Source organism: Mycobacterium sp. E3247, from assembly GCF_001667785.1.
Lineage (GTDB): Bacteria > Actinomycetota > Actinomycetes > Mycobacteriales > Mycobacteriaceae > Mycobacterium.
On the sequence record NZ_LZJG01000035.1, the window covers coordinates 1 to 52,263 of the forward strand.

Genomic DNA, 52,263 nt, shown 5'->3' on the forward strand with positions numbered 1-52,263 from the left:
CCACCGTCACCCGGGCGCCGGCCTCCTGCAGGCGATCCACCAGCTCCGCGACACCCGGGGCCCCGGCGCCGGCGCGGCTGGCCAGCACCACGTGGGCCACGCGATACCGGTCGACGAGGTGGCGGGCCAGCCGAGCCGGCCATGCCGGTGCCGCCGGTGATCACCACGCTGCCGCCGGCGAGCCCGCCACACGCACTGAGCACCGCGCCGGGCCCGGACGGGACGGTGAGTGCGACCTTGCCGATGTGCCGGGCCTGGCTGACGAACCGGTAGGCCGCCGAGGCGCAGCGGACGTCGAAGGTCTTGAGCGGCAACGGTTTCACGGCGCCGTCGTGAAGCAGTTGCACGATCCGGGCCAGCATCGCGGCGGTGCGGTCTTCGCCGGCCTCCATCAGGTCGAAGGCGCGATACCGCGCGCCCCCGTATCGTTCGGCGACGTCGTGCGGATCGCGGACGTCGGTCTTGCCCATCTCGATGAAGCGCCCGCCGGGGGCCAGCAGCCGCAGCGACGCGTCGGTGAACTCGCCCGCCAGGGAATTGAGCACCACATCGACACCGGCCCCGCCGGTGGCGGCCGAGAACTTCTGCTCGAACTCCAGCGTCCGCGAGTCGCCGATGTGGTCGTCGTCGAATCCCATGGCGCGCAGGGTGTCCCACTTGCCGCGGCTCGCGGTGGCGAACACCTCCGCACCCCAGTGCCGCGCCAGCTGGACCGCGGCCATCCCCACCCCGCCGGTGGCGGTGTGCACAAGCACCCGCTCGCCGGCACGCAGGCCCGCCAGCTCCGACAGCCCGTAGAGCGCGGTGAGAAAGACCACCGGCACACCCGCCGCCGTCACCAGCGACCAGCCCTCCGGCACCCGGGTCACCACCCGCTGATCGACCACGGCTTCGGACCCGACCACCCCGAGCAGCCCCATGACCGCGTCACCGACGGAGAGCCCGGTCACACCGGGACCCACCTCGACCACCACGCCCGAGCCCTCGGCCCCCAGCCGGCCACCGCCCGGATACATGCCCAGGGCGACCAGCACGTCCCGGAAGTTCACCCCGACCGCGGCCACCGCCACCCGGACCTGGCCGGCGTCCAATTCCACCGGCGGGCAAGGGCTCACCACCAGGTCCTCCAGCGTGCCGCCGGCGCCGGCGTCCAGCCGCCAGCCCCCGGGCGGCAGCCGCAGAACCGATCCCCTGCGCGCCGGCCGCATCCGGGCCGCGTACGCCACGCCGTCGCGGACCGCCAATTGCGGCTCGCCGCAGCCGATCACCGCCCGCGCGTCGAGCGATCCGTCCGAGTCGATCAACACCACCCGGCCCGGGTGCTCGGCCTGCGCCGAGCGCACCAACCCCCACACCGCCGCGCCGGCCAGGTCCGTGACGTCCTCACCGGGGAGCGCCACCGCGCCGCGGGTCTGCACGGCCACCACCGGTGACCCGGCCTCGCCCAACCACGATTGCAGCGCGCCCAGCGCCTCGGTGGTGGCCGCGTGCACCGAGCGCACCACGTCGCCGCCGTGCGCGCCCGGCCCCCACACGGTGACGTCCCGGTCGAAGCCGTTGCCGCTCAAGGCGACCGGCGACCACGCCACCTCGAACAAGCCCTCGGCAGGCGCCGCCGCGAGCGAAAGCTGCTCGGCCGAAACCGGGCGCATCGCCAGCGAGCGCACCGACAACACCGGCAGCCCGGAGCCGTCGGCCAGTTCCACCGACACCGCCCCGGCACCGGAGGGTGTTATCCGGACCCGCGCCCGCGATGCGCCCGCCGCGTGCAACGACACCCCCTGCCAGGAGAACGGCAACACGGTCTGGCCCTGCCCGGCGGCCACGCCGATCGCGTGCAGCGCCGCGTCCAGCAACACCGGGTGCATGCCGAAGCCACCGTCCGTCGCACCGGCGTCGTCCGGCAACGCGACGTCGGCGAAGATCTCGTCGCCCCGCCGCCACATCGCCCGCAGGCCGCGGAATGCCCGGCCATACTCGTAGCCCCGCTCCGCCAGCCGCGCGTAGGCGTCGCCCACCTCCACCGGCGTCGCCCCCACCGGCGGCCACACCGACATGTCCGCGGCCGGCGCCACCGCCGCCGCGCCCAACAGGCCCTGGGCGTGCAGCACCCACTCCGACTGCGCGCCGGCCGCATACACCGACACCTCGCGCCGCCCCGAGTCGGCCGCCGCGCCGACCACCACCTGCACCTGGACACCGTCCGCGGCCGGCAACACCAGCGGGGCCGACAACGTCAACTCCTCCAGGACGCCGCAGCCGACCTCGTCGCCGGCGCGGATCGCCAGCTCCACAAACCCCGCGCCGGGGAACAACACCGTGCCGCCCACCGCATGGTCGGCCAGCCACGGCTGGGCGGCCGTCGACAGCCGGCCCGTGAGCACCACGCCGCCGGAGTCGGGCCGCGCCAGCACCGCGCCCAGCAGCGCGTGCCGCGCGCCGGCCAGCCCCAGCGTGGTCACGTCACCCGATCCCGTGGCTCCGCCCGGCAGCCAAAAACGTTGCCGCACAAACCCATAAGTCGGCAACTCCACGCGCCGCCCACCCAGGCCGGCGATGCCGGCCCGCCAGTCCACCGGCACGCCGGCCACGTGGGCCTGACCCGCCGAAAGCCAAAACCGTTGCAGCGAACCGTCGTCGCGGCCCAGGGAGGGGACCACCAACGCGTCGCGGCCGCAATCGGCCAGCGTCTCCTCCACGGCGGCGAGCAGCACGGGGTGCGGGCTGCATTCGACGAACACGCCGTACCCGGCGCCGCAGGCGTTGCGCACCGCCCGCTCGAACTGGACCGTCTGCCGGATGCTGCGGAACCAGTAGTCGGCGTCCAGTCCCGCGGTGTCCAGCGGTTCACCGGTCACGGTGGAGAACAGCGTGACCGACGACGAGCGCGGCTCGATCCCGGCCAGCGCCGCGGCCAGCGCCGCGCTGATGGCGTCGACGTGCCGGGAGTGCGAGGCGTAGTCGACGTCGATGCGGCGGGCCCGCACGTCGCCGCCCTCGCAACGCCGCGTCAACTCGTCGAGCGCCGCCACCTCACCGGACACCACCACCGCCGAAACACCGTTGACGGCAGCCACATTCAATCGATCGCCGAACCCGGCGATCAACTCTTCGGCCCGGGCCACCCCGCAGGCCAGCGACACCATGCCGCCCGCGCCCGCCAACCCCACCAGCAGCCGGCTGCGCAGCGCGACCACCCGGGCGGCGTCCTCCAGCGACAGCGCCCCCGCCACATACGCCGCCGCGATCTCGCCCTGCGAGTGGCCGATCACCGCGTCGGGGACCACCCCCAGCGATCGCCACAACTCCGCCAGCGACACCATCACCGCCCACAGGGCCGGCTGCACCACGTCCACCCGGTCCAGTCCGGGCGCCCCGGGCGCCCCGCGGATGACGTCGACCAACGACCAGTCCACGTGTTCGGCGAGCGCCTTCTCGCAGCGCTGCAGGTGTTCGGCGAAAACCGGTGAGCTGTCGAGCAATTCGGATCCCATGCCAACCCATTGCGAGCCCTGACCGGGAAACACGAACACCGTCTTGCCGACCGGCTGCGCCCGGCCCACCACCGCACCCGCCCCCGGCGCGCCGGCGGCGAGATCAGCCAGGTCAGCCAGCCCCGCCAGCAGGCGCTCACGGTCCCCGACCAGCACGGCGCGGTGCTCGAACAGCGACCGCGTCGACACCAGCGACCAGGCCACGTCGACCGCCCGCACACCCGGGTCGTCGTGCACCCGCGCCAGCAACCGGGACGCCTGGTTGGCCAGCGCGTCGGCCGACCGGGCCGACAGCACCCACGGCGCGGGCGCGTCATCGCCGGCCGGCGCGGGACTTTCGGGCTCCAGCGGTGGTTGCTCGACGATGACGTGCGCATTGGTGCCGCTGATCCCGAACGACGACACCCCGGCGCGGCGCGGCCGGTCCTGCGCGGGCCACTCCCGCGCCTCGGTCAGCAGCGACACCGCGCCGGCCGACCAATCCACGTGCGGCGTGGGCACATCCACGTGCAACGTCTTGGGCATCAGCCCGTGCCGGACCGCCTGCACCATCTTGATCACCCCGCCGGCGCCCGCCGCCGCCGAGGTGTGGCCCATGTTGGACTTGATCGACCCCAGCCACAGCGGCCGGTCGGCCGGGCGGTCCTGGCCGTAGGTGGCCAACACCGCCTGCGCCTCGATCGGATCCCCGAGGGTGGTGCCCGTCCCGTGCCCCTCCACCAGGTCCACGTCCGCGGCGCGCAGGCGCGCGTCGGCCAGCGCGGCCCGGATCACCCGCTGCTGCGAGGGCCCGTTGGGCGTCGCCAGCCCGTTGGAGGCGCCGTCCTGATTGACCGCCGACCCGCGCAGCAGCGCAAGCACCTGATGCCCGTGCCGGCGCGCGTCGGACAGCCGTTCCAGCACCAGCACGCCGACGCCCTCGGAGAAGCCGGTGCCGTCGGCGGCGCCGGCGTACGCCTTGCAACGCCCGTCGGCCGCCAGCGCCCGCTGCCGACTGAACTCGATGAACATCGCCGGGGTGGCCATCACCGTCACGCCGCCGGCCAGCGCCAGGTCGCATTCGCCGGCGCGCAGCGACCGCGCCGCCAGGTGCAGCGCCACCAGCGACGACGAACAGGCCGTGTCCACCGAGATGGCCGGGCCCTCCAGGCCCAGCGAGTAGGCCACCCGGCCCGACGCCACGCTCAGCGTGGATCCGCGCAACCCGTAGCGCTCCAGGTGTCCCGGCACCCGGCCCTGGCCGCCGTAGGAGCCGTGGAAGATCCCGGCGAACACGCCCGTCGCCGAACCGCGCAGCTCGGCGGGGTCGATCCCGGCCCGCTCCAACGCCTCCCAGGACACCTCGAGCAGCAGGCGCTGCTGCGGGTCCATGGCCAGCGCCTCGCTGGGCGCGATGCCGAAGAAGGCGGCGTCGAAGTCGGCGACGTCGGCCAAAAAGCCCCCGCACCGGGCGTAGGACTTTCCCACCGCGTCGGGGTCGGGATCGAACAGGCCGGCCAGGTTCCAGCCGCGGTCCGCCGGGAATTCCGAGACCACGTCGCGGCCCTCGACCACCATCTGCCACAGGGCCTCCGGCGAATCCACGCCCCCCGGGTACCGGCAACCCGTCCCGACCACCGCCACGGGTTCGGTTGCCGCGGCGAGATATTCGCGGGCCTCGCGCTTCAGCCGCTCGTTGTCCTTCAGCGCCGCGCGGAGCGCCCTGACCAGCTCGTCGGAGTCGCCGGTCATGAAACGCGGCCCGGGCAAGGAAATGTCATCACGAGGTTTCTCCGAAGGCAGACAAAAGCAACGCCTTGGGTGTCAGTGCCAGCGCAGCAGGACGAGCTCGGAACAGAATCCCGGACCCATCGCGATCATCAGGCCGGGGCTGCCGCTGGGTGGTGGCTTGGCCCGGGTGTCTCGCAGCACGTGCAACACCGACGCCGACGAGAGGTTGCCGATCTCGCCCAGCGAACGCCAGGTCAGCTCGAGGGCGTCCGGCGGCAGGCCCAGGCTCGCGTTGATCGCGTCGATGATCTTCGGGCCGCCGGGATGGCTGACCCAGGCGCCGATGTCGGTGGTCGTCAGCCCGTGCTCCCCGAGGAAGCCGGTGACGTCCCGCTCGATGTGCTCCTCGACCACTTGGGCCAGGTCCTTGGCCAGCACCAGCTCGAAGCCGGCCGCGCCGACGTCGTAGCCCATGGTGCGCAGCGAATCGGGGTACAGGGTGCTGCGCGAGTCCAGGATCGCGGGCCCGCCGGCGGCCATCCGTTCGGCGCGGCGCTCGCCGACGGCCACCACCGCGCCCGCCCCGTCGGCGAACAGCGCGCTGCCGACCAGGCCGGGCAGCGACGGCTTGTAGCCGGGATAGGTGAGCGAACACAGCTCGACCGAGATCAGTGCCGCGGCGGCGTCCGGCGCTCCGCGCAGGTAGTCGTTCAGCCGGGCCACGCCCGCGGCCCCGGCCACGCAGCCCAGGCCGAACAGCGGCACCCGGCGGACGTCGTCGCGCAGCCCCAGCCGCCCGGCGATCCGGGCGTCCAGGGAGGGCACCGCGAGGCCGGTGACCGTCGTCGTGATCAGCACGTCCAGGTCCTGCGGCCGCAGCCCCGCCTCGTCGAGCGCGCCCGAGAGCGCCTCGCAGCCCAAGTCGACGGCGTTGTCGATGAAGATCCGGTTCGCCACGCCGAAGTCGGTCAGCGTGGGGTACCGCTCCAGCGGCAGCACCAGGTGGCGGCTGTTGACCTTGGCGCTGGCGTGCAACTGCCGGACGATGTCCTCGTAGCCCTCGAAGTCCGGGATGCCGACGAAGAAGTCGGTGAGCTCTCGCTGGGAGTAGCGATACGGCGGCAAGGCACCGGACACGCCCGCGACGACGCTCATTGGTCCCACCCCTTGATGACGAGGATCCGGCATGACAGGTTCAGCCGCATCGCTTCAGCCGGAATTCTAGTCGGATTGGAATTGACCGGAGCGTAAATGGACGTCATGATTCGCGGCCGCCGAGCCGCGCGCCGAGCTCCTCGCTGCGGGCCAAGACGGCTTCGAGCTGCTCGGCGACCCGGGCGGGCGCGGTGCCGCCCCGCCGGTCGCGCGACGACACCGAGCCCTCGACCGTCAAGATCTCCCGCACCTGGGGCGTCAGCTCGGGGCTGATGGCGGCCAACTCGTCGTCGGTGAGCTCGTCGAGTCCGACGGCGCGCCCCTCGGCCGCGCGCACCGCGGCCCCGGCAGCCTCGTGCGCGGCCCGGAACGGCACCCCGCGGCGCACCAGCCATTCGGCGATGTCGGTGGCCAGCGTGTAGCCGGCCGGGGCCAGGGCCGCCATCCGCTCGACGTCGAACGTCAGGCTGGCCACCAGGCCGGCCATCGCCGGCAGCACCAGCTCCAGCTGGGCGACCGAGTCGAACACCGGCTCCTTGTCCTCCTGCAGGTCGCGGTTGTAGGCCAGCGGCTGGGCCTTCAGCGTCGCCAGCAGCCCGGCCAGGTTGCCGATCAACCGCCCGGACTTGCCACGGGCCAGCTCGGCGATGTCCGGGTTCTTCTTCTGCGGCATGATCGAGCTGCCGGTGGACCACGAATCGTGCAGCCTGACGTAGCCGAACTCCGTCGAGCTCCACAGGATGATGTCCTCGGCCAGCCGCGAGACGTCCACGGCGATCATCGCGAAGACGAACGCGGCCTCGGCGGCGAAATCCCGGGCGGCGGTCGCGTCGATGGAGTTGTCCGCGGCGGTGCTGAATCCCAGCTTGGCGGCGATCGCGTCCGGGTCCAGCCCCAGCGACGAGCCGGCGAGCGCCCCCGAGCCGTACGGGGACACGTCCGCGCGCCGGTCGAAGTCGACGATGCGGTCGACGTCGCGCAGCAGCGGGTGCGCGTGCGCGAGCAGGTGGTGGGCCAGCAGGACCGGCTGGGCGGACTGCAGGTGCGTCTTGCCCGGCATGATCGCCGTCGGGTGCGCGGCGGCCTGGGCGGCCAGCGCGGCCACCACCGCCAGCGCCCCGTCGGCGACCCGGCGCACCGCGTCGCGCAGCCACATCCGGAACAGGGTGGCCACCTGGTCGTTGCGCGACCGCCCGGCCCGCAGCCGGCCGCCCAGGTCGGCGCCGACCCGGTCGATCAGCCCGCGCTCCAGCGCGGCGTGCACGTCCTCGTCGGTCACCAGCGGCGCGAAGCTGCCGTCGGCCACGTCCTCGGCGAGGCTGTCCAGCCCGGCCAGCAGCCCGTCGCGCTGCTCGGCGGTGAGCAGCCCGGCGTGGAACAGGATCACGGTGTGGGCCCGCGAGGCGACGATGTCGTAGGGGGCCAGCACCCAGTCGAAATGGGTGGACTTACTGAGCGCCGCCAGCGCGTCCGACGGGCCGTCGGCGAACCGCCCGCCCCACAGCGACCCCTCGCGCGTGCTCACGCTTCGGCCCTCGCCCCCGCGCGAGCGACCGCGTTTGTACGCACAATGCGGCGTGTCGTCGTGCAGACGCGGTCGCTCGCGGTCATGTGGCCAGGTCCCGGCGGGACGCGATCTTGGACGACAGCCCGTGCACGTAGACGAAGCCCTTGGCGGCCGACTGGTCGAAGCTGTCGCCCTCGTCGTAGGTGGCCAGGTTGAAGTCGTAGAGCGACTGCGCGCTGCGCCGGCCGTTGACCGCGATGTGCCCGCCGTGCAACACCATTCGGATCTCACCCGTGACGTGCTCCTGGGTCTTGGCGACGAACGCCTCCAGCGCGGTCTTCAGCGGGGAGTACCAGAGCCCGTCGTAGACCAGTTCGGCCCAGCGCTGGTCGGTGTGCCGCTTGAAGCGGCCCAGCTCGCGCTCCAGCGTGACGTGTTCGAGTTCGGTGTGGGCGGTGATGAGCACCATCGCCCCGGGGGCCTCGTAGATCTCGCGGCTCTTGATGCCCACCAATCGGTCCTCGACCACGTCCAGGCGGCCGACGCCCTGGCTGCCGGCGCGGCGGTTGAGTTCCTCGATGGCGGCCAGCACCGACACCGGTTGGTTGTCGATGGACACCGGGACGCCGCGCTCGAACCCGACGATCACCTCGTCGGGGGTGTTCCAGTTGATGGTGGGGTCTTCGGTGTAGGCGTAGATGTCCTTGGTGGGCGCATTCCAAAGATGTTCCAGGAAGCCGGTTTCCACCGCGCGTCCCCACACGTTCTGGTCGATGGAGAACGGCGAGCGCTTGGTGACGTTGATCGGGATGGCGTTCTCCTCGGCGAACGCGATCGCCTTCTCCCGCGTCCACGCGTAGTCGCGGACCGGGGCGAGCACCTCCAAATCCGGTGCCAGCGAAGCGAATCCGACCTCGAACCGCACCTGGTCGTTGCCCTTGCCGGTGCAGCCGTGCGCGACGATGGTGCCGCCGTGCTCGCGGGCCGCCGCGACCAGGTGCTTGGCGATCAGCGGCCGGCTGATCGCCGACACCAGCGGGTAGCGGTCCATGTAGAGGGCGTTGCTCAAGATGGTGGGCAGGCAGTAGCCCTCGGCGAACTCGTCGCGGGCGTCGACGACGACGGCTTCCACCGCGCCGCAGTCCAGGGCCCGCTGGCGGACGACCTCCATGTCCTCGCCGCCCTGGCCGAGGTCGATCGCGACCGCCACCACCTCGCGGCCGGTTTCCTTGCCGATCCAGCTGATCGCGACCGACGTGTCCAGTCCGCCGGAATACGCCAGGATGACGCGATCTGACATGAACCAATCTCCTTAGGTTGTGGTGAGAGTTTCGAGGGTGCGGGCCAGCTCGGCGCCGGTCATCGGCTCGCGGGCGGCCACGAAGACGGTGTCGTCGCCGGCGATGGTGCCGACGACGTACGGCAACGCCGCGCGGTCGATCGCGCTGGCCAAGTAGTTGGCGCCGCCGGGCGGGGTGCGCAGCACGGCGAGGTTGGCGCTGGCGTCGGCGGAGACCAAGAGCTCACTGAGCAGCCGGGACAGCCGCGCGGTGCCGCCGGAGACGCCGCGCACCGGGCTCCCGTCCTCGGGGACGATGTAGACGCCGACGCCGCCGTCGGCGCCACGCAGCTTCACCGCGCCCAGCTCTTCGAGGTCGCGCGACAGGGTGGCCTGGGTGACCTCGATGCCCTCGTCGGCCAGCCGGGCGGCGAGCTCGCTTTGGCTGCTGATCGACGCCGACGACAGGATCGCCACGATGCGGTCCTGGCGGCCGGCCCGGGTGATCTCGGGGGTGGTTTTCGAGCGGGTCATCGGGACCGCTCCAGCAGCCACACCAGCAGCGCCTTCTGGGCGTGTAGCCGGTTCTCGGCCTCGTCCCACACGACGCTGGCCGGCCCGTCCATCACCTCGTCGGTGATCTCGTCGTTGCGGTGGGCCGGAAGGCAGTGCAGCACAATGGCTTCCGGATCGGCCAGGCCGAGCAGCCGCTGGTTGACCTGAAAGGGCCGGAACGGTGTGCGGCGGTCCAGCCCGTCGTCCTCCTGCCCCATCGACGTCCAGGTGTCGGTCACCAGGACGTCGGCCCCGGTCGCCGCCGCGTCCGGATCGGCGGTCAGGGCGACCGAGCCGCCGGTGGTCTCGGCCCGCGCGCGGGCCGCCGCCACGTACGCGCGCGCGGGGGCGAAGCCGTCGGGCGCGGCGACGGTGACGTGCATGCCGGCGGTCACCCCACCGAGCAGTAGCGAGTGGGCCATGTTGTTGGCGCCGTCGCCGAGGTAGGACATACGCAGTCCCGCAAGCGATCCCTTGCGTTCGGAGATCGTCTGCAGGTCGGCGAGCACCTGGCAGGGATGGAACTCGTCGGAGAGGGCGTTCACCACGGGCACCGCGGCGGCCTCGGCCATCGCCTCGAGCCGGTCCTGGGCGAAGGTCCGCCACACGATGGCCTCGACGTAGCGGGACAGCACCCGCGCGGTGTCGCCCAGCGTCTCGTCGCGGCCCAGCTGGGTGCTGCGCGCGTCGACGACGACGGCGTGCCCGCCGAGCTGGGCGATGCCCACCTCGAAGGAGAACCGGGTGCGGGTGGAGTTCTTGTCGAAGAGCACCGCGACGCCGCGCGGGCCCTCCAGCGGCCGGGCGCTGAACGGGTCCTTCTTGAGTTCGGCGGCGAGCTGCAGCACCTCGGCCTGCTCGGCGGGCGACAGGTCGTCGTCGCGCAGGAAATGGCGCGTCATGCCGCGGCCCTGTCCAGAATGGCCGGCAACGCCTCGACGAAGGTCTCGAGCTGGGCCTCCGTGACGATCAGCGGCGGGGCCAGCCGGACGACGTCCGGCGCGGCGGCGTTGACCAGGAATCCGGCGTCGCGCGCGGCGTTTTCGGCGTCCTTGGCGCGCGGCGCGGTCAGCACCATGCCCTGCAGCAGCCCGCGGCCACGCACGTGGTCGATCAGCGGGTGGTTCAGCGACTCGATGCCGTGACGCAGCGACTTGCCCAGCACCTCGGCGTGCCGGACCAGGTCCTCGCCCGCGATCACCCGCAGCACCGCCCGCGCGGCCGCGGCGCAGATCGGGTTGCCGCCGAAGGTGCTGCCGTGCAGGCCGGGCGTCATCAGCTCGGCGGCCGGCCCGACGGCCAGGCAGGCACCGATGGGCAGCCCGCCGCCGAGGCCCTTGGCCATGGTCACGACGTCGGGGGTGACGCCGTCGTGCTGGTGGGCGAAAAAAGCTCCGGTGCGGCCCATTCCGGTCTGCACCTCGTCGAGCACCAGCAGGGCACCGTGCCGCGCGGTGATGTCGCGGGCGGCGGTCAGATAACGCTCGGGCGGGACGACGACGCCGCCCTCGCCCATGATCGGTTCGAGGAACACCGCGGCGGTGGCGTCGTCGACGGCGGCGGCCAGCGCGTCGGCGTCGCCGTAGGGCACGTGGGTGATGAAGCCGGGCAGCGGCTCGAACGGCGCCTGCTTGCTCGGCTGGCCGGTCAGCGCGAGCGAGCCCATCGTGCGGCCGTGGAAACCACCTTGCGCGGCAACCAGTTTCGTGCGCCCGGTCAGCCGCGACAGCTTGAACGCGACCTCGTTGGCCTCGGTTCCGGAGTTGCAGAAGAACACCCGCGCGGGCGCGTCCGCACCGAGCAGGGCGACCAGCTCTTCGGCCAGCGCGATGCCCGGCTCGCTGGCATAGAGGTTGGAGGTGTGGCCCAGCGTCGTCATCTGGTGCGTGACGGCCTCGATGACGGCGGGGTGGCGGTGGCCCAGGACGTTGACGGCGATGCCGCCGAGCAGGTCGAGGTACGTGTTGCCGTCCACGTCGGTGACCACGGCGCCGTCGCCGGCGGCCAGGGCCAGCGGCGGGGTGCCGTAGTTGTTCATCATCACGGCTTGCCAGCGGTGCTGCATCAGATCCCCTTTGGTCACGCGCTCACCACCTTGGTCCCGGTGCCCGCGTCGGTGAAAAGCTCCACCAGCACGCAGTGTTCGACCCGGCCGTCGATGATGTGCGCGCTGGGCACACCCGCGGTGACCACCCGCAGGCACGCCTCGACCTTGGGAATCATGCCCGCCTCCAGCGTGGGTAGCAGTTGGGACAGTGTCGCGGTGTCGATCTCGCTGACCAGCGAATCCCGGTCCGGCCAGCTGGTGTAGAGGCCCTCGACATCGGTGAGCATCAGCAGCTTTTCGGCCCGCAGGGCCTCGGCGAGCGCCGCCGCGGCGGTGTCGGCGTTGATGTTGTGCACCACGCCCTCGGCGTCCGGCGCGAGCGTCGACACCACCGGAATGCGGCCCGCCGCAATCAGATCCAGCACCGCGGCGGTGTTGACCCGCTCGACGTCCCCGACCAGGCCGATGTCGGTGGCCACGCCGTCCACGGTGACGCTGCGCCGCACGGCCGTGAACAGCTGCGCGTCCTCGCCGGTGATGCCGACGGCGTAGGGCCCGTGCGCGTTGATCAGGTTGACCAGTTCGCGACCCACCTGCCCGAACAACACCATCCGCGCCACGTCGAGCACCTCCGGTGTGGTGACCCGGAAGCCGCCCTTGAAGTCGCCCTCGATGCCCAGGCGCCGCAGCATGGCGGTGATCTGCGGGCCGCCGCCGTGCACGACGACGGGGTGGATGCCGCAGTTGCGCAGGAAGGCCATGTCGGCGGCGAACGCGTGCCGCAGCGTGTCGTCGGTCATGGCGTTGCCGCCGTACTTGATGACGATGACCTTGCCGTACAGCTGCTTGAGCCAGGGCAGCGCCTCGGCCAGCACCTGCGCCTTGACCGCGGTGGACAGCTCTTGAGTGTTGACTGTCATGAGCTGTACGCCGAGTTCTCTTCCACGTACGCGTGCGACAGGTCGGTGGTGCGGACGGCGGCGGAGGCGTCGCCCACACGCAGGTCGACCGTGATGTCGATGTCGGCGCCGGACAGGTCCACCTCGCGGGCGCCGGGCGCTCCGACGCCGTCGACGCACACGGCAAAGCCGTTGAACGACACCCGGATCCGGTCCGGGTCGAGGGTGACCGGCGCCATGCCGACCGCCGCCAGCACCCGGCCCCAGTTGGGGTCGGACCCGAACACCGCGGTCTTGACCAGGCTGTCGCGGGCGATCACCCGCGCGGCGGTCAGCGCGTCGTCCTCGGAGGCGGCCCCGGTCACGGTCACGGTGACGCGCTTGGTGACGCCCTCGGCGTCGGCCTGCAGCTGCGCGCACAGGTCGTCGCAGACCGCCAGCACGGCGTCGTCGAGTTCGGCCTGGGACGGGGCGATCTCGCTGGCGCCCGACGTCAGCAGCAGCACCGTGTCGTTCGTCGAACAGCTGCCGTCGATGTCGAGGCGGTCGAAGGTGCGGGCGGTGGCGCGGCGCAGCGCGGTGTCGAGCGCGGCGGCGTCGACGGCCGCGTCGGTGGTGAGCACGCAGAGCATGGTGGCCAGCGAGGGCGCCAGCATGCCCGCCCCCTTGGCCATCCCGCCGACCGTCCAGTTGCCCGGGTGGTGCAGCGCAACCTGTTTGGGCACCGTGTCGGTGGTCATGATGGCGCGCGCGGCCTCGTCTCCTCCGCTCAGCCCGCCGGCCATGTCCTGCACGACCGCCCGGACCCCGGCGAGCACCTTGTCCATCGGCAACCGGTCCCCGATCAGCCCGGTGGAACACACCGCGACCTCGATGGCCCCCGTCTCGGTCCCCCAGTCCGACAACGCGGCCGCGAGGGCCTCCGCGGTGGCGTGGGCGTCCTGGAAGCCGCCGGGACCGGTGCAGGCGTTGGCGCCGCCGGAGTTGAGGATCACCGCACGCAACGCGCCGGTGGTCAGCACCCGCTGGGTCCACAGCACGGGCGCGGCCTTGACCTTGTTGCGGGTGAACACGCCGGCGGCCGCATAGTCGGGTCCCTCGTTGAAGACCAGGGCCAGGTCGCGGTTGCCGGACGCCTTGATGCCGGCGGCGATGCCGGCGGCCCGGAACCCGGCGGGCGCGGTGACGCCCTGTTCGCGCACCAGGCGCGCCTCGGCAAGGTGGGTCACGGCGCGACCCCGACCACCGAAAGGCCTTCGGTCTCCGGCCAACCCAGCGCGAGATTCATGGATTGCACGGCGGCGCCACCGGTGCCCTTCACCAGGTTGTCGATGGCGGCGATGGCCACGAACGCACTTGCGGCCTCGTCCACCGCGACGGCGAGGTGGGCGGCGTTGCTGCCGATCACCGAACCGGTGCGGGGCAGCTGGCCCTCGGGCAGCAGGTGCACGAAAGGCTCCCCGTCATAGGCCTTCTCGTACGCGGCCCGCAGCTGCGACAGCGGCGCGCGGGTGCGGGCGGTGCAGGTGGCCAGGATGCCGCGCGACGTCGGGATCAGCACCGGCGTGAACGACACCGTGACATCGCGGTCGGTGACGGCGCGCAGACCCTGGGCGATCTCGGGCGTGTGCCGGTGGGCGCCCGCGATGTTGTAGGCCCGCGCGGACCCGATCACCTCGGAACCCAGCAGGTCGGTCTTGGCGGCCCGGCCCGCCCCCGAGGTGCCGCTGACGGCGACCACCGTGACGGCCGGCTCGATCAGGTCCTCGGCCACCGCCGGCAGCAACGCCAGCAGCGCCGCGGTCGGGTAGCAGCCCGGCACCGCGACGCGGCGCGCGCCGCGCAGCCGCTCCCGCGCGCCGGGCAGCTCCGGCAGCCCGTACGGCCAGCTGCCGGCGTGCGGGGAGCCGTAGAACCGCTCCCAGGCGCCCGCATCGGTCAGCCGGAAGTCGGCGCCGCAGTCGACGATCAGCGCGTCGGGGCCGAGTTGTTCGGCCAGCGCCGCCGAATGGCCGTGCGGCAGGGCCAGGAACACCACGTCGTGCCCGGCCAGCGCGGCGAGGTCGGTCGTCTCGACCACGCGCTGCGCCAGCGGCGTCAGGTGCGGATGGTGCTCGCCGAGCGTGCTGCCGGCGCTGGAAGCGGCGGTCAGCGACCCGATGGCGAGGCGGCCGTCGGCGTAGGCCGGATGCCCGAGCAACAGGCGCAGGATCTCCCCGCCCGCATAGCCGCTGGCCCCGGCAACCGCCACCCTCAATACGTCGGCCATTCCGCCGATTCTGCATGGTTATGCATTGCTTTGCAAATCCATTACAAGGCGGGCTAGGTGCGCAGTTCGGCGCCGACCGCGTCGGCGGCGCGTCGCACCGCGGCGTCGCGGGCCGCGCTGGCGTCGTCCTCGGTCAGCGTGCGGTCCGGCGCGCGGAAGCGCAGGGCGAACGTCAGCGACTTGCGGTCCTCGCCGACCTGCGGGCCGGTGAAGACGTCGAACAGTTGCAGGTCTTCGAGCAACTCGCCGGCGCCCTCCCGGACGGCGTCGGCCACCGCCTGGGCCGGGACGTGGGCCGGCACCACCAGGCTGACGTCCTGGAACACCGCCGGGAACGGCGACACCCGGGGCGCCGGCAGCGCCACCGCGATGGGGATCGCGTCGAGGTTGAGCTCGACGGCGCAGGTGCCCTTCGGCAGTCCGGAGCGCTCGATCACCGCCGGGTGCAGCTGCCCCGCATGGCCGACGACGGTCTCCCCGACGAGCACCTCGGCGCACCGGCCCGGGTGCCACGGCAGGTGCCGGGCGGCCCGCAGGCTCACCTCGACCCCGCTGGCGCGGGCGATGATGCGGGCCGCCTCGAACGCGTCGGCGGCCTCGGCACGGCGGCCGGGGCCCCACGGGCCGCGGCGTTCGCGCAGGCCCGCCAGGACGGCGGCCACGTGCTGCGGCTGGCGGGGCAACGACGCGTCCAGCAGGGCGATCTCGTGGTCGGTGGGCCGGCGGTGCACGGGAATGGGCTGCACGCCGCGGGTCTGCTCGGTCGGTTGCACCACCTGCGCCAGGGCGTACAGCGCGACGTCCACCAGCCCGCGGGACACGTTGCGCACCAACGCCTCCAGCAGGGCGGGCAGCAGCGTGGTGGCCAGGTGCGGGCGGTCGGCCTCGAGCGGGTTGAGCACCTGCGTGGTGGCGCGCCGCGGGTCGTCGGCCGGCAGGCCCCACAAATCGAAGACGCCCGCCGGCAGGAACGGCGTCGGCAGGATCTCGACATACCCGGATTGCGCGAGCGATTTGCCGATGGCGCGGCGACGCTTCTGCACCGCGGTCAGGCCCCGGCCCGCGGGCGCCGCGGGCAGCACCGACGGGATGGCCTCCAGGCCCTCCAGCCGCAGCACCTCCTCGACGAGGTCGGCGGGCTGCAGCAGGTCGGGTCGCCAGCTCGGCGGCGTCACCGTCAGGGTGTCGCCCTCGTCGCTCACCGAAGCCCCGATCTGCGCCAGGCGCCGCGCGGCGGTCCCGGGCGGGTAGGCCACCCCGGCGATCCGGTCGGGCAGTTCGGCGGGGATCCGGATCGGCGGGAGCGACCAGTCGTCGGTCGGCGGGTCGCCCCGCCAGTCGGTCAGCTTCTCCGACACCGCTCCCCCGGCGATCTCGACGAGCAGCGCGGCGCACCGGTCGAGCACGGCCACCGAGATGGCCGGGTCCACGCCGCGCTCGTAGCGCCGGGCGGCCTCGCTGGGCAGGTGCAGCCGGCGCTGGGTGCGCGAGACGGCGGCGGGGTCCCACACGGCGGCCTCGAGCAGCACGTCGGTGGAGTCGGCGCGCACCTCGGTGCTCGCCGCGCCCATCACGCCGCCGATCGCCGCCGTCGCCCGGTCGTCGACGATGAGCACGTCGGCCGGATCCAGCCGGCGCTCGATGTCGTCGAGGGTGACGACGGTCTCGCCGGCCCGGGCGAACCGCACGCCGAGGCCGCCGGAGATGCGATCGCAGTCGTGCGCGTGCATCGGGTGGCCGAGCTCGAGCATCACGTAGTTGGTGGCGTCCACCGCCGGCGAGGTCGCGCGGACGCCGGCCAGCAGCAGCCGGCGTTGCAGCCACCACGGCGACACCGCGGCGGGGTCGATGCCGGTCACGGGCCGCAGCGCGAAGCGCCGGACACCGGTTTCGGGCTGGACGGCCAGGGGCCAGGCCTCGCCGTTGGCGGGCAAGGGTTTGACGTCCGCGGGGTCGACGAAGTCCAGGTCGTAGGCGCAGGCGACCTCGCGGGCCAGCCCGCGCACCGACATGCAGTAGCCCCGGTCGGGGGTGATCGCCAGGTGGAAGACCACGTCGTCCAGTCCCAGCACCGCGGTGCCGTCGGCGCCCGGCTCTGCGGTTCCGGGCGGCAGCACCAGGATCCCGGAATGGTCTGCGCCCAAACCGAGTTCGGCCGCCGAGCAGATCATGCCGTCGGAATCGCGGCCGTAGGTCTTGCGCCTCGCGATGGCGAACCCGCCGGGCAGCGTGGTCCCGGGCAAGGCCACCACCACCAGGTCGCCGACGGCGAAGTTGGTTGCCCCGCAGACGATGTCGCGCGGCTCGGGCTCGCCGACGTCGACCCGGCAGGCGCGGATGGGCTTCTTGAAGCCGGTGAGCTCCTCGATGGCGGTCACCCGCCCCACGGTCAGCGGGCCGTCGACCGGACCGAGCGCGACCACCTCCTCCACCTCGTGGCCGATCCGCACCAGCGTCTGCTCGAGGTCGGCGGGGCTGACGTCCCAGCCCGGGGCGCCGGCCGCCACCACTTCCCGCAGCCAGCTGTAGGGGATCCGCATCAGGCACCCACCCCGAACGGCAACGAGAACCGCACGTCGCCCTCGACCATGTCACGCATGTCGGGGATGCCGTTGCGGAACTGCAGCGTGCGTTCCAGGCCCATGCCGAAGGCGAAGCCGGAGTACACCTCGGGGTCGATGCCCGCGGCCCGCAACACGTTGGGGTGCACCATGCCGCAGCCGCCCCACTCCACCCAGCCGGCGCCGCCCTTCTTGCCGACGAACCACACGTCGACCTCGGCGGAAGGTTCGGTGAACGGGAAGAAGTGCGGCCGGATGCGGGTGCGCGCCTCGGGCCCGAACTCGGCGCGGGCGAACGCGTCCAGGGTGCCGCGCAGGTGGGCCATGGACAGGCCGCGGTCCACCGCGAGCCCCTCCACCTGGTGGAAGACGGGGGTGTGGGTGGCGTCCAGCTCGTCGGTGCGGAAGGTGCGGCCGATCGAGACGATGTAGACGGGCAGCTCGTGGGCGAGCAGGGTGCGCACCTGTACCGGCGAGGTGTGGGTGCGTAGCAGCTGCCGGGAATCGTCCGGTGCGATGTAGAACGTGTCCTGCTCGCTGCGCGCGGGGTGGTCCGCCGGGAAGTTGAGGGCGTCGAAGTTGAACTGCTCGGTTTCGACCTCCGGCCCCTCCGCCAGCTCCCAGCCCATCGCGATGAAAGTGTCGGCGATGTGCTCGGCCAGGATGGTGATCGGGTGCCGCGCGCCGGGTGGCTGGCGCGTCGACGGCAGGGTGACGTCGATGCTTTCGGCGACCAGCACCGCGGCGTCGCGTTCGGCGCGCAGCGCGGCCAGGCGCTGGTCGTAGCTGCGCTGGACCTCGGTCCGCGCGGAATTGACCCGTTTGCCGGCGTCGGCGCGCTCCCCCTTGGGGACGCCGCCCAACGCCTGACGCGCCAGCGCCAGCGGGGAACGGTCGCCGAGGTGCTCGGTTTTCACCCGCGCGAGCGCGTCCAGATCGCCGGCGAGCGCGATGGCCTCCTGGGCGACGCCGACCGCCTTGGCCAAGGCATCCGGCGACAGGTCGACGGGCTGAGCACCCACGCGGCGACACTCTCCTTGCTGATGAGGGGCTGGGAGGAAGTTGCCCAGCGGCAAGTGCCGATCATAGTGATGCGGTTGGTGCTGCCCGGCGGGCGCTTCGGGGTGAGGCGGCCCGGCGTCTAGCCCGCCGCGACCGGCTGCGCACCGGCCAGGGCGGCCTCGTCCAGCGCCGTGCGCCCGGTGCGCCCGTTGAGGAACTGCACGAGCTTGTGCGCCGCCAACGCGCCCAGGAGGCCGAACGCGGGCGCGCCGGCCATGGTCCCCCAGTGGTGGGCCAGCAGCAGGAATCCGAAGCCCGCGGAGGCGGCCAGCATCAGGATGCGCACCGGCGTCCAATGGATGGGCTGGCGGAACCGGGCGGACACCAACACGCCCAGGACCACCGCGACGGTGTGACCGGCGTCGGTGAAATCGCCGCCGATGATCGCCGAGGCGATGCCGGCCGCCACCCACCAGCCGACCCAGGCGGGCCGCCAGCGCTGGGGAATCACCGCCGTCATCGCTCCGAGCACCGCCAGGGCGCCGTAGCTCATGCCGACGTCGCTGGCCCGGGTGATCGACACCGGCATCCACTCGAACTCGACCGCCGCGGCCAGGGCGGCCGCCACCAGCAGCGTCGCGCCGATGTGCCCGACGAGGAACGCCACGATCAGCCTGATGGTGCGCAGGTGCAGCTCGCCGAGCGCTAGCAGGCAGGTCAGGAAGGGCAGCCAGAAGTAGAGCGGACCGGCGTCGACGACCAGCGCGCTGCCCAACAGGGTGCCCACGTGGCCGTGGGCCAGGTTGTGCAGGTTGGTGCTGGCGCGCTCGACCAGCACGTCGTGGGCGTGCGGGCCGAGCACCAGGATGGCGCAGCTGACGGCAAGCAGCATCGCCACGTAACCCAACGTGAACTGGACCCGGGCGAGCCGGGCAAGGATGCCCCCAAACATTGCCTCCATTATGTCGGCTAGTTTGTTTCGGCGCTGTGATCCGGCGCTGTCAACTCCCTATGAGTCCTCAGACGATATATCGCCAAGTCGGCCGGAACGCCCGTGGTCTTGCCCGCAAACACGGGTTTACGTGCGCGTTTGGCGACAACACCCATCGCGTCCAGTTCGCTTTGGGCGATCAGGTCGAGTGTCGAACCCGACACCATGACCCCGCCCTTGGTGGCGCGTTCCATCACCCGCGCGGCGATGTTCACGTCGACACCGAGCCAGTCCGCCGCCAGCCGCTGGGGCCGACCGGTGTGGATGCCGGCCCGCATCCGCGGGGTGTAACCGGCCACCTCGACCGACTTCAGCGCCTCCTTGGCGGCCAGGACGGCGCGCACCGCGACCGTCGGATCGCCGAAGACGGCCATCAGGCCGTCGCCCATCCGCTTGACGATGTGGCCCCCGGCGTCCAGCAGCGGCGGCTCGACGGCCCGGGCCACCTGGCGCAGCAGCGTGAGCGCCGCCTCGTCCCCCGCCTGCAGGGACCAGGACGAGAACCCGACCAGGTCCGTGAAGACCAGCGTCACTTCGGGATTCGCCGGCCGACGGGCAACCGACTCGGTCAGCGCCTGCCACAGCTGCAACACCCCGAGGCTGACCTCCCGCGACACCGCGTCGCGATCCCCGAGCAACCGGTCGGCCGCGCGGGCGGCGGCGCGGGGGCCACCGTCGCCGGCCGTGGACAGCGGGTCGCCGAATTCCGGGTCGCCGGGTAGCAGCCGCCGCGCCCGGCGGATGAAGGCCACGGCGCCGGGGCTGTGGTTTCGGCTGTGCAGCCACTGTGTCGCGTTGTGCACCGAGACCGGGGAACGCCGCGGCGGCTCGGATGGCGTCACCGTCGGCGCCCCGGGCTCGCCCGAATCCGAATCGCGACGCGCGACTTCCACCCGGCCAGGTTATTTCCTCCCGCCGCAGGCGGGCAATGAAGGCCGTGCGCTTTGTGTCACAGCTCGCAACGTATCGCCTGATCACGGAGGCGCCACGTGGCTGTTCACGCTCGATAACACCCGCGGGGGCGCACGGCCGAAATCGTAGACAACGTACGTTGTCAAAGTTATCGTGAGCGCAGGAGGCCGAGATGACTGCCATTCCAGCCAAATCCGACGATCCGCTCGGGCCAGATTCCCTGACCTGGAAGTATTTTGGCGACCTGCGCACGGGAATGATGGGCGTCTGGATCGGCGCGATCCAGAACATGTATCCGGAGCTGGGAGCGGGCGTCGAGGAGCATTCGATCCTGTTGCGCGAGCCTCTGCAGCGGGTGGCCCGCTCGGTGTACCCGATCATGGGCGTCGTCTACGACGGTGACCGGGCCGCGGCGACCGGGCGCCAGATCACGAGCTACCACCACACCATCAAGGGCGTCGACGCGACCGGGCGCCGGTACCACGCGCTGAACCCCGAAACGTTCTACTGGGCGCACGCCACCTTCTTCATGCTGGTGATCAAGGTGGCCGAATACTTCTGCGGGGGCCTGACTGAGGCCGAGAAGCGCCAGCTCTTCGACGAGCACGTGCGGTGGTACCGGATGTACGGGATGAGCATGCGGCCGGTGCCCGGCTCCTGGGAGGAGTTCCAGGAGTATTGGGACCGCGTCTGCCGCGAGCAACTGGAGATCAACCAGGCGACCCTGGACATCTTCCGGATCCGGATCCCCAAACCCAAGTTCGTGCTGATGCCCACGCCGATCTGGGACCAGATGTTCAGGCCCCTGGTGGCCGGCCAGCGCTGGATCGCCGCGGGCCTGTTCGAGCCCGCGGTCCGCGAGAAGGCGGGCATGCGCTGGACGCCGGGCGACGAGGTGTTGCTGCGCCTGTTCGGCAAGCTCGTCGAGCTGGCCTTCCTGGCGGTTCCCGACGAGATCCGGCTGCACCCGCGCGCGCTGGCCGCCTACCGCCGCGCCGAGGGCCGGCTGCCCAGCGACGCGCCGTTGGTCGAGGCGCCGACGTTCATGGGGCCGCCCCGCGACCGGCGCGGGTTGCCGATGCACTACTTCCCTCCCCATTCCCGCCCGGCTCTTCGCTCGCCCCTCGACCCGGCCAAGGCGCTGATGGAGCGTGCCGGCTCGCTGGTGCACGGAACGCTGTCACTGGCGGGTCTGCGGCCCGCCCGGGCGCGCGTCAGGGCCGCGTGAACACGCCCAGCGCCTGAGCGCTCTGGTAGAGGCAGATCGCCGCGGCCGACGCCACGTTCAGGCTCTCCGCACCGCCGGACATCGGGATGCGCATGCGGTGGTCCGCCGCCGCCGCGATTTCGCTTGGCAGTCCCTGTGATTCGGGCCCGAACAACCATGCCGTCGGCCTGGCGAGCAGGTCGGCGGCCTCGTCGAGGCGCGTCTCGCCGTCCACCGTGGTGGCCAGCACCTGCAGTCCGGCATCGCGCACGGCTCGCAGCGCGGCGACTGTGTCCGGCGCGGCGACCACCGGGATGGAGAAGATGCTGCCCGTCGAGGCGCGCAGGCACTTGCCGTTGTACGGGTCGACGCTGTGGCCGCCGAGGATGACGCCTTGGGCGCCCATGGCGTCGGCGATGCGGATGAGCGTGCCCGCGTTGCCCGGCTCGCCGATCTCGACGGCGACGGCGATCAGCCGCGGCGCACCGGCCAGGACGTCCGCCAGCCGCGTCGCCGGCATCTCGCAGACCGCCACCAGCCCGGCGGGGGTCACGGTGTCGGACAGCGCCTTCGCGGCCCGCTCACTGACCAGATGGACCGGCGCTTGCTGCGCGCCGAGCAAGGACGCATACCGCTGCCCGGCGGCTTCGGTGACGAAGACGTCGCGCACGAGGCCGCGGGCGGCGGCCGCCTCGACCAGGTTGGGGCCTTCAGCGAGGAACCGCCCCGCGCGGCGGCGGCCGACGTGGCGATGCAGTTTGACCGCCGCGGCGACCCGGGCCGAACGTTCGGTCAGCAGGGGCTAGGCGGCCTCTCCGGAATCCGACGGGGCGTTGACGTCCTCGGGCAGCGCGGCCCGGGCGACGTCGACCAGCGCCGTGAACGCCGCGGGATCGGTGATCGCGATGTCGGCGAGGTTCTTGCGGTCCACCTCGACGCCCGCGGCCTTCAGCCCCTGGATCAGCCGGTTGTAGGTGATGTCGTTGGCGCGAGCCGCCGCGTTGATCCGCGAGATCCACAGTTTCCGGAACTCGCCCTTGCGCGCGCGGCGGTCGCGGTAGGCGTAGTTCAGCGAATGCAGCTGCTGCTCTTTGGCTTTGCGGTAGAGCCGCGAGCGCTGGCCGCGATAGCCCTTCGAGGCCTTGAGAATGCTGCGCCTCTTCTTGTGGGCGTTGACCGCCCGCTTCACGCGTGCCATGGGTGTTCCTACTCTCTAAGTAATGGTCGGGTGCCGGCAGCGGCGCCGGCGCTCGGCTTGTTGAAGGTCAGCCGTTCAGCAGCTTGTTAACCCGCTTGGTGTCGTTGGCCGCCACGGTCGTGCGGCCTTCCAGACGACGGGTCCGGGTGGACGGCTTGTGCTCGAACAGATGCCGACGGTTCGCTTTCTCGCGCAGGATCCTGCCGGTTCCGGTGCGCCGGAACCGCTTCGAAGCCCCGCTGTGGGTCTTGGCCTTGGGCATGTTTCCTCTACTTCTCGCTAGTCAGTCTCAGGTCAGTTGGGTGAAGGGGTGTCGGCGCCCGCATCGGCGTCCGATGCCGCGCCCTCCCCGGGTCCCTCGGGGTGCCTCGCCCTGGCGCGGGTTTTCGCGCCGCGGTGCGGGGCCAGCACCATCGTCATGTTGCGGCCATCCTGCTTGGCGGACGTTTCGACGAAGCCGTATTCGGCGACGTCGGCGCCCAGCCGCTGCAGCAGGCGGTAGCCCAGTTCGGGCCGTGACTGCTCACGTCCGCGGAACATGATGGTGACCTTCACCTTCGAACCCGCCTCCAGGAAGCGGATCACGTGACCCTTTTTGGTCTCGTAATCGTGATCGTCGATCTTCGGTCGCAGCTTCTGCTCTTTGACGACGGTCTGCTGCTGGTTCCGGCGGGATTCGCGCGCCTTTTGCGCCGCCTCGTATTTGAACTTGCCGTAGTCCATGATCTTGCAGACCGGGGGCCTGGCATTGGGGGCGACTTCGACAAGGTCGAGATCGGCGTCCGCAGCGACGCGCAGTGCGTCTTCGATGCGCACTATGCCTACCTGCTCTCCCCCGGGGCCGATCAATCTGACTTCAGGTACGCGGATGCGCTCGTTGACGCGGGTCTCAGTGCTGATGGGGCCTCCCTTGTTGGGCTTATACGTGTCGTGCCATCACGGCCAGAGCCTGGGTCCGAGTCGGAATGCAGCGGCGGAAACACCACACCACCAGCAGAAAAGCCCCGCACGTAGCAGGGCCCAATGCCGACCGATCACGGCCTGCCATTGGTCAAGCCGCCCGCGTCGCCCGCGGAACAGACATGCGCGATGTCTGTGACCGGACCGCAAAGCCTTGAAAAATTCGTGGCCCGCGGTGGGAGTGGGACTCCACTTAACTGTTCCTGGCCTTCGCCGGGATGGTCGTGGACGCCAGTTTAGCAGCCACGAGGCCGCTTTTCGTACTTCGCCCCCGGCCTCGTTCGGCGGGCGCCGACGCACGTGCGCCACCGGGCGAATTATTGCCGGCCGCTCTTAGCGCTTCGCCAAGCTTTTCACGGACTGAGGGCATATCCTCGCGGTCTGTGACACTCGCTTCCTCTCGTTCGGGGTCCCGTTCGGGACCCCGCGGCCGGTCGCAATCCCGGTATCGCTGGGTACCGGCGGCGGCCGGGTGGATCGTGGGCGTCATCGCGACGGTGTCGCTGCTGGCGAGCGTGTCCCCCGCCATCCGGTGGCTGATCAAGGTCCCACGCGAGTTCATCAACAACTATCTGTTCAACTTCCCCGACACCAGCATCGCGTGGTCGTTCGTGCTCGCGTTGCTGGCCGCGGCGTTGACCGCCCGCAAACGCGTCGCCTGGTTGGTGTTGCTCGGCCAGATGATCCTGGCCGCCGGCCTGAACGTCGCCGACATCGCCGCGGGCGACAACACGGCGGCCGAGACCTTCGGGGAGAACCTCGGGTTCTCGGTGCACATCGTCGCGATCGTGCTGCTGGTGTTGGCGTACCGGGAGTTCTGGGCCAAGGTCCGCAAAGGCGCGCTGGTCAAGGCCGCCGCGGTGCTGGTCGCCGGGGATGTGGTCGGAATCCTGATCTCGTGGGGCCTGGTCGAGTTGTGGCCCGGAACGCTGGCCCGCCAGGACCGCCTCCCCTACGTGGCCAACCGGGTGGTCGGATTCGCCCTGGCCGATCCGGACCTGTTCACCGGCAGGCCGCACGTGTTCCTCAACGCGATCTTCGGCCTGTTCGGCGCGTTGGCGCTGATCCTGGCGACCATCGTGCTGTTCCAGTCCCAGCGCGCCGAGAACGCGCTGACGGGTGAGGACGAGTCGGCCATCCGCGGGCTTCTCGAGCTGTACGGCAAGCACGACTCGCTCGGCTACTTCGCGACGCGCCGCGACAAGTCGGTGGTGTTCGCGCAGAGCGGCCGGGCCGCCATCACCTACCGCGTCGAGGTCGGGGTGTGCCTGGCCAGCGGCGACCCGATCGGCGACCCCCGGGCGTGGCCGCAGGCCATCGACGCCTGGCTGGGGCTGTGCCAGACCTATGGCTGGGCGCCGGGCGTCATGGGGGCCAGCACGCAGGGGGCAAGGGTCTATCGGGAGGCCGGGCTGAACGCGCTCGAGCTGGGCGACGAGGCGATCCTGCGCACCGCGGACTTCCGGCTTTCCGGCCCCGACATGCGCGGTGTGCGCCAGGCCGTGACCCGGGCCCGCCGGGCCGGGCTGACGGTGCGCATCCGGCGGCACCGTGACATCTCGGCCGAGGAGATGGCCGAGACCATCACCCGCGCGGACGCCTGGCGCGACACCCAGACCGAACGCGGCTTCTCCATGGCCCTGGGCCGGCTCGGCGATCCCGCGGACGGGGATTGCCTGCTGGTCGAGGCGATGGACCGCGACGGCGCCGTCGTGGCGATGCTGTCGCTGGTCCCGTGGGGAACCACCGGCGTCTCCCTGGATTTGATGCGCCGCTCCCCGCAATCGCCCAACGGCACCATCGAGCTCATGGTCAGCGAGCTCGCCTTGACCGCGGAAACCCTTGGCATCAGCCGTATTTCGCTGAACTTCGCGATGTTTCGCTCGGCGTTCGAGCAGGGCGCCCAACTCGGCGCCGGACCGATCGCCCGGCTGTGGCGTGGGCTGCTGCTGTTCTTCTCGAGGTGGTGGCAGCTGGAGACGCTGTACCGCTCGAACATGAAGTACCAACCCGAATGGGTGCCGCGCTACGCCTGCTACGAGGACGCGCGCCTGATCCCCCGCGTCGGTGTCGCCTCGGTGATCGCGGAGGGCTTCCTGGTGCTGCCGTTCACGCGGCGCGATCGGGTACACACCGGCCATCACCCCGCCGTGCCGCCCCGGCTGGCGGAGTCGGGCCTGCTGCACCACGACGGTTCGGCGCCGGACGTCAGCGAGTTGCAGCAGCGACGCGAAGACGCGGAGTTGGAAGAGTCGAGGGCCCGCCTGCCCGAACAGGTGCGGGTGCGGCTGGCCAAGCTGAAAATACTGCGGCGCAAGGGTATTGACGCCTATCCGGTGGGGTCGCCGCCCAGCCACACCGTCGCCCGGGCGCTGGAGGCCGACGACCAGGAGACCATCTCGGTGTCGGGCCGGATCCTGCGGATACGCGATTACGGCGGGGTGCTGTTCGCGCAGCTGCGGGACTGGTCGGGCGAATTGCAGGTGCTGCTTGACAATTCACGCCTGGAGCAGGGGCGCACCGCGGATTTCACCGCAGCCATCGACCTGGGTGACCTCGTCGAGATGTCCGGGCACATGGGCTTTTCCAAGAACGGCACCCGCTCGCTGATCGTGGGCGACTGGCGGATGATCGGCAAGTGCCTGCGGCCGCTGCCGAACAAGTGGAAGGGGCTGACCGACCCGGAGGCGCGGGTGCGGACCCGCTACGTCGACCTGGCGGTCAATCCGGAGTCCCGCGAGCTGCTCACGGCCCGCAGCAGCGTCCTGCGCTCCGTCCGGGAAACGCTGTTCGCCAAGGGCTTCATCGAGGTCGAGACGCCGATCCTGCAGCAGATCCACGGCGGCGCGACCGCCCGGCCGTTCGTCACCCACATCAACACCTACGACATGGACCTGTTCCTGCGCATCGCTCCGGAGCTGTACCTCAAGCGGTTGTGCGTCGGGGGCGTGGAGCGGGTGTTCGAGCTGGGCCGGGCCTTCCGCAACGAGGGCGTCGACTTCAGCCACAACCCGGAGTTCACGCTCCTGGAGGCCTACCAGGCGCACGCCGACTACAAGGTCTGGATCGACGGCGCCCGCGAGCTCATCCAGAACGCCGCGCAGGCCGCCCACGGCGAGCAGATGGTGCTGCGGCCCCGAACTGACGACGGCCACCTCCACCCGGTCGACATCTCCGGCGACTGGCCGGTGAAGACCGTGCACGACGCGGTCTCCGAAGCGCTCGGGGAGCACATCGATCCCGACACCCCCGTGCCCGTGTTGCGCAAGTTCGCCGACGCCGCCCACATTCCGTATCGGGCGCAGTGGGACGCCGGTGCCGTGGTGCTGGAACTGTACGAGCACCTGGTCGAGGACCGGACCGAGAAACCGACCTTCTACATCGACTTCCCCACGTCCGTTTCACCGCTGACCCGGCCGCACCGCAGCCGGCGCGGCGTCGCCGAGCGGTGGGATCTGGTGGCGTGGGGCGTCGAGCTGGGGACGGCCTACAGCGAGCTGACGGATCCGGTGGAGCAACGGCGGCGCCTGCAAGCGCAGTCGCTGCTGGCCGCCGGCGGCGACCCCGAGGCGATGGAGCTCGACGAGGACTTCCTACAGGCCATGGAGTACGCGATGCCGCCCACCGGCGGGCTGGGCATGGGCATCGATCGGCTCGTCATGCTCATAACCGGCCGCAGCATCCGAGAGACCCTGCCATTCCCGCTGGCCAAGCCCCACTAGCCGGCCCGGGGACGCCTGGCGCGGCCGGGGCGAACATTCGGTGAATATGTTCCAGGCCGGTTAACAATGCATCACAATGAATGCCGTGACCGCGTCGACGACCAGCGCCACGGCGCAGTTGCTGGCAAGTAGTCACACGTCGCTGATGCACGGCTGGCTGCCCACCACGATCCAGGCGGTGACCGCGGTCGTGCTGGCGCTGGCCGTCGGCTGGCGGTCCCGGCGGTGGCGGACGGTGTGGTTGCCGGCGGCTGCGCTGGCCGGTGCCGCGGTCGCCTACCTGACGCACTGGTACATCGTGGACCGCGGCATGTCCGACGAGCCCGCGCCGGCCACGCTGTGGCTGTGGATCACGTTGACCGGCACGGCCGTCGCGGTCCTGATCCTGGGGTGGCGCGGCGCCCGCCGCTGGCGGCGCGGAGCCGGGCTGCTGGCCATCCCGTTGTGCGCGCTGTGCGCCGCCCTGGTGCTCAACCTGTGGGTGGGCTACTTCCCCACCGTGCAGGCGGCGTGGAACCAGCTCACCTCCGGCCCGCTGCCCGATCAGACCGACCCGGCCACCGTCACCGCCATGGTCGCCAAACGGGCGCGACCACCGCACGGCAGCGTGGTTCCGGTCGTGATCCCTTCCGACGCATCCCATTTCAAGCACCGTGGCGAGCTGGTCTATCTGCCGCCGGAATGGTTCACCAGCAGCCCGCCGCCGGTGCTGCCGACGGTCATGATGATTGGGGGCCAGTTCAACACGCCCGCCGACTGGACGCGCGCCGGCAACGCCGTGAAGACGATCGACGACTTTGCGGCCGCCCATGACGGCAAGGCGCCGGTCCTGGTGTTCGTCGACTCCGGCGGCGCCTTCAACAACGACACCGAATGCGTCAACGGCGTCCGCGGCAACGCCGCCGACCATCTGACCAAAGACGTTGTCCCGTATATGGTTTCCAAGTTCGGCGTCAGCCGCGAGCGCACCCGGTGGGGCGCCGCCGGCTGGTCGATGGGCGGAACCTGCGCCGTGGACCTGACCGTCATGCACCCCGACATGTTCAGCGCGTTCGTCGACGTCGCAGGCGACTTCTTCCCGAACGCCGGGAACAAGGCGCAGACCATCGCCCGGCTCTTCGGCGGCAACGCCGAGGCGTGGGCGGCGTTCGACCCGACGACGGTGATCAGCCGGCACGGTCCGTACACCGACGTGGCCGGCTGGTTCGCAATCTCCTCCGAAGGGCCACCGGCGACGCGCCGCGACCTGCCCGGCACCGATATCGGCGCGATCCGTCTCGCCGGCCGGGAGGCCGCCGCCGACCCCGGCAACCAGACGGCGGCCGCCTATTCGCTGTGCGCGCTCGGGCGGGCCAACGGGATCGACTGCGCGGTGCTGCCCCAGCCCGGCAAGCACGATTGGCCGTTCGCGGACCGGGCGTTCGCCGCCGCGCTGCCGTGGCTGGCGGGGCGATTGGGCACGCCGGGAATTCCCCGGACGCCGTTGCCCGGCGCTCGCCCGCCCGCGCTGCCCGGCGCCGCCCCGCCCGCGGCGCCCTCCCCGGTCGTCGTCCCGGCCGACCATTCCCCCGCCCGGCGGTAGGCGCCGGTGCCGTCCGGTGCGCGGGTACGGCGTGCGATCTTCGCGCGGCACTGCAACCCGTGGAGCGCCTGGACCCGTTGGGCCAGCGCCCCGCTGATCCTGATCCCGCCGTGGACACGGCGCTGGCGCCCTGCGGCGTGGATTGCGTTGTGGCTGGCCGTCAACCCGTTCGTGTTCGGCAGGCCGGCGCACGAGCGGGCCTGGTCGACCCGGGCGATGCTGGGCGAGGAGTTGTGGATCAGCCGTCGCCCCCGGGACGCTGCCCTGGTGATCGGCGCGCTGACGTCGGTGGCCGCGCTGTGTGCCGTCGCCGCCGCCGGCCGGCGTCGGGCGCTGTCGGCGGCGGTCGCGATCGCGGTGCAGATGGCGCTCACACTGGTGTATTGGCAACAGATGGTGCGGTATCTGGAACGGGAGCGTGGCCATGCCTGAGGAACCAACCCCACCCGATCCCGGGTATGACACCGCAGGTGTGCCGACCTTCGAATCGGTCCGCGAGAAGATCGAAGGTCGGTACGCGACGGCGCAGGGCGCCGCGGAGCTCGACGCCGAGTCAGCCGAGGGCCGTTCCGTCAGCGAGCAATACGAGGCGCGCGAGCGTGCCGCCGCCGAGCGGCTGGCCCAGATCCGCGAGTCGATGCGCTCCGACGAGCGTTGAAGTGCGCAGATTCACCGTCGACGAGCGGCGTAACCGCCTGGCGCGCAGGCATTTCCTTTCGGCAGGCGACCCAACACCGCTGACGCGGGTGATCGCCGGGCTGGTGGGGCTGCATGCGACCGACCCCGCGACGCCGTATCTGTCGCTGTGGGCGCGCTCCCCCGGCTTCCTGACCGCCGACCTCGAGCTGCAGCTGTACCGGAAACGCGCCGCGGTCAGGCAGCTTGCGATGCGGCGGACGCTGTGGCTGGTCGGCCGCGACGACCTGCCCATGATTCAGTCGGCGTCCAGCGAGCGGGTCGCCGAGAACGAGCGGCGCCGGCTGGCCGCCGACGTGCGCAAGGCCGGTGTGGCCGCCGACGGCGAGCGCTGGCTTGACCGCGCCTGTTCGGCGGTATTGCGCCATCTCGCTGACAGCGGGCCGGCCAGCAGCACCGAGCTGCGGGCCGCGCTGCCCGAGCTGGCCGGGACCTACGACCCGGCTCCCGGAAAGCGCTGGGGCGGCCAGGTTCCGCTCGCCCCGCGGGTGCTGACGGTGCTCTCGGCACGAGCCGAAATCGTGCGCGGGCCGAATGACGGGGCTTGGACCACGTCGCGGCCGCGCTGGGCCAGGACCGGCGACTGGCTCGGCCAGCCCGTCCAGGCCCCACCCCGGCACGCCGCGCAAGCCGACCTGGTCCGCCGTTGGCTGGCGAGCTTCGGGCCCGCCACCGTAGCCGACATCAAGTGGTGGCTCGGCAGCACGCTGACCGTGGCCCGGAACGCCCTGAGCGATATCGGGGCGGTGGAAGTCGAGTTGCAGGGCAGCCCCGGCGGCACCGGCTGGGCGTTGCCCGACGACCTCGATCCCGAGCCCGAGGCGGCCCCGTGGTGCGCCCTGCTGCCCGGGCTGGACGCCACCACCATGGGCTGGTTTCAGCGCGAGTGGTATCTCGGTGACCATCGCGATGAGGTGTTCGACCGCAGCGGCAACGCCGGACCCACCGCGTGGTGGAACGGACGCGTAATGGGCGGCTGGTATCAAGACGACGGCGCGCGCGTCCGGCTGCAGCTCCTCGAGGAGCCCGGTCGCGACGGGCGGCGCGCCCTCCAGCGCCGCGCCGACGAGCTCACCGCGTGGCTGGACGGCGTGCGCATCAGCCCCCGCTTCCCGTCGCCGCTGTCGAAAGCCGGCGCCGCCGCGGGCTGATCGGCTCAGGCGGTGACTTTGCGACGCCGACTCGACCGCGGCGGCGGGGCGGCGCGGCCGATGACCTCGGCGAGGAACTTCCCGGTGTAGCTCTCGGGCACCGCGGCGATGTCCTCCGGAGTGCCCTCGGCCACCACGGTTCCGCCCTCGGCCCCGCCCTCGGGTCCCATGTCGACGATCCAGTCCGACGTCTTGATGACGTCCAGGTTGTGTTCGATGACGATGACCGTGTTGCCCTTGTCCACCAGCCCGTTGATCACGGTGAGCAGCTTGCGGATGTCGTCGAAGTGCAGCCCGGTGGTGGGCTCGTCGAGGATGTAGATGGTCCGCCCCGTCGAACGCTTCTGCAGTTCCGCGGCCAGCTTGACGCGCTGGGCCTCACCCCCGGAGAGGGTGGGGGCCGGCTGGCCCAGCCGGACGTAACCCAGGCCGACGTCAACGAGCGTGCGCAGGTAGCGGTGAATGCCGGTGATCGGCTCGAAGAACTCCGCGGCCTCCTCGATCGACATGTCCAGCACTTCGGAGATCGTCTTGCCCTTGTAGTGCACTTCCAGGGTTTCGCGGTTGTAGCGCGCGCCGTGGCAGACCTCGCAGGGCACGTAAACGTCGGGCAGGAAGTTCATCTCGATCTTGATGGTGCCGTCGCCCGTGCACGCCTCGCAGCGGCCACCCTTGACGTTGAACGAGAATCGGCCCGGTTGGTAGCCACGGACTTTCGCCTCGGTGGTGGCCGCGAACAGGGTGCGGATCTTGTCGAACACTCCGGTGTAGGTGGCCGGGTTGGACCGCGGCGTGCGACCGATCGGCGATTGGTCGACCCGCACCAGCTTGTCCAGGTGGTCCAGACCCGTCACCCGGGTGTGCCGCCCCGGGACCAGCCGGGCACCGTTGAGCCGGTTGGCCAGCACCGTGGCCAGGATGTCGTTGACCAGGGTCGACTTGCCGGAGCCGGACACCCCGGTCACCGAGGTGAGCACGCCCAGCGGGAACGAGACGTCGATGCCGCGCAGATTGTGCTCGCGGGCGCCGACGACGGTGAGCTGTCGCTTGCGGTCGACCGGACGCCGGATCGCCGGCATCGCAATGGATTCCTTGCCCGACAGGAAGGCACCGGTGATCGAGTCCTTGTTGGCCAGCAGCTCGCTGTAGGTCCCGCTGTGCACAATCTGGCCGCCGTGCTCACCGGCCCGCGGGCCGATGTCGACGATCCAGTCCGCGTGCGCGATGGTGTCCTCGTCGTGTTCGACGACGATCAGCGTGTTGCCCAAATCCCTTAGCCGCGTGAGGGTTTCGATGAGCCGGCGGTTATCCCGCTGATGCAGACCGATCGACGGCTCGTCGAGCACGTACAGCACGCCCACCAGGCCGGACCCGATCTGGGTGGCCAGCCGGATGCGTTGGGCCTCACCTCCGGACAGCGTCGCCGCCGCGCGCGACAGCGACAGGTAATCCAGCCCCACGTCGAGCAGGAAGCCCAGCCGCGACTGGATCTCCTTGAGCACCTGTCCGGCGATCGCCTGCTCGCGGGTGCCCAGGGTGAGCGCGTTCAGAAAGTCCGCGCAGTCCGAGATCGACAGCTCGGAGACCTCGGCGATGGACTTGGCGCCCCGGTCCCCCGCGGACAGCGTCACCGCCAGGATCTCCGGCTTGAGCCGGGTGCCCTCACACTCGGGGCACGGCACGTCGCGCATGAAGCCCTCGTAGCGCTCCTTCATCTGCTCCGATTCGGTCTGCGCCATCTTGCGCTGCAGGAACGCCAGCACGCCCTCGAAATCGGCGTAGTACGAACGGGTTCGGCCGTAGCGGTTGCGGTAGCGCACATGCACCTGGTGGTCGGAGCCCTCGAGGATCGCCTTGCGCGCTTTGGCCGGCAGCTTGCGCCAGGGCGTGTCGACGTCGAAGCCCAGCTCGTCGCCGAGCCCGGCCATCATCCGGGTGAAGTACTCCGCGGTGTGGCCCGTCGACCACGGCGCCACCGCGCCCTCGGCCAGCGTGCGCTCCGGATCGGGCACCACGAGGTCGGGGTCGACCTCCTTGCGGATGCCCAGGCCGGTGCACTCGGGGCACGCGCCGTAGGGCGAGTTGAACGAGAACGACCGCGGCTCCAGGTCGTCGACCGCCAGCGCGTGCCCGTTGGGGCAGGCCAGCTTCTCGGAGAACCGCTGCTCCCGGTTGTGCGCGTCATGCTCGTGGTCGACGAACTCCAGCACCACGATGCCGTCGGCCAGGTTCAGCGCGGTCTCCACCGAATCGGTGAGCCGCTGCTTGGCGCTGGCCTTGACGGTCAGGCGGTCCACCACCACCTCGATGTCGTGCTTCTCCTGCTTCTTCAGCTTTGGCGGATCGGTGAGCGGGTGCACCACGCCGTCGACGCGGACCCGGCTATAGCCCTGCGCGTTCAGCTTCTCGAACAGGTCCGCGAACTCCCCCTTGCGGGTCCGCACCACGGGGGCGAGCACCAGGAACCGGGTGCCTTCCGGCATCGCCAGCACCTGGTCGACGATTTGCTGGGGCGTCTGACGGGCGATCCGCTCGCCGCAGACCGGGCAGTGCGGCGTGCCGGCGCGCGCGTAGAGCAGCCGCAGGTAGTCGTACACCTCGGTGATGGTCCCGACGGTCGAGCGCGGGTTGCGGTTGGTCGACTTCTGGTCGATGGACACCGCCGGCGACAGGCCCTCGATGAAGTCGACGTCCGGCTTGTCCATCTGGCCCAGGAACTGGCGCGCGTAGGCCGACAGCGACTCCACGTACCGGCGCTGCCCCTCGGCGAAAATCGTGTCGAACGCCAGCGACGACTTGCCCGATCCCGACAGCCCGGTGAAGACGATCAGCGCGTCGCGCGGCAGGTCGAGGTCGACGCCCCGCAGGTTGTGTTCGCGGGCGCCCTTGACGATCAGGCGGTCAGCCACGCTGCCCTCTCTCAATGGATCTTTTAGGTGCTGCAGCCGTTGATGCGCACGGCGCATTCCATGCTAGGTGCCCATACCGACAAGCAACGTTTGACCAGTAACGTGGCCGCTATGACCGCCCCCGACGAGGTAAGCGACAACTACACCGGACACGTCGACCCCGGTACCGCGGCGCGCCGGACCCTACCCGGCGCCACGATCCTAAAGGCTTCGGTGGGCCCTGTGGACAACAATGCGTATCTGGTGACGTGTTCCGCGACCGGAGAGACCTTGCTGATCGATGCCGCCAACGACGCGGACACCCTGATCGGTCTGATCCGGGGAAACGCACCCAGGCTGTCGCTGATCGTGACCAGCCATCAGCACTTCGACCACTGGCAGGCGCTGGAGGCCGTGGCCGCGGCCACCGGGGCACCGACCGCCGCCAACGAGATCGACGCCCAGGCCCTGCCGGTCAAGCCGGACCGTTTGCTGGCCCAGGGTGACACCGTGGACATCGGCGAGCTGCGGTTCGACGTGATCCACCTGCGCGGACACACGCCAGGCTCGATCGCGCTCGCCCTCGACGGGCCGGCGACGGGCGGGGTCACCCAGCTGTTTACCGGCGACTGCCTGTTCCCGGGCGGCGTCGGAAAAACCTGGCAGCCGGGCGATTTCGCCCAGCTACTCGACGACGTCACCACCCGGGTGTTCGGCGTGTACGACGACTCCACCGTCATCTACCCGGGCCACGGGGACGATACAGTGCTCGGCGCCGAACGCCCCCACCTGGGCGAATGGCGCGAGCGGGGCTGGTGAGGCCCCGGTCCCTCCGCCGTGGCGATCGCGCGCGCGGCGCAGCCGGGCGACGCGGGTCGCCACCATCGAGCCGTGGCGATCGCGAGCGCGGCGTGGCCGGGCGACGCGGGTCGCCACCACCGGTTTCCCTAGGACGTGGTGTGCACGATCAGGACGTCGACCTTGGCGCGTCGTGAGACGTTGGCCGGCACCGAGCCGAGCAGCCGGCCGGCGATCGTGCTGAGGCCGACGTTTCCGACGACCAGCAGGTCGGCCTTCTCGTCCTCGGCCAGCTTGACCAGCGCATCCACCGGAGCACCTTCGATCGGGCGCTCCTCGACGTTCTTGGCCCCGGCCTTGTGCGCACGCTCCTTGGCGTCCTGCAGGATCGCGTAAATCGGCGCGGTGCCGGACACCTTGTAGCTCTCGTCGCGCAGTGCGTCCGCGGCCCGGGTGTCCTCATGCTGGGGCAGGTACGCCGAGGCGACGATCAGCTTGGCGTCCGGCCCGGCGATCTGCGCCGCCCTGTCTACCGCGCGCATTGACGAGTCCGAGCCGTCGGTTCCCACCACCACAGTCTGATAGGCGCCCATTTACCCTCCCAGTTTCGGTTGGTCAGCCAACCCAAGACAGTATCGCGTTTGCCCGTGGCAGAGGGAACAGATTAGCGACACCGCGTGGCGCGGCGTGTCCACAATTTGCGGGACATCGCCGAGCCAACGGACAATATCGCCGGTGACAAAACATTCAAATGCGCGGGCCCGGGGCGGAAAGCGTTGCATAACGCCGGTTTTCGCGGAATGGGGACGCCGGGGGCGAATTGGCCGCCGGCGATTTGTGACGCGGCTGCGCGATTCAGCTTTACAGTGACAAGCATCATGTCCATGCCCACCGTCGAGCAGCGCGTCGCCGACCGTGTCGAGGAACCCGCGCCCGCGCGTCCGGCCGGCAGGTTGCTCGATCCGTGGGCGATCGCCGCGTTCGCGACCGTTGTCAGCGGCGCCTGGGCCTGCCGGCCCTCGTTGTGGTTCGACGAGGGCGCGACCATATCGGCCGCGGCGAGCCGCACGTTGGCGGAGCTGTGGCGGCTGCTGAGCCACATTGACGCCGTGCACGGGCTGTATTACCTGCTGATGCACGGGTGGTTCGCGCTGTTTCCGCCGACCGAATTCTGGTCGCGGGCGCCCAGCGCCCTGGCGATCGGCGCCGCCGCCGCGGGCGTCACGGTGTTCACCAGGCAGTTCTCGACACGGCCGGTCGCGGTCTGCGCGGGTGTCCTGTTCGCCGTCCTGCCGCGTACCACCTGGGCGGGAATCGAGGCGCGGCCGTACGCCTTCGCGGCCGCCGCGGCGGTCTGGCTCACCGTATTGCTCGTCGCCGCCGTCCGGCGCAACGGAACGCGCGTGTGGGTTTGCTATGCGCTTGCGCTGATGCTGTCGATTCTGCTGAATCTGAACATGGTGCTGCTGGTGCCGGTTTATGCCGTAATGGTGCCGCTGCTGGCACCGGCGAAAGCGCGGAAATCGCGCGTCATTCGGTGGGCGATCAGCTCTACCGTCGCCGTCGCGGCGATGACGCCGTTCATGGTGTTCGCGCATGGCCAGGTGTGGCAGGTGAATTGGATTTACCCGGTCAGCTGGCACTACGCGTTCGACATCATCCTGCGCCAGTATTTCGACCACAGCGTTCCATTCGCCATCTGCGCCGCCGTCCTCATCGTGGCGGCGGTCGGGGCCCGGCTGGCCGGCGTTCACCCCCCGGCCGGCGACATGCGCCGGTTGCTGATCGTCTGCGCGGCGTGGCTCGTCATCCCCACCGCGCTCGTGGTGATCTACTCGGCCGTCAGCGAGCCGATCTACTATCCGCGCTACCTGATCTTCACCGCACCCGCGATGGCCGTCATCCTGGCCGTCTGCGTCGTGACGCTCGCCCGCAGGCCATGGCCCATCGCCGGCGTGGTGCTGGCCTGCGCGCTTGCCGCGGTGCCGAACTACCTGTTCATTCAGCGCTGGCCGTACGCCAAGGAGGGCTGGGACTACAGCCAGGTGGCCGACCTGATCGGCTCCCACGCCGCCCCGGGTGACTGCCTGATGGTGGACAACACCGTGCCGTGGCGGCCCGGACCGATCCGCGCCCTGCTGGCCACCCGGCCGGCGGCCTTCCGGTCGCTGATCGACGTCGAGCGCGGGACGTACGGACCCAAGGTGGGGTCCCTGTGGGACGGCCACGTCGCGGTGTGGCTGACGACCGCAAAAATCAACAAATGCCCCACAATCTGGACCATTACCAATAAAGAAACCTCACTGCCCGACCATCAATCCGGACCGTCATTGCCGCCCGGCCCCGCTTTCGGGCGCGCCCCGGCTTATCGATTCCCGAGTTATCTCGGGTTCCGCATTGTCGAACGTTGGCAGTTTCATTACTCGCAGGTGGTGAAGTCCACGCGCTGATTTGCGGCATTGCCGACGGCGTGAACCACCATTTGTTGGGTAGTTGACCGGTATGGAGAGCTGGCTGGCCGCACCGCTGTTGGGCGGCAACGTGCAAGGCGTCCGACATCTCGTCGAACTGTTCGTCGCGTTCGGTTTGACCACGCTCATCGGCCTGGAACGCACCATCCAGGGCAAAAGCGCCGGACTGCGGACCCAGACGATCGTGGGAACCTCGTCGGCGCTGATCATGCTGGTGAGCAAGTACGGCTTCGCCGACGTGCTCTCGGCCGGCACGATCGCGCTGGACCCATCCCGGGTCGCGGCCCAAATCGTCTCCGGCATCGGCTTTTTGGGCGCCGGCATCATCATCACCAGGCGCGGTGCGGTGCACGGGCTCACCACCGCGGCTGCGGTGTGGGAATCGGCCGCCGTCGGCATGGCCGTGGGCGCCGGATTGCTGCTGCTCGCCATCGCGGTGGTGGCCCTGCATTTCGTCAGCGCGCTGGTCTTCAAGGCGGTCGAAGGCCGGCTGACGGCACAGCTGCGCGGTACGGTCCGGGTGCAGATCATCTACCAGAACGGCCGGGGCATGCTGCGCGAGGTGCTGCGGATCTGCGGGCAGCGGAACTGGCAGCTCACCGAGCTGGACGCCGACACGCACGACATCGACGACGGCGAGGTGCGGGTGACGATGACGCTGTCGGGCGCGCAGATCGCGAACGCGCAAGAGGTGTTCGGTGACGTCGACGGGGTGGTGGCGGTGTTGCGAACCGACGACTACCCCGACTGAGCGGGGCGCGGGTCAGCCGACCGGCTGCGTCTCGCGCACGCCGCGGGTCGCGCCGTAGGACACCGCGACACCGGCGGCGCTCAGGGCGGTGAACACCGTGAACAGCCAGTGCGCCGCCATGCCGTCGCCGCCCTTGGCGGTGTTGACCACCACCCCGGCCAGCCCGGCCGCGATCGCTGCGGAGATCAGCTGGACGGTGTTGATCGCCGCCGAGGCGGCGCTTCCTTCGGCGGGGTCGTCGACCGACGCCATCGCGCGCGCCGACAGATGCGGCCAGGCCATCCCGATCCCGGTGCCCGCGACCAGCAGCGCCACCGCCCACAGCGCGGCCGTCCAGGGTGAGGTGTCGCCGCGCCGCGCGACGGCGGCCAGGGCCAGCCCCGAGGCGGCGACGATCGGCGCCGCCACGATCACCCGGCCGATCGTGCGGGGGCTCTCCAGCGACGCGCTGAGGATCTCGCTGACCGTCCAGCCGAGCGCCAGCGCGGCGCCCAGGAACCCGGCCGCGATCGGGGTCAGATGCGCCAGCCGCTGGCCGAACAGCGGTACGTAGGTGTTCACCATCGCGGCGCCCATCAGCGCGCCCATGGTCAGATAGATCCACTTCAGCGGCCCGGGGCCGAACACGCTGGGCGGCAGGATCGCCGTGTGCATGCGCCAGTCCACGAGCACGAACAGGCCCACCAGCGCGATGCCAGCGGCGAGCAGCGCAAACGTCGCCAGCGTGTTGCGCGGAATCTGGGCGACGCTGACTGCGAGTGCGGCGGCGCCGATCAGCAGCAGCGAGCGCACCGGCACCTTCATCGGCAGCGCGGCGGCGGTGGGCGCGACGCGGATCAGCGCGACGGGCACCAGCGTCGCCATCAAGCCGGTCAGCACCGCCATCGCCACGAAGGCCCATCGCCACAGGCCGAGCTGGGCGAACAGGCCACCCGTCGTCGGGCCGACCACCGTGGCCACGCCCCACATCGCCGACACCAGCGCCGACCCGCGGGTCCACAGCGTGCGCGGCAGCGCGGAATTGATGACCGCGTAACCAAGGCCGGCCAGCAGTCCGCCGGCGACGCCCTGCAGGGCACGCCCAGCTATCAAAACCTGCATATTCGGCGCCGCCGCGCAAACCAGGCTCGAGACACCGAACACGGCAAGTCCGGTCAGGTAGGACGACCGCGCCCCGGCCCGCAGCAGCATCGGATTGACCATCGCCGCCGCCACCACCGACCCGACGAGGTACAGGGTCGTCACCCAGGCGTAGAGCCGGCTGCCGCCGATTTCGGCGATCGTGTTGGGCAACAAGCTGGTGGTCAAGAACTCGTTGGTGGCATACAGCGCCACCCCGCCGGCCAGCAGGATGGAGGTCCTCAGATACCTCGGCCCCAGCAGCTCGTTCCAGCCGCCGGTGACGGTCACGGTGTCGGTCACCCTTCTACCGTATGGGGTGTCTCCTGGGCGCCCATCCGAGATGTGCTGCCAGCAAACTCATTTCAGGCCGGCGGCGTCCATCCCCCGCAGTTCCTTCTTCAGGTCGGCGATCTCGTCGCGGAAGCGCGCGGCCAACTCGAACTGCAAGTCACGCGCGGCGGCCATCATCTGCTCGGTCAGGTCCTTGATCAGGTCGGCCAGTTCGGCGCGCGGCATGCTGGTGGTGTCGCGGCCCTCGAACACCCCCGCGCTGACGGCGCGGCCCGGCTCACCCTGGGCACGCCGGCCCCGGGAGGCGTTGCGGCCGGACCCGCCGATCCCCACCGCTTCCGTGTCGTCTGCCTCGCGGTAGACCTGGTCGAGGATGTCGGCGATCTTCTTGCGCAGCGGCTGCGGGTCGATGCCGTGGGCCTCGTTGTAGGCGATCTGCTTGGCCCGCCGCCGTTCGGTCTCGTCGATCGCCTCCTTCATCGAGTCGGTGATCGAGTCGGCGTACATGTGCACTTCGCCGGACACGTTGCGGGCGGCGCGGCCGATGGTCTGGATCAGGCTGCGCGAGGACCGCAGGAAGCCCTCCTTGTCCGCGTCCAGGATCGCCACCAGCGACACCTCCGGCAGGTCCAGGCCCTCGCGCAGGAGGTTGATGCCGACCAGGACGTCATACTCGCCCAGCCGCAGCTGGCGCAGCAGCTCCACCCGGCGCAGCGTGTCGACCTCCGAGTGCAGGTAGCGCACCCGGATACCCATCTCCAGCAGGTAGTCGGTGAGGTCCTCGGCCATCTTCTTGGTCAGGGTCGTGACCAGCACCCGCTCGTCGGCGTCGGTGCGCTTGCGGATCTCGCCGATCAGGTCGTCGATCTGGCCCTTCGTGGGTTTCACCACCACTTTCGGGTCCACCAGGCCGGTCGGCCGGATGACCTGCTCGACGAACTCGCCGCCGGCCTGACTGAGTTCGTAGGGGCCCGGGGTGGCCGACAGGTACACCGTCTGCCCGATCCGCTCGGCGAACTCCTCCCAGGTCAGCGGGCGGTTGTCGCACGCCGACGGCAGCCGGAACCCGTATTCGACCAGGTTGCGCTTGCGGGACATGTCGCCCTCGTACATGCCGCCGATCTGAGGCACCGTGACGTGCGACTCGTCGATGACCAGCAGAAAGTCCTCGGGGAAGTAGTCGAGCAGGGTGGCCGGCGGCGAGCCGGGGCCGCGGCCGTCGATGTGGCGCGAGTAGTTCTCGATGCCCGAGCAGAAGCCGACCTGGCGCATCATCTCGATGTCATAGTTGGTGCGCATCCGCAGCCGCTGCGCCTCCAACAGCTTGCCCTGGCCCTCCAGCTCGGCCAGCCGCTCCGCCAGCTCCTCCTCGATCGTCGAGATGGCGTGAGCCATCCGCTCCGGGCCGGCGACGTAGTGGGTGGCCGGGAAGATGCGCAGCGAGTCGACCTGGCGGATCACGTCGCCGGTCAGCGGGTGCAGGTAGTACAGGGCCTCGATCTCGTCGCCGAAGAACTCGATACGCACCGCCAGCTCTTCGTAGGACGGGATGATCTCGACCGTGTCGCCGCGCACCCGGAACGAGCCGCGGGTGAAGGACAGGTCGTTGCGGGTGTACTGAACGTCGACCAGCAGCCGCAGCAGCGCGTCGCGGGGCACCTCGGTGCCCACGCGCAGTTCCACGGAACGGTCCAGATACGACTGCGGCGTTCCCAGGCCGTAGATGCACGACACCGAGGCCACCACGACCACGTCGCGACGCGAGAGCAGCGACGACGTCGCGGAGTGCCGCAGCCGCTCCACGTCGTCGTTGATCGAGCTGTCCTTTTCGATGTAAGTGTCGGTCTGGGCGATGTACGCCTCCGGCTGGTAGTAGTCGTAGTACGACACGAAGTACTCAACCGCGTTGTGCGGCAACATCTCTCGAAGTTCGTTGGCCAGCTGTGCGGCCAGCGTCTTGTTCGGCGCCATGACCAGCGTGGGCCGCTGCAGCCGCTCGATGAGCCAGGCGGTGGTGGCCGACTTGCCCGTGCCGGTGGCGCCGAGCAGCACCACGTCGCGCTCCCCCGCCCTGATGCGGCGTTCCAGCTCGTCGATGGCGGCCGGTTGGTCGCCGGCGGGCGAGTGCGGGCTGACCACCTCGAAGTGGCCACCGACGCGCACGACCTCGTCGACCGCGCGGTATTCCGAATGTGCGAGTACCGGATGCTCCGTGGCGAAAGCCATGCCACCAGGGTAGAACCGTGCACCGACAAGTGTCGGGCGCCGGCCACGGGAGCCACATCCGTCACACGGGTACCGGTTGGGAAGGACAAGACGACCGCCAGATTTGATAGCGCGGGCGATATCAAATTCGCGAATCACCTATTGGTCCGGAGACTCCGGGGCGCGGCGGCCGACGCACCATTCCCTTACCAAGTGCTGGGGTTGTCAGCGTGGGAAGAATTCGCCGCCCTCCCCATGCTGGTGCCGGTACCAGCATGGGGCCATTCATCGCGCCGTAGATTCAGGTCACGAGCTGGTGTCACCTAGGCCGTTTAGTTGACGCGGTCAGAGTGGGTTTCCGTATCGGCGAGGCTCCGGGGCGGGCCGCTCTTCGTCCTCGCTGGGCTTCGACGACCATGCTCCGTTGGATGGCGTACGGCGATACGCCTCAGGGATGCTTGACAGTCGCTCTGCGAGGTCGTCGCGTGGAAAGCCAAACCACCAAATCGTGTCCGGCTCACCGGGCCGACGAAAAGACGAGGAAGGCTGGTTCTCCTCGAAATCGAGCAAATAGTAATAGAGCACCGCCTCTTCCGAGTTTGGCCACGAGCCAGGGTCGATGATCGACGCCCTGGTGTCGCGGGCAAGTCCCCAGGTTCTGTCCGACGGTGGTGCCGTGTACACCACGTACATCATGGGTCCATCGGTCCAAGCGTGGGAGACCAGATAGGGGCTCTTACGCCTGCTGTTTTCATCGTCGATATGGCGCAGCAACTTCCGCAGCACATCTGCGGCAAACTGCACTTGAGCGTCGTCGCCTTCAGTTGATGGGTACATTTTTGTTCACCCACGGCGGGCACAGCGTCCAGCCCGGTTCTACTTCGACCACGCCGCTACCGCCCGCGAGCGGATACATCGAGATCACTCCTTTCTGGCCTCCGTCAGGTATGCCGGGCCGTCCTTCGTTGACATTCACAACGATCCTCATTGTCAGGCTCTCGCCAGTGTCCTCGCAGTCAGCGATTCCCAATGCTCCTCGTGTGCAGTGGACGCGATTGATCGGAACTTCGTAGACGAGGGTCCCGTCTCGATTGATGATCGGTCGACTGTGTGAGATCAGATCTTTGAACACATTGGGGTTGGTTACGTGATGTCTCCAAAACGCCTTATCCCATCCGAAACCCTGTTGTGTTCGTTCGTCGTAGTAGCCGCGCCGGAGAACCACGTGATTGCCGTCTAAGTCGGTGGCCTCGGCGATCACTTCGTTGACGGGGTAGGACCCGGTTGGCGGTGGATCCTCCTTTAACGTGTGGTTGTCGACGGCTTCGATTTTGGGTTTTCGCGGCGGCGCGTCTGAGGTCGGGGCTTGCGGGAAGGCATCGCGGATTCCGGCCATCGCCGCGGTAACCTTGCGGGCGACCTGGTCGTCTAGGGCGACCACTTGTGCCGCGCGCTGGCGAATATCACTGGCATAAGCTTGCGCCTTAGCTTGCCGGGCTGCCCGCTGCACGATCGAACCACCAGTCGAGCGATCGGTGACTGACATGTCTTCGCGCACATCAAAACCCGCCCCAAACGCGTCCTCGACGACATACCGAACCCGCGAGCGAGCCGCGGACAGGTCGGACGCGCCGTTTCGGGCAACCCTCGCCGCCGCTTGCAGTTGATCGACGACCGCGCTCGTTTCCAGCATGTCGGCATGCGTCGCGGCATGCAATTCGTCAGCGCCCCGACCGTGCCAGTCGGCCGAGAGGCCATCACGCCAAATTTGGTTGGCGACCTTATAACTGCGCCCGCCGACCGCCTCCCAATAGTCGGCCGCCTCTGTCAGATGTCGGGTCGGCCACGCCAACACCTGCGAGAGGATCGGGAACCCCGCCACCGCTGACATCGGCTACAAACCGATCGTCGAATGGACCACAGCCGCCATCTCGTCGGCGGAGTCAGCTTCATTGAGGACGTAGCAACCACCGGCTTCGGTGACGCGAGTTGCTTGGGCGTGCACCCGGTTGGCTAGCGCGGCAGTAAAGGCGGTGACGTCGGCATGAGCGACATTCACCGCCGACGCGCTGGCCTGGCACGACAATCCTGACACAGTCGGAGCCGTCGAAGCCTGGAGCTCGCCCGCTGACGCCGCCCACCGAGTAGCCATCGCCTGCAGAGCTGCGGTATCGACACGCACTACCTGCATACGCGGAAGCTTATTCGGAATCTGACGCCGCGAAAGTCAGTCAGGACGCCCGGCCACGGGAGCCACATCCGTCACACGGGTACCGGTTGGGAAGGACAAGACGACCGCCGGATTTGATAGCGCGGGCGATATCAAATTCGCGAATCACCTATTGGTCCGGAGACTCCGGGGCGCGGCGGCAGAACCCGGCCCTATCCCCCCGGGCGCGTCCAGGTCCGGGTGACGGGATCGCACTGCAGCAGATAACCGTCGTTCGAGGTGGTCATGGCGAAGACCGAGGTGCCCGGGCGGTCGCAGGAGCTGCCGGAGGCGTGCACGCCCATCGTGATCGGCGCCTTGGCCCAGCTGTTGCCCTCGCAGACGATCTGCTCGCTGTTGGTCGGGTCGTAGGCCAGCTTGCCGACGTCGCCGCAGACCGCGCCGAGCACGGGCGGCGCCGGGGTCGCCGCCGCCGTCGACGCGCTGACGGCCTGGGCGGGGTCGCCCAGGTTCACGCCGGCCGGCACGTCACCGACCCGGGTGGCCACCACGGGCACCCGGACCACCGCACCCTGCGCGCCGCACTCGTTGCTGAGCACGGTCTCGGTCACGGTGCCGCGCAGGCTGCCGTCGGCCTGGGGTGCGAGCGACCATGCCAGGGTCTCCTGCTGGGTGGCCGGGGCCTGCCCGTTGGGCGGGGTGCAGCCCAGCCGGTCCTGTTGCGGGGCGCCCTGCCAATAGCCGCCGACGAAGCGCAAGGTGTCCGTCTGACCGGTGGCGGTCTGATGGGCGGCGTTGTCCAGCCGCGCCCCGGTCGCCGCGCACCCGTTGGTGGTGCACACCGACCGGAAGGCCCACCACCCGGTGGCGGGGCCGTCATGGCGGATCGCGACGCCGTTGGTGGTGCGCTTGGTTTGGTCGTAGTCGAACCTGTAGGTGCCGTTGAGCACCGGCCCGCCGGAGCTTGCCGGCGCGGCGCTGGGCGTGGGGACGGACGGTTTGGACGCGAGCGCGGGGTTACCCGGCGGCGTGTCCGGCTCGAACGAGTAGAGCACCGACCAGGTGGCCGCCACGGCGATGAGCATCGCGCACACCAGCCCGACCGCCCACCGCGTCCGCGAGGAGAACCGGCGGCGCAGCGCCGCGACGCTGCGCGGCTGGGCCTGGGGGCCGGCCTCTACGACGTCGTCGACTCGCTCGCTGACGGCGGCGGCGAACGCGCGACACCGCTCGAACCTGTCCTCGGGTTGTTTGGCCAGGGCCTTGCCGAACACCTGGTCGAGGTGGGCCAGCTCCGGTCGGTAATCGCTGAGCCGGGGCGGCTCCTCGTGCAGGTGCTGGCTGATCACCGCGATCGGATTCGAATGCTGAAACGGCGGCGTACCGGTGAGCAGATGGAAAGCCGTTGCCGCCAAAGCGTATTGGTCCGCGCGGCCGTCGATATTGGATCCCGTCAACTGTTCCGGTGCGGCGTAGGCCACCGTTCCGACGGCGACGTTGGTTTCGGTGATTCCGCTGATGTCACCCAGATGGCGCGCGACACCGAAGTCCGCCAACAGGATTCGACGTTCCCCATCATCGGGATGGGTGAGCAGGATGTTGGCCGGTTTGACGTCGCGGTGCAGCAGCCCGCGGTCGTGGGCGTAATCGAGCGCGCCCGCGACGGCGTGCACGATGGCGCGCACCTCGTCGATCGGCATGCCGTCGGGGTGGCGCTCCTTCACCAGCCGGGAGGCATCGGTGCCCTCGACGTAGTCCATGGAAATCCAGAGGTGGCCGTTGAATTCCCCCCGGTCGTGCACGCCGACGATGTGGGGATGCCACAGCGTCGCGGCGAGATCGGCCTCCCGGTTGAACCTTTCGCGAAACTCGGGATCTGCCGTGACCGCCTCCGCCAAGACCTTGATGACGTCGCGGCGCGGCAATCGGGGATGCAGCGCCAGGTACACCTCGGCCATGCCACCGGCGCCCAGTTGCCGCAAGACCGTGTAGCCCGCGAACGGCGCCCCGCCGTTGATCGACGGGCGGGAACCGTCGACCTGGCCGGGGGGCGGCGCCGCCTCGACCTCCGCGCCCGGGGCCGAACCGACCGGCGGGATGCGGCGGAACAGGTGGACGAGGGTGACCGCGGGCACCGAGTGAAAGCCCGCGCGCAGCGCCGCGCGGGCCTGACGCGGGTTGCTCAACAGCCGGCGCCCGGCACCGATGCGCCGGGTGGCCCCCTTGTCCTCGTCCATCGATCACCTCACCCCCTGGTAGCCGGCCCGGGCTTGCCGCGACCTCGCACGGCGCGCGACACCGCGGCACATGCATCGCGATCGGCGCCTTGCTTCTTCGGCGCTTCGGCCGGCACGACGATGTGCCCGGCGCACCGAAATCCCCCTTACGTTCAAGATCATGCCGGATCCCGGTGGGGGGTTCGTCTCACGAAGCTATGAAACGGTTATGAGTGCCCGCACCGAAACATAGTGAAGTCACAGGCGGTTCCAATAGAGAGCACCCGCGCCACGCACCGATACTTGAGTAGTGACTCGACCCGCCCCGCCCATCCTGACGATTCGGCACGACGGGTACCAACGGTCCTTCGCGGCCGGACACGAGGTGGTCGTCGGCCGCGACATGCAGGCCGACATGCGCATCGCCGATCCGCGCATCTCGCGCGCCCACCTGATCCTGCGTTTCGACCAGGGACGCTGGTTGGCGATCGACAACGGCTCGCTGAACGGCACCTACCTCAACGGCTATCGGATGCCGGTCATCGACGTCCACGACGGTCAGAGCATTCACGTCGGCAATCCGCGGGGCCCGCGGCTGACCTTCGCCATCGGGCCGCAGCAGGGCTACGCCGACCGGCCGGGCCGGATCCGGCCGAGCCCGGAGCCCGGGCCGCCGACGCTGGCGTGGTCCGCGCTGCCCGAGCAAACGAATCCAGTCCGGAACCCGGGCCGCAGCGGCCCCCACGCGCCGCGACCCGCGCCGCCGAATTCACCGCCGCGGCAGGCGGTTTCGCCGCCCCGGCCGGCGCCCGCACCCAGCAGGCCCGTGCCCACGCCGGGCGGCCGCGGCACGCCACCGAACGAGCGGACCGTCGTGCACGCCGGCGCGCCGGCCGCCGAACTCACCGTCGTCGACGCCATGTCGGCGGACGTGTCGAACCTGGCGACGCGCTTTGTGAAGTTGCTCTCACCGCGCTCGTCGGCGGCCGCGGGCACCCGCGCCCTGACGATCGGCCGCGCGGCCGAGTGCGACATCGTCGTCTCCGACGTGCTGGCCTCCCGTCAGCACGCGACGTTGGTGCAGACGCCCCTGGGCACCGAGATCCGGGACAACAGCATCAACGGAACCTTCGTCAACGGCACCCGGGTCGGGTCGGCGATCCTGACCGACGACGACGTCGTCACCATCGGCAACGTCGACCTCGTTTTCCGCGACGGCACCCTGACCGAACGCAGCGATGCCGCGACGCGCACCGGCGGCCTGGAGGTGCGCAACGTCGAGTACGTCGTCGACAACGGCAAACAGCTGCTGGACGACATCTCGCTGATCGCGCGCCCCGGGACGCTGACCGCCGTGATCGGCGGTTCGGGCGCCGGAAAGAGCACGCTGGCCAGGCTCATCGCCGGCTACACCACGCCCAGCTCCGGCTCGGTCACGTTCGAGGGCCACGACATTCACGCCGAATACGCGTCGTTGCGCAGCCGCATCGGGATGGTCCCGCAGGACGACGTGGTGCACCGGCAGCTGACGATCAACCAGGCGCTCGGCTACGCCGCCGAACTGCGCCTGCCGCCCGACACCAGCAAATCCGACCGGGCGAAGGTGGTCGCGCAGGTCCTCGAAGAGCTGGACCTGACCAAGCACGCCGACACCCGGGTGGACAAACTGTCCGGCGGTCAGCGCAAACGGGCGTCGGTGGCGCTCGAGCTGCTCACCGGCCCGTCGCTGCTGATCCTCGACGAACCCACCTCGGGCCTGGACCCGGCGCTCGACCACCAGGTCATGACGATGCTGCGGCAGCTGGCCGACGCCGGCCGCGTGGTGATCGTGGTGACGCACATGCTGTCCTACCTCGACACCTGCGACCAGCTGCTGTTGGTGGCCCCGGGCGGCAAGACGGCCTACTGCGGTCCGCCCGACCAGATCGGTGCGGCGATGGGCACCACCAACTGGGCGAAGATCTTCACCAAGGTGGGCGCCGATCCCGAGGAGGCCAACCGGCGCTTCATCGAGCAGCGCGACGCGCAGAAGCAGAAGCTGTTGCCGGACAAGGCCGCCGAGCCGGGCGCCCTGGGCGAGCCGGTGCATACCAGTGTGCGGCGCCAGATTTCGACGGTCGCCAGGCGGCAGGTCCGCCTGGTGGTCGCCGATCGCGCGTACTTCGCCTTCCTGGCGCTGTTGCCGTTCATCCTGGGTTCGCTGTCGCTGACCGTCCCGGGCAGCAACGGATTCCACCTGCCGGGCGCAAACGCCGGGACTCCCGATGAAGCGGCGCAGATCCTGGCGTTGCTGATGCCCGCGGCGGCGTTCATGGGCATCGCGCTGACCATTCGCGACCTGGTCGGCGAGCGCCCCATCTTCCAGCGCGAGCAGGCGGTCGGGCTGTCGACCACGGCCTACCTGCTCGCCAAGACCGCGGTGTTCTGCGGGTTCGCGATCGTGCAGTCGGCGATCATCACCGCCATCGTGGTGATCGGCAAGAGCGCGCCGACGCGCGGCGCGGTCCTGCTCGGCCATTCGACCGTCGGCGCGACCGCCGAACTGTTCGCGACCGTCGCGGCCACCTGTGTGGCCTCGGCCATTCTCGGCCTGGCGATTTCGTCGCTGGTGCGCTCCAGCGAGCAGATCATGCCGCTGTTCGTGGTGGCGGTGATGGCACAGCTGGTGCTGTGCGGCGGCATGGTCCCGGTGACCGGCCGGCTGGGGCTGGACCAGCTGTCCTTCGCGATGCCCGCGCGCTGGGGGTACGCCGCCGCGGCGTCGACGGTCGACCTGCGGCACGTGGTGCCCGACTCGCTGCTGTCCCAGGACCGGTTCTGGCAACACACGTCGAGGGTCTGGCTGCTCGACATGGGCATGCTGGCGGCGTTGTCGCTGTTCTATGCGGGTTTCGTGCGCTGGAGAATCCGGCTTCGTCGTTAAGATTGCCTCATCCACCCACCGAAGCGCGAGACGTTCGACCTCCTCGCCCGCACCAACACCGATCCGAAGGGCATCGTGCGGGCCGTGGACGACTATGCGGTCCACCCGTGGGGCCTGTACGTGGCCCGGCCCACGCCCGGCCGCGCTCAGTTCCACTACCTCGAATCGTGGCTGCTGCCGTCGCTCGGCCTGCGCGCCACGGTCTTTCACTTCAATCCGGGCCATGAACGTCATCTCGACTACTACCTCGACGTGGGCGAATACGCGCCCGGTCCCGACGTCTGGCGTTCGGAAGACCACTACCTCGACATCGAGGTCCGCACCGGCGACGGCGCGGAGCTGGCCGACGTCGACGAGCTGCTGGAGGCCGTCCGCCACGGCCTGTTGACGCCGGAGGTCGCCGAGCGGGCGGTGCGGTGCGCGGTGGACGCCGTGGACGGGCTGGCCCGCAACGGCTATGACCTTTCCCGCTGGCTGGCCGGCCAGGGGATAGAGCTGACGTGGCGCGAGACGTAGGGGCGGCCCTGCCGGAGGCGGTGCGCGAGGCGCTGCACGACGAGCCGGTGCCCGATTGGCGGTCCCCCACGCTGGCCACCCTGACCGACAAGCGGTTCTCCGATCCCAACTGGATCTTCGAGCGCAAGTTCGACGGCATGCGTTGCCTGGCGTTTCGCGACGACGGCCGGGTGCGGCTGTTGTCGCGAAACCGCCAGCCGCTCAACGGCACCTACCCGGAGCTGGTCGACGCGGTCACCGCCCAGCACAGCACGCGCTTCGTGCTGGACGGCGAGGTGGTGGCGTTCGAGGGTCGCCGCACCAGCTTCGCCCGGTTGCAGGCCCGCCTGGGCATCACCGACCCCGAGGTGGCCCGCGCGTCGCCGGTGCGAGTCTTCTACTACGTCTTCGACCTGCTGCACCTGGACGGCAAGTCCACCGTCGACGCGCCGCTGCTGTGGCGTAAGCGGCTGCTGCGCAAGGCGATCGAGTTCGGCGGTCCGCTCCGGTACACCCCGCATCGGGTTGGGGACGGCCTGGCCGCCTACCGCGCGGCCTGTGAGCGCGGCGATGAAGGGGTGATCGCGAAGCTGGCCGATTCGAGGTATGACGGTGGCCGCTCGAGGAATTGGCTGAAGTTCAAGTGCGTGCGCGACCAGGAGTTCGTGGTCGGCGGCTACACCAGCCCCAAGGGCAGCCGGGTCGAGCTGGGCGCGCTGCTGCTGGGCTATTACGACGGCCGCGACCTGGTCTACGCCGGGAAGGTCGGCACCGGCTTCGACGACGCCACGCTGCGCCGACTGCACGGGCGGCTATCGGCGATCACACGCGACACGCCGCCCTTCAGCCGCGGCCTGGTGCGGGAACCCGACGCCCACTGGGCGAGCCCGGAATTGGTGGTCCAGATCGGTTTCACCGAGTGGACCCGCGACGGGAAGCTGCGCCACCCGCGCTATCTGGGCATCCGCACGGACAAGGACGCCGCCGAGGTGGTGCGCGAGACCGGGGCGTGACCACCTGGTCCCGGGAAGCCGGCGAGCGTAATGTCAGCAACCATGAGCTGCACCGGAAGCAGGTTGCTGCCGATCACCGCGGTGACGATCGTCGCCGTCGGCTCCCAGTTGAGCCCGGCGACCGCGCGGGCGGACCTGCACAACATCACCTACCGCGCCCGGATCGACGCGCTGACCACCGGCAGTCAGGCCACGTTCATCATCAACGGCGGCCAGACCAACACCACCAACCTGCCGTCCATGCCCGGCAACGCATTCGAAGCCAACACCGTGCTGCCCGATCCGCAACAAGCCGGGATGCGCATCGTGCTGCACTTCCCCTACTCGGCGAACGTGCACTGCGAGATCGACGTCGACGACAACGTTTTCACCCAGACCGACCAAATGGTCCGGCCCACACCGGGAAACACGGACCCCAACAACGGTGCGCTGGCATGCGGCGCACCCTTGCCGGCCTAAGGCTTGGGCTAGGGCCGCCAGCCCGCGGAGTCCGCCCACGCCCACGCGCGCCGGTAGGCGTCGGCATACCAGGGCTCCTTGACCGCGACGTACGGCGCGGTGTCGCCGCCGCCGGCCTCGATTTCGGCTGACCGCTTCACGGACAGATAGTCGGCCCGCGCGTCCGCGTCGGCCGACAGCCAGGCCACGAACAACAGGGCGAACTGTTGATTGGGCCAGCCGTCCACCCGGATGTGCACGTTGGCCGGACGCCCCGGATCCGCCGAGGCGTGAATCCGCTTGTCCCACAACGTCGCATCGTCAGTGTGGTCGTATCGCTCGACGGCGCTGCGGGCATCGGGCTTGGCGACGTCGGAGGTGATGCTTTCGATCCGCGGGTAACCGGCGGCCAGCAGCGACTCGGCGAGTTCGTCGGCGACGGCCAGGGATTCGACGGTGATCTGCATGTCGATGACGTCCTTGGCCGGAAAGTCCGGCACGGCGGTCGAACCGATGTGGTCCACCCGAATCGCCCGGTGCCCACAGGCGGTCCGCAACCGGTTCGCGATCCGCCGCGCCTGGTCCGGCCAGCCCGGATCGGGCGGCACCAGCCGCGCCGCCGCCGCGGCGTACTGACGCCGACTCAGGTTCTCCGCGAAGGGCCGTATCCGGTGGTCCCACAGCTCATGTGCCCGCTGCACCAGGTCCTCCGGGCTGCCTGAGTTGTCCACCCAGATGTCGGCGACCGCACGACGCTGCTCGTCGCTGGCCTGCGCCGCGATCCGCGCGCGGGCGTCGGATTCGGGCATGCCGCGTTGGTCGACCAGCCGCCGCACCCGCACCTCGACGTCGGCGTGCACCACGACGACCAGTGGGAACAGCGGCGCCATCCCCGACTCCACCAGCAGCGGAATGTCCTCCACGACAACCGAGTCCTCGGGCACCGAGGCGATGATCTCGGCGCGGCGCTTGCCGACCAGCGGGTGCACGATACCGTTCAGCCGTTGGCGCGCCTCGTCATCGGCAAAGGCCTTGGCGGCCAACGCGGGACGATCCAGCGATCCGTCGGGAAGCAGGATGTCGTCACCGAACGCGTCGACCAGCGCCGCCAGCCCCTCGGTGCCCGGCTGGACCACTTCGCGCGCGATGACGTCGCCGTCGACGATGACCGCACCGCATTTCGCGAAGGTGGCCGACAGCGCCGACTTGCCGGCGCCGATGCCACCGGTCAACCCGATACGCAGCATGCGGGACCGCTATTAGGCGTTGCCGGCGAGCTTCTCCCGCAGGGCGGCCAATTGGGCGTCGCTGGCCAGCGACCCGCCGGCCGCCTTCTCCTCGCGCGCGCCGTTGCCCGACGACTGCTCGGCGTGCCCGGCCGCCTCGGCCGCGGCGAACTTCTCCATCTGCGCGGTGTGCATCTTGTGCCGGCGCTCGGCCTCGGCGTAACGGGCCTCCCACTCGGCGCGCTGCTTCTCGAATCCCTCGAGCCATTCGTTGGTCTCGGCGTCGAAGCCCTCGGGGAAGATGTAGTTGCCCTGCTCGTCGTAGCTGTCGGCCATGCCGTACTTCGCCGGGTCGAATT

Annotated in this window: 38 protein-coding genes and 3 pseudogenes; 13 read left to right on the forward strand and 28 right to left on the reverse strand. The window is 70.3% G+C overall.

The genetic code is table 11. The annotated features are described in order from the left end of the window. The 14 genes and pseudogenes from A9X04_RS01460 to A9X04_RS01525 form a co-directional block, all read right to left on the reverse strand. A pseudogene (locus tag A9X04_RS01460) lies at window positions 1–5,225 on the reverse strand (acyltransferase domain-containing protein); the annotation flags it as partial. A 72-nt stretch (window positions 5,226–5,297) separates the two neighbouring features. Further along, entirely contained in the window at window positions 5,298–6,359 is a 1,062-nt protein-coding gene (locus A9X04_RS01465; protein ID WP_067917044.1) for a type III polyketide synthase, read from the reverse strand. 103 nt (window positions 6,360–6,462) lie between these two features. Continuing rightward, complete coding sequence (argH, locus tag A9X04_RS01470; RefSeq protein WP_067917046.1) at window positions 6,463–7,884, reverse strand: argininosuccinate lyase; 1,422 nt, start codon at window positions 7,882–7,884, stop codon at window positions 6,463–6,465. 82 nt (window positions 7,885–7,966) lie between these two features. Further along, complete coding sequence (locus tag A9X04_RS01475; protein WP_067917049.1) at window positions 7,967–9,166, reverse strand: argininosuccinate synthase; 1,200 nt, start codon at window positions 9,164–9,166, stop codon at window positions 7,967–7,969. A 12-nt stretch (window positions 9,167–9,178) separates the two neighbouring features. Beyond that, window positions 9,179–9,679: an arginine repressor gene (locus A9X04_RS01480; RefSeq protein ID WP_067917051.1), complete on the reverse strand. Its 501-nt coding sequence runs from the start codon at window positions 9,677–9,679 to the stop codon at window positions 9,179–9,181. Further along, complete coding sequence (gene argF, locus A9X04_RS01485) at window positions 9,676–10,602, reverse strand: ornithine carbamoyltransferase (protein ID WP_067917053.1); 927 nt, start codon at window positions 10,600–10,602, stop codon at window positions 9,676–9,678. The genes A9X04_RS01480 and argF overlap by 4 nt, the downstream gene beginning before the upstream one ends. Continuing rightward, the gene (locus A9X04_RS01490) at window positions 10,599–11,765 is read right to left on the reverse strand and encodes an acetylornithine transaminase (RefSeq protein WP_067917106.1); all 1,167 of its coding nucleotides are present in this window, start codon (window positions 11,763–11,765) and stop codon (window positions 10,599–10,601) included. The genes argF and A9X04_RS01490 overlap by 4 nt, the downstream gene beginning before the upstream one ends. 14 nt (window positions 11,766–11,779) lie before the next feature. Continuing rightward, window positions 11,780–12,667 carry an acetylglutamate kinase gene (argB, locus tag A9X04_RS01495; protein WP_067917056.1) on the reverse strand — a complete coding sequence of 296 codons (888 nt, stop codon included), beginning with the start codon at window positions 12,665–12,667 and terminating at the stop codon, window positions 11,780–11,782. Further along, window positions 12,664–13,875, reverse strand: coding sequence for a bifunctional glutamate N-acetyltransferase/amino-acid acetyltransferase ArgJ (gene argJ, locus A9X04_RS01500; RefSeq protein ID WP_067917058.1), 1,212 nt, complete (start codon window positions 13,873–13,875; stop codon window positions 12,664–12,666). Before argJ ends, argB begins: the two co-directional genes overlap by 4 nt. Beyond that, a pseudogene (argC, locus tag A9X04_RS01505) lies at window positions 13,872–14,931 on the reverse strand (N-acetyl-gamma-glutamyl-phosphate reductase). The gene argJ and the pseudogene argC overlap by 4 nt, the downstream one beginning before the upstream one ends. Window positions 14,932–14,968: 37 nt before the next feature. Continuing rightward, window positions 14,969–17,455 carry a phenylalanine--tRNA ligase subunit beta gene (gene pheT, locus A9X04_RS01510; protein ID WP_067917063.1) on the reverse strand — a complete coding sequence of 829 codons (2,487 nt, stop codon included), beginning with the start codon at window positions 17,453–17,455 and terminating at the stop codon, window positions 14,969–14,971. Beyond that, the gene (gene pheS, locus A9X04_RS01515; protein WP_067917065.1) at window positions 17,455–18,498 is read right to left on the reverse strand and encodes a phenylalanine--tRNA ligase subunit alpha; all 1,044 of its coding nucleotides are present in this window, start codon (window positions 18,496–18,498) and stop codon (window positions 17,455–17,457) included. Before pheS ends, pheT begins: the two co-directional genes overlap by 1 nt. Before the next feature lie 119 nt (window positions 18,499–18,617). Beyond that, window positions 18,618–19,430, reverse strand: coding sequence for a rhomboid-like protein (locus A9X04_RS01520; protein WP_067917108.1), 813 nt, complete (start codon window positions 19,428–19,430; stop codon window positions 18,618–18,620). A gap of 17 nt (window positions 19,431–19,447) precedes the next feature. Beyond that, window positions 19,448–20,362, reverse strand: a complete 915-nt coding sequence (locus A9X04_RS01525) for an adenylate/guanylate cyclase domain-containing protein (protein ID WP_067917067.1) — start codon at window positions 20,360–20,362, stop codon at window positions 19,448–19,450. Between the two features lie 191 nt (window positions 20,363–20,553). Here A9X04_RS01525 and A9X04_RS01530 point away from each other — a divergent pair, with 191 nt between their 5' ends. Continuing rightward, window positions 20,554–21,609, forward strand: coding sequence for an oxygenase MpaB family protein (locus tag A9X04_RS01530; protein WP_067917069.1), 1,056 nt, complete (start codon window positions 20,554–20,556; stop codon window positions 21,607–21,609). Here the strand turns inward: A9X04_RS01530 and A9X04_RS01535 are convergent. The 4 genes from A9X04_RS01535 to infC all read right to left on the reverse strand — a co-directional run bounded on the left by A9X04_RS01535 (window position 21,596) and on the right by infC (window position 23,686). Then, the gene (locus tag A9X04_RS01535) at window positions 21,596–22,387 is read right to left on the reverse strand and encodes an RNA methyltransferase (protein WP_067917071.1); all 792 of its coding nucleotides are present in this window, start codon (window positions 22,385–22,387) and stop codon (window positions 21,596–21,598) included. The two genes, A9X04_RS01530 and A9X04_RS01535, sit on opposite strands and share 14 nt — an antisense overlap. A 3-nt stretch (window positions 22,388–22,390) precedes the next feature. Further along, window positions 22,391–22,786, reverse strand: a complete 396-nt coding sequence (gene rplT / locus A9X04_RS01540) for a 50S ribosomal protein L20 (protein ID WP_046184507.1) — start codon at window positions 22,784–22,786, stop codon at window positions 22,391–22,393. 67 nt (window positions 22,787–22,853) lie between these two features. Beyond that, entirely contained in the window at window positions 22,854–23,048 is a 195-nt protein-coding gene (gene rpmI, locus A9X04_RS01545; protein WP_067917073.1) for a 50S ribosomal protein L35, read from the reverse strand. Window positions 23,049–23,080: 32 nt separating this feature from the next. Then, entirely contained in the window at window positions 23,081–23,686 is a 606-nt protein-coding gene (infC, locus tag A9X04_RS01550; RefSeq protein WP_082972717.1) for a translation initiation factor IF-3, read from the reverse strand. Window positions 23,687–24,114: 428 nt separating this feature from the next. Between infC and lysX the strand changes: the two genes are divergently transcribed. From lysX to A9X04_RS01575, 5 genes are all read left to right on the forward strand, one after another. After that, a complete protein-coding gene (gene lysX / locus A9X04_RS01555; protein ID WP_369828906.1) occupies window positions 24,115–27,468 on the forward strand; it encodes a bifunctional lysylphosphatidylglycerol synthetase/lysine--tRNA ligase LysX in 3,354 nt (1,117 codons plus the stop codon). A gap of 76 nt (window positions 27,469–27,544) precedes the next feature. Further along, entirely contained in the window at window positions 27,545–29,050 is a 1,506-nt protein-coding gene (locus A9X04_RS01560; protein WP_197508986.1) for an alpha/beta hydrolase family protein, read from the forward strand. Window positions 29,051–29,056: 6 nt separating this feature from the next. After that, on the forward strand, window positions 29,057–29,482 hold the full coding sequence (locus tag A9X04_RS01565) for a DUF6653 family protein (RefSeq protein WP_197508988.1): 426 nt from the start codon (window positions 29,057–29,059) through the stop codon (window positions 29,480–29,482). Beyond that, window positions 29,475–29,708 (forward strand): hypothetical protein, encoded by a 234-nt coding sequence (locus tag A9X04_RS01570; RefSeq protein WP_067917112.1) that lies wholly within the window; start codon window positions 29,475–29,477, stop codon window positions 29,706–29,708. The genes A9X04_RS01565 and A9X04_RS01570 overlap by 8 nt, the downstream gene beginning before the upstream one ends. Before the next feature lies 1 nt (window position 29,709). Beyond that, on the forward strand, window positions 29,710–30,897 hold the full coding sequence (locus A9X04_RS01575; RefSeq protein ID WP_067917078.1) for a winged helix DNA-binding domain-containing protein: 1,188 nt from the start codon (window positions 29,710–29,712) through the stop codon (window positions 30,895–30,897). A gap of 5 nt (window positions 30,898–30,902) precedes the next feature. On the opposite strand, the gene uvrA is transcribed toward A9X04_RS01575, so the two are convergent. Continuing rightward, window positions 30,903–33,806, reverse strand: a complete 2,904-nt coding sequence (gene uvrA, locus A9X04_RS01580; RefSeq protein ID WP_067917080.1) for an excinuclease ABC subunit UvrA — start codon at window positions 33,804–33,806, stop codon at window positions 30,903–30,905. 111 nt (window positions 33,807–33,917) lie between these two features. Here uvrA and A9X04_RS01585 point away from each other — a divergent pair, with 111 nt between their 5' ends. Then, window positions 33,918–34,604 carry an MBL fold metallo-hydrolase gene (locus tag A9X04_RS01585; RefSeq protein ID WP_067917082.1) on the forward strand — a complete coding sequence of 229 codons (687 nt, stop codon included), beginning with the start codon at window positions 33,918–33,920 and terminating at the stop codon, window positions 34,602–34,604. Window positions 34,605–34,732: 128 nt separating this feature from the next. On the opposite strand, the gene A9X04_RS01590 is transcribed toward A9X04_RS01585, so the two are convergent. Beyond that, a complete protein-coding gene (locus A9X04_RS01590; protein ID WP_067917084.1) occupies window positions 34,733–35,176 on the reverse strand; it encodes a universal stress protein in 444 nt (147 codons plus the stop codon). Between the two features lie 285 nt (window positions 35,177–35,461). Here A9X04_RS01590 and A9X04_RS01595 point away from each other — a divergent pair, with 285 nt between their 5' ends. Together A9X04_RS01595 and A9X04_RS01600 are read left to right on the forward strand one after the other, a co-directional pair. Further along, window positions 35,462–37,033: a glycosyltransferase family 39 protein gene (locus A9X04_RS01595; RefSeq protein ID WP_067917086.1), complete on the forward strand. Its 1,572-nt coding sequence runs from the start codon at window positions 35,462–35,464 to the stop codon at window positions 37,031–37,033. Window positions 37,034–37,085: 52 nt separating this feature from the next. After that, window positions 37,086–37,805, forward strand: coding sequence for an MgtC/SapB family protein (locus tag A9X04_RS01600; RefSeq protein WP_067917088.1), 720 nt, complete (start codon window positions 37,086–37,088; stop codon window positions 37,803–37,805). A gap of 12 nt (window positions 37,806–37,817) precedes the next feature. On the opposite strand, the gene A9X04_RS01605 is transcribed toward A9X04_RS01600, so the two are convergent. From A9X04_RS01605 to A9X04_RS01625, 6 genes are all read right to left on the reverse strand, one after another. Beyond that, entirely contained in the window at window positions 37,818–39,227 is a 1,410-nt protein-coding gene (locus A9X04_RS01605; protein WP_067917090.1) for an MFS transporter, read from the reverse strand. Window positions 39,228–39,284: 57 nt separating this feature from the next. Then, window positions 39,285–41,444: an excinuclease ABC subunit UvrB gene (gene uvrB, locus A9X04_RS01610; RefSeq protein ID WP_067917092.1), complete on the reverse strand. Its 2,160-nt coding sequence runs from the start codon at window positions 41,442–41,444 to the stop codon at window positions 39,285–39,287. 324 nt (window positions 41,445–41,768) lie between these two features. Beyond that, on the reverse strand, window positions 41,769–42,260 hold the full coding sequence (locus tag A9X04_RS29350) for a hypothetical protein (RefSeq protein WP_082974748.1): 492 nt from the start codon (window positions 42,258–42,260) through the stop codon (window positions 41,769–41,771). Further along, window positions 42,244–43,314 (reverse strand): hypothetical protein, encoded by a 1,071-nt coding sequence (locus A9X04_RS01615; protein ID WP_067917094.1) that lies wholly within the window; start codon window positions 43,312–43,314, stop codon window positions 42,244–42,246. The genes A9X04_RS29350 and A9X04_RS01615 overlap by 17 nt, the downstream gene beginning before the upstream one ends. Window positions 43,315–43,317: 3 nt before the next feature. Further along, window positions 43,318–43,614, reverse strand: coding sequence for a hypothetical protein (locus A9X04_RS01620; protein WP_067917096.1), 297 nt, complete (start codon window positions 43,612–43,614; stop codon window positions 43,318–43,320). A 191-nt stretch (window positions 43,615–43,805) separates the two neighbouring features. Then, window positions 43,806–45,830, reverse strand: coding sequence for a serine/threonine-protein kinase (locus A9X04_RS01625; RefSeq protein ID WP_067917098.1), 2,025 nt, complete (start codon window positions 45,828–45,830; stop codon window positions 43,806–43,808). Between the two features lie 289 nt (window positions 45,831–46,119). On the opposite strand from A9X04_RS01625, the gene A9X04_RS01630 reads away from it, so the two are divergent. The 4 genes from A9X04_RS01630 to A9X04_RS01645 all read left to right on the forward strand — a co-directional run bounded on the left by A9X04_RS01630 (window position 46,120) and on the right by A9X04_RS01645 (window position 50,699). Next, on the forward strand, window positions 46,120–48,732 hold the full coding sequence (locus tag A9X04_RS01630) for an FHA domain-containing protein (RefSeq protein WP_082974749.1): 2,613 nt from the start codon (window positions 46,120–46,122) through the stop codon (window positions 48,730–48,732). A gap of 75 nt (window positions 48,733–48,807) precedes the next feature. Further along, entirely contained in the window at window positions 48,808–49,248 is a 441-nt protein-coding gene (locus tag A9X04_RS01635) for a DUF402 domain-containing protein (RefSeq protein WP_067917100.1), read from the forward strand. After that, window positions 49,233–50,240: a non-homologous end-joining DNA ligase gene (ligD, locus tag A9X04_RS01640; protein ID WP_082974750.1), complete on the forward strand. Its 1,008-nt coding sequence runs from the start codon at window positions 49,233–49,235 to the stop codon at window positions 50,238–50,240. The genes A9X04_RS01635 and ligD overlap by 16 nt, the downstream gene beginning before the upstream one ends. Before the next feature lie 42 nt (window positions 50,241–50,282). Beyond that, window positions 50,283–50,699, forward strand: coding sequence for a hypothetical protein (locus A9X04_RS01645; protein WP_067917102.1), 417 nt, complete (start codon window positions 50,283–50,285; stop codon window positions 50,697–50,699). A gap of 8 nt (window positions 50,700–50,707) precedes the next feature. Here the strand turns inward: A9X04_RS01645 and coaE are convergent, their stop codons facing one another. Beyond that, window positions 50,708–51,925: a dephospho-CoA kinase gene (gene coaE / locus A9X04_RS01650; protein WP_067917104.1), complete on the reverse strand. Its 1,218-nt coding sequence runs from the start codon at window positions 51,923–51,925 to the stop codon at window positions 50,708–50,710. 12 nt (window positions 51,926–51,937) lie between these two features. Continuing rightward, a pseudogene (gene rpsA, locus A9X04_RS01655) lies at window positions 51,938–52,263 on the reverse strand (30S ribosomal protein S1); the annotation flags it as partial.

Coding starts and splice junctions, on each gene's coding strand:
- A9X04_RS01465 (WP_067917044.1), bottom strand. CDS start 6,359: ATGAGCGTCGTCGCGGGCGTGTCCGGTGCCTTGCCGCCGTATCGCTAC.
- A9X04_RS01475 (WP_067917049.1), bottom strand. CDS start 9,166: ATGTCAGATCGCGTCATCCTGGCGTATTCCGGCGGACTGGACACGTCG.
- A9X04_RS01480 (WP_067917051.1), bottom strand. CDS start 9,679: ATGACCCGCTCGAAAACCACCCCCGAGATCACCCGGGCCGGCCGCCAG.
- argF (WP_067917053.1), bottom strand. CDS start 10,602: ATGACGCGCCATTTCCTGCGCGACGACGACCTGTCGCCCGCCGAGCAG.
- A9X04_RS01490 (WP_067917106.1), bottom strand. CDS start 11,765: ATGCAGCACCGCTGGCAAGCCGTGATGATGAACAACTACGGCACCCCG.
- argB (WP_067917056.1), bottom strand. CDS start 12,667: ATGACAGTCAACACTCAAGAGCTGTCCACCGCGGTCAAGGCGCAGGTG.
- pheT (WP_067917063.1), bottom strand. CDS start 17,455: ATGCGGATCCCCTACAGCTGGCTGCGGGAAGTGGTGGCGGCCGGCGCC.
- A9X04_RS01520 (WP_067917108.1), bottom strand. CDS start 19,430: ATGTTTGGGGGCATCCTTGCCCGGCTCGCCCGGGTCCAGTTCACGTTG.
- A9X04_RS01530 (WP_067917069.1), top strand. CDS start 20,554: ATGACTGCCATTCCAGCCAAATCCGACGATCCGCTCGGGCCAGATTCC.
- rplT (WP_046184507.1), bottom strand. CDS start 22,786: ATGGCACGCGTGAAGCGGGCGGTCAACGCCCACAAGAAGAGGCGCAGC.
- rpmI (WP_067917073.1), bottom strand. CDS start 23,048: ATGCCCAAGGCCAAGACCCACAGCGGGGCTTCGAAGCGGTTCCGGCGC.
- A9X04_RS01560 (WP_197508986.1), top strand. CDS start 27,545: ATGAATGCCGTGACCGCGTCGACGACCAGCGCCACGGCGCAGTTGCTG.
- A9X04_RS01570 (WP_067917112.1), top strand. CDS start 29,475: ATGCCTGAGGAACCAACCCCACCCGATCCCGGGTATGACACCGCAGGT.
- A9X04_RS01585 (WP_067917082.1), top strand. CDS start 33,918: ATGACCGCCCCCGACGAGGTAAGCGACAACTACACCGGACACGTCGAC.
- A9X04_RS01590 (WP_067917084.1), bottom strand. CDS start 35,176: ATGGGCGCCTATCAGACTGTGGTGGTGGGAACCGACGGCTCGGACTCG.
- A9X04_RS01595 (WP_067917086.1), top strand. CDS start 35,462: ATGTCCATGCCCACCGTCGAGCAGCGCGTCGCCGACCGTGTCGAGGAA.
- A9X04_RS01600 (WP_067917088.1), top strand. CDS start 37,086: ATGGAGAGCTGGCTGGCCGCACCGCTGTTGGGCGGCAACGTGCAAGGC.
- uvrB (WP_067917092.1), bottom strand. CDS start 41,444: ATGGCTTTCGCCACGGAGCATCCGGTACTCGCACATTCGGAATACCGC.
- A9X04_RS29350 (WP_082974748.1), bottom strand. CDS start 42,260: ATGTACCCATCAACTGAAGGCGACGACGCTCAAGTGCAGTTTGCCGCA.
- A9X04_RS01615 (WP_067917094.1), bottom strand. CDS start 43,314: ATGTCAGCGGTGGCGGGGTTCCCGATCCTCTCGCAGGTGTTGGCGTGG.
- A9X04_RS01620 (WP_067917096.1), bottom strand. CDS start 43,614: ATGCAGGTAGTGCGTGTCGATACCGCAGCTCTGCAGGCGATGGCTACT.
- A9X04_RS01625 (WP_067917098.1), bottom strand. CDS start 45,830: ATGGACGAGGACAAGGGGGCCACCCGGCGCATCGGTGCCGGGCGCCGG.
- A9X04_RS01645 (WP_067917102.1), top strand. CDS start 50,283: ATGAGCTGCACCGGAAGCAGGTTGCTGCCGATCACCGCGGTGACGATC.
- coaE (WP_067917104.1), bottom strand. CDS start 51,925: ATGCTGCGTATCGGGTTGACCGGTGGCATCGGCGCCGGCAAGTCGGCG.